This window comes from Ignavibacteriales bacterium, from assembly GCA_016214905.1.
Lineage (GTDB): Bacteria > Bacteroidota > Ignavibacteria > UBA10030 > SZUA-254 > PNNN01.
In genome coordinates this window covers 1-57,671 of record JACRMQ010000003.1, presented here as the reverse complement: position 1 = coordinate 57,671, position 57,671 = coordinate 1, and the positions used below count along the sequence as shown (strand labels likewise).

Genomic DNA, 57,671 nt, shown 5'->3' with positions numbered 1-57,671 from the left:
CGATCGGCCAGCACCGTGACAAGATGAGCCGAAAGTCTCTTTCATCGCAAGTTCGGTACCCACCAGCACATACGAACATGTTCCCATGCTACCGGGAATAAGAACCGGTTGACCGAAGCCGCGCAATTCCTGTGGCAGTGCAATATGATTTTTTGGAAATGCCCGTGTAGCTCCTTTCCGGTGCACCAAAACTTTCTTCCTCTTACCATCAACATCATGATCTTCATACTTCGCAATATTGTGGCATACATCGTACACAATTTTCAGATCGCCTGAACCGAGTATTTGATGGAACACCTCCCTGGTCCAATGTGTTATCATTTGTCTGTTTGCAAAAGCGAAATTTGCCGATGCCGCCATGGCACTTAGATAATTTTGTCCCTCCTTTGAATTTATAGGAACGCATGCAAGCTGTCTATCGACAACCGAGATCCCGTATTTCTTCATCCCACTTTGCATCATATCAAGATAATCTGTACACACCTGATGACCTAATCCGCGTGATCCGCTGTGAATCAATACAACAATTTGACCTTGAGATAAACCGAAATTTTTCGCAACTTCAGAATCGAATATTTCCGAAACAACTTGAATCTCAAGAAAGTGATTACCCGATCCTAATGTTCCCAATTGATTATGCCCTCTCTCTTTTGCTCTGATACTTACAAGAGCGGGATCGGCGTTGGGAATTTTACCATACTCTTCGATATGAGCAAGATCTCTATCATTCCCATAATTATTTTTCACCGCCCACTCTGCGCCATCGCGCAACACGTCATCCAGTTCTGATCTTGATACATTTAGTAAACCCTTTTTTCCCGTACCGCATGGAATATCACGGAACAGCCGATTCAGCAGTTGTTCAAGTTTTGGCTTTACATCGCTCAATCCAAATTGTGTGGCAAGTAAACGCACACCGCAATTGATATCGAATCCAACACCACCGGCAGAGACTACCCCATTATTAATATCTGCCGCCGCAACCCCACCGATGCAAAAACCATAGCCCTGATGAGCATCGGGCATTGCAAGAGATTTGCCTACAAATCCGGGTAGTGTGGCAACATTCGCGACCTGTTCTTTTGTCTGGTCTTTTTCGATTTGCCCAATCATTTTATCAGTTGCATAAACCAATCCATCAATCTTCATTCCCTGTTTATAAGATTTCGGGATTAAATACCTGAACTTGTCTATTTTCGTAAACATACAATTTCCGCCATTATGCAAATTATCTGAGTCATATATCTAAAAAAACTCTCACCTTTCCTCTTTCATCATTTTTTTCCACAACCAATTGATGATAAGTAATTGCTTTGACATCAACCCTCATTTTATGTTTTGATGCTGAGAATGGTTCACCAATGGCAATACCATTCAATTCTACATCATCAAATAAAAGAATTTGAAATTCTTTTGAAATGAATTTTTTCCCGTCATACAGATAAAGAATTTCCGATAACCATTTTACCAGCAATTGTTCTTTATCATCAGCAGTTATATGAATATTTTTTGAGATTATCGATTCTACAGAATCGGGATCAACAATAACCGACATTAATCCGAGGGCAGCCTGTATAAACGCATCGGCAAGCGAATTCCCATTCGCTTCAATGCCCAGATCCGCAGGGTGTTCAATTATTGAATAACCTCTCTTCATGAGTTGAAGATAAGAATTCGAACCGGGAATTGCAACGATAATTAGAGCGATGGACCTATTGAGAAATATAGGAGAATCGGACCTACCGCAATCGGAGAGTTTGGAAGATTTTTTCGTATGAAGAAACTTTGTCCGGCACCGAACGAAGCCGGACCGAGCGGGGTATCGAGCGCCAACTCGGCACCAAACCCGTGATGAAAATTACTGAACTTGAGCTCTTCGGGAACCAACGATATAGTGCCCAAATCATATCTCAATTTAAGATAGGTATCGAAAATTAACTTGAATGGGAACCTGAGTCGATACTCAAAATTACCAATAAACATTTGCCGTCCGCGGCTATCATCATCCCTTAATCCCAAGAACGATTGAAAACCGCCCAAACTGTATTGCTCTGTAATTGGTAATGTTTGGTCTGCAAAACCGAATGTTATTTTTGCTTTCAAAGTATGCTGAGAGAAAACAGTGAAATAATTTTCATACACGGCACCAATCTTGCCGAAACCGACATCACTGCCAAATTTTTTCGATGCCGATTCGAACGATATTGTGAACATCAATCCTTTTGTTGGAAATGAATATTTATCTTCAGTGTCGATTGTGCTCTGTAATCGAAGACTTACAAACCGTTGTTTCAACGGCGAATAACCTGTCCCCGATATCGATTTAATTTTCTGTTGTTCCCATCTAAGTGAAGCCGTTACATTACCGAGACGTGCAACATGACTGCCAAACATCATTAATCCTCCATAACGAATGTCGCGGTATCGTCCCGATTCTATTCTTTCCCAACGTTCGGTAGAAGTTTCAGTAGCGTACGAATATGTAAACAGATCCCGTGAAGTGACATACCCGCGTAAATTGAAAGTGAAGTAAGAATGAAAAATACGGTTCACGGTATACTCTGTTTTAACGAACCAATCTCTGTATCCGTAGCGCAGAACTAATCCCAGATCTTCCCATGCGCCGCGGAAATTTCCGTCGCGAATATCGACCGTGCTAACTATCCCATGTTCGTTATCAGCATGAAAACCGAGACGCACGAGTTCCGAGCTATGCTCTTTAACATTCAGAATAATCACCGGTAATTCGTTTTTATATTTCACATTCACAAAAACATAATCGAAAAGACCTGTGCTTTTAATATTGATAATTCCGCGTGTAGCTTTGTCAATATTAAAAACATCTCCGACCCCCAAAGGAAATTCCCGCCTGATAATGTAATCACGCGTTTTCACATTTCCATTATATTCGATGCCACCAATCACGCCTTCATTAATCCGGAATGATAATATTCCCTCATTATCAACCATTAACGAATCGATTCTGACTAATGAATAACCTAATTGCCGATATCGGCGCAGAAGATTTTCACGATTGCTCACAGTAACCGAATCACCGATTGAATGACCAATGCATTGACTTATACATTTTTGCACCACGGAATCCGGCAATAAAGTATTTCCATGATATCGAATTTCGCGAATGATTTTTCTTGATCTGATATTAATACAGATTTTCGCTGTATCCCACGATTGTGATATTTCTGCAAAGGGGTTTATATTTTCTACGCTCGCGGTAATTTTATCCAGCCAGCCGCGCACCTGTGAGATCGAAATATTTCCCAACTCCGATTCGCGGATAATTGTCGTTTTCAATAATTCTGAAATACCTTCACCTGAAAAATTCATCACCACATTTCGGAATTCGGAATCAGAGGAATGTTTCTCAGTTTTCTCTTTAATAATTTGAAATATATGTTGAATATTGCCATCCGCGGCGAGTTCTCCTTCAATAATCAGTGAATCAAGATTTGAAAAATCGGAAACAATCCTCTCACGAGTTTTTGGGGTGATAACAATATCGGCGAGTCTCAATTGATCGCGATTAGATTCCTGCATCATTATCGTCATTATTTGATCCGCAACTTCCCACGGCGCTTTCATCTGTTGTTGATTGCGCATGGAACTTGTAGAGTTAACAACTATAACAACATCGCATCCAAGCTCGCGGGCGATATCGGCAGGAATATTTGATCTCAATCCACCATCAACCAATACCAATGAATCTTTTTTGATGGGAGAATAGAGCAGAGGAACGGTAACACTGGCACGAAGCGCTTCTGCGAGCGATCCTTGGTTTAATATAATTCTTCTACCGGAGATTAAATCGGTTGCGACTGCCCGAAATGGAATTTTCAGATCATCGAAGCTCGGATCCGGATGATATATCGCCTGCAATGCGAGGTGAGAAAAAAAATTCAGCAAACGCTGACCACCTGAGATTGACGATGGGATTAGCGGTTCTAAACCGTCGAACCGGATTGAAAAAAATCCTTCCTGCTGCGATTGTTTTTGACCTACAAAAAGATCCGTCCGCTTTGTTTCCTCTGCAAAAGATAATAACTCTACCCAATCGGTATGTAATGCTATACTTTCAATTTCAGTCGTTGTGTAACCCGAAGCGTACAATCCGCCGACAACGCTACCCAAACTATTTCCAACAATCAAATCGATATGCACTCCGTGTTTCTCCAAAGCTTTAAGAACACCGATTTGTGCCAATCCGCGCGCGCCGCCGCCGCTCAAGACTAAACCGATTTTCGGTCGATCGGCTTGAATCTCCGTGCTTTTATTTCCGTTTGAGAAAGAGGTTGGATAAACAACATAGTTCGATTGAGACAACGCCGATCCACCGGTTAGAATCAAGAATAGAATTAAAGATATGATCAGCGAGCTTATTTTCACAAAAGATATTTCGTTGTTTTCAATTGTCAAAAGTATCTATTTTTGAACCTAAAAGCAAAAATTAACCGTTTGATTTTTTAATATGTTCTTCCCATTTAGTTTCAATAAACTGACCGATTGCTTTTTTAAAAATCTTCCGTTCAAATTGAAGAGAGTGTTCCCGAATTTTATATTGATCGAAATTACGCTTCGACAATTCACCGACACATCGCGCTAAGCTTTCTGAAGTCGGGTCGTTAAAAAATAAACCTGTAACACCATCTATCATAGTATCGAGCGCGCCCCCTTTTTTAAACGCGATAACAGGTTTACCGCATGCCATCGCTTCAACGGGAACGATTCCAAAATCTTCTTCCCCGGGGAAGATTAAAGCGCGACACCCTTCATAATATTTCTTAACAGTATCGTCATTAGCCCAGCCGAGAAATTCAACGTTCTTTTTTGCTATCGCTCTTAATCTCTGTTCCTGATTCCCTGTACCAATAATAATCAGTCGTTCACCTAATTTATTAAATGCTTCAACAGCAAGATCAACCATTTTATACGGCACAAGCGCAGAGACTATCAGATAGTATCCACCGTCCTGTTTCGATATGGAGTATCTATCGATATCAACCGGCGGAAAGATTACAGCCGCATCACGGTTATAAATCCTACTAATTCTCTCACGGATTGCATTCGATATTCCGATAAATTCATCAACCCGCCTGGAAGATGCCACATCCCACCTTCGTAAATAATTCAAAGAGAATTTCATAGCGACCCGGGTGATAAGGGAAGCGCGCCCTTTACCGAAATATTGCTCGTATTGATCCCAGATGTAGCGCATCGGCGTGTAGCAATAACAGATGTGAAGCGAGCGTTTATTTACGCGAACACCTTTTGCCGCGGCATGACTGCTCGATATCACAAGATCAAAATCGCTCAAATCAAATTGCTCGATTGCCGTTGGAAATAGTGGCAGATAATATTGATATTTTTTTGTCGATGAAGGAAGTTTTTGAAGAAATGACGTTTTGATATTCATCCGTTCAATTGCCGGAGAACATTTACGTTTATCATGCACAAGCGTGAACAAGGTGGCATCCGGAAAAAGCTCGCACAGCACCTCCAGCACCTTTTCCCCGCCGCGCATACTTACCAGCCAATCGTGGACAATAGCAATATTTTTAGGTGGATTCATACGGGAAGAAATATACGAAGAATAAATATTCCGCTCAACAACTCATATCTCATATTTCCCCATCTTGCTTCCAATTCAATCACTTCCTATATTAAAAATCATGCTTATAGACTCCTCAATAAATATCACACAATAATGACCTGGCTAATCGCACTTATTGCTGCTTTGGCTGTTTTCCTGATCTCGGTGACGGTCATTATTTTCATCATCGGTCCTACCCTTCTGCTTCAACCACGGCGCAGGAAGGCAGATTTCTACTCTAAACTCGGTTTGCCTACAAATCCAAAAGAAATGATGCTCGATTGTGAAGAGATATTCATTGAATCGGTCGATGGTTTCCGGCTAAACTGCTGGTTTATTAAATCGAAGGAGACTGCGAAGGGAACTATCGTTTACATACATGGAGTTGCTGATTGCAAAATTGACGGTCTGCGATTTGCCAAACTGATGCATGATAATAATTTCAATGTCTTCTTATTCGATTTACGGCGGCACGGCGACAGCGAAGGAACTCACTGCACATACGGCTTCTACGAAAAATTCGATGTCATCAAAATCATCGATTACTTGTCGGCGCGTAAAGATATTAACATCGGCAAGATCGGATTGTTCGGCACATCGATGGGCGCGGCTATCGCGATCCAAACAGCCGCGATTGATAAGCGAATTTCTGCCGTCGTTTCTGAAAACTCGTTCGCCGCTCTACGTAAAATCTTCGACGATTACCAGAGACGAATTATTAAACTTCCGTTCCATTATCTCCGCAATATTGTCATTATACATTCCGAGCTGAGAGCAAAATTCAAAGCACGCGATGTCTCCCCGATCGAATCAGTAAAAAATATTAAAGTTCCGGTATTATTTGTTTACGGAACGGTTGATCCTCTCATCAAATTTGAATACTCGATAAAATTATTCGAGCAGGCGAATCCACCGAAAGATATTTTCCCTATTGAAGGTGCCGCTCATAATAACACATGGGATATTGGCGGCGAAAAATATCATTTGAAATTGTTGGATTTCTACAAAAGGAATCTGACATGATTCTTCGGAATTCATTGGGATTAATCTTTTGCATATTTGTTCTGTCAATTCATTCATCATCTCAAACCGAATTCTCTCAGGAAAATGCGCATTCAATATTAAAGCATTTAAGTGTTGATATTGGTCCGCGGACAATGGGCTCATCCGCCGAGCAAGAAGCCCTCAGATATGCCGCAGAAAAATTCCTCGAGTACGGCTGCGATACCGCTTACATAATGCCGATCGACAGATACAGCGGCGGAAATACTCCAAGCGGTGTTGCCGTTGGAATGAAGTACGGATATTCAAAGAAAAGCCTTGTAATCGGTGGACATATAGATTCATCCGATCCTGAAATCCCCGGCGCAAATGATGACGGATCGGGTGTTGCTGTAGTTTTAGAAGCGGCACGAGTATTAGCTAAAAGTAAACATAACTCCACTATCGTATTTTGCTGTTTTGGAGGTGAGGAAAAAGGACTCGTTGGCTCTAAACATTTCGTCAGTAATTTTTCTGATATAGACAGTGTCAACCTGATGATCCAGATCGATATGGCTGACGGTAGAGGTCCCCTCGATATTGATCCTGATGCTCACAGAAGTGCAAGTGCACCACGATGGCTTGTTCAAGCGGCGGTTGAAGAACACGGTAAACTCGGATATTCAAATCTCCGTTATCCCACACATTTCTTTTCTATGAATCACGCGATATCTGATGGTCCCGGTTCCGATCATGAACCATTCCTGCAAAAAGGTATTCCCGCTATTGCTTTTATATCTGATGTGAGTTATCCCGTGCACACCGCTCAGGATAATTTTGAAAACTTTGATCCTACGGGTTTAAAACGCTCGGGCGATATTGTTCTAAAACTGATTGCGCGGTTCGATAAAGACATCCCTTCACCGAAACTGGAAAAATACTGGCTTTATCTCGTCGGAGGCACACCGATCATATTATCCTATTGGATTTTGTGGACATTCATTTTTCTAACCCTTGTCCTGACGCTTATCGCTGTCATCATCGTTCGTAAGCGTCGCCGTACTGTTAATTTTCGTTGGTCAGGACTGAAGATATTTTTCTTTTCGCTGATAATAATTTCCTGCGGATGGTTCTCATCGGATGTAATCGGATTAATCAAAGGAATCCGTCATCCGTGGTATACGAATATTGAATTATATTATTTTTTATCTGCACTCGGATTATTGATTGGCGGTTGGATTGGATTAAGGTTAAGTTCAAAACTACCACTTGCAGACTGTCCATACTATTTTTTCAAACGGTCGGTTATAATACTTGTACTTTACATTGCGGTCCTTGGCTTCCTAAATGTGAAACTCACAGTTGAACCTGCTGCTGCTCTTTTTCTGATATCTCTGGCAATGCTGATTCACAATCCGATTTTGAAAATTGTCTTATTGGTTCTTTCTCCTGTTTGGATGCTGAGGTTGGTATTTTCAGAATGGAGCGAAATCTTTTTTCATGAAATCGCTAAAGTACAAATTCCCGGTACCGGTCTATGGCTCTTAGCAAACACCGGTGTAATTGTATTACTGACTATTTATATTTTGCCGTTTCTTTTTGCCGCCGCCGCAGTTATAAGAAATTCTCCATCGAGCCTAAATATTGTAAGAAAGATGAGATCTCGTTACGCTTTTGGTACTCTGGCGGTATGCTTCATCGGTCTTACGGCAATTTCAGTATCGTCACCTTCCTTCAATAACTTATGGAAAAGAGAGATTAAAATTAATCAGGAGTATAATCTCGATACCCGGTTGAGCAAAATCTCTGTCGAAAGTCCTGAGTATTTGAGCGGAATCAAAATTTCAGGCGGCGGACGTGACACGCTGATTGCGGCAAATGTGACTTCGATTATTATTGATCCCGGGAAATATTTTGACTCGAATTGGGTGAAAATCGAAAGGAAAATAAAAAAGCAACAAACCGATACTACCTCTCATTACGATCTTGAGCTAAACATTACAACAGCATCCCGTCCGTTTACGGTTTCAATAGCTTATTCAATCAACGGTAAAGAGATGAACGCATTCGATGCACCTTTTCAATTCCGTACAACCAGAAAACAGGAAAAACAAATCTATTGGTACTCATTTCCTGATAGCTCGCTTGTTATACCTGTAAAATTCTCAACTGCAAGCGCCGACACGATACAGGAGAAAATTGAAATTACATTTAACAAACTCGTGAGTCCGCTGGAAATAATCGGAGAGATGATTTATATCGTACCGAGGACGAAATTTATTTCTTCATATCTCTATTTGAAATAAATTGATCAAGCTGCTTTTCATCTAACACCTTCGTCATTTCAGAGATATGCTTATTGTTGGTGCCGCAGCACCCGCCCAGTATTTTAATTCCATATTTTTTGTTGAGTGAAATCATTGAGTTGGCGAATTGTTCGGGTTCTTCCGAAATCAATTCCACACTCCCATCCAACTCTTCCGGTCTTTTAGAAGATGTGTTCGCCTGTAAGCCAAGTATCCTCTCTCTGACAATTGCTGACGAATTTTGGGAATTATTAATCGCCTCTTCGAAAACAGTGGGATGAACACAATTGATAAAATATCCGAACGGTCTTGGAGTAACCTGCTTATCTATCTGTTCAATCGCACTTTTCAATGACGTACCATCGAGCAGCGTTCCTTCAGCATAAACAACAAAGCTGATAATATACTGAATGGCCGTTAACGCCATCGCTTTGGCAATACCGAACGCTTCAGTAAAAGCAGGCAGCGTTGCCGCGAATAAAAAATCTACACCTGCATTCGCTAACGCGCGTGTTTGCGTTTGATGGAAATGAAATGCTTCATCCACGCTCAACGCCTCTTCCGGTTTGTATGCATCTCCTTTACAACCGATCAATCCTCCAATCAAAATTTTTTCGGTATAGACTCCCTGTTCATTCCGCAGTGAATCAATGAACCTGAAATTTTCTCCGTTCACCTCTTTGAGCATCCAACCCGATTTACCGAGCCGTTCAGGGTTCGCCCGCCATGTAGGTGTGAAAAGTATCAAAGGAATATTTTTCGATTTCCCTATCGCAATGTATTGAAGATAAATTTCTTCGAGTATTTTCCTTCCTACCTGATCGTAAATGCAATTCGCATTTAGGATGTGCGGATGTAATTCATAAAAATACTCTCTCCTCAACCGCTCGATGATTGATCCTTCCGTCAGCATGATCGGAGATGAAGATATTATCGATTGTAAATCGCGTTTCACTCGCTTCTCCTTTTTTGCAAATCCAGTTCCATATAAATTGCGTCTTCAACCGGATTGTACCTGTAAGCAGAAACTTCCTTAAATCCAAGCTCATGGTAAAGTGCAATTGCTTCTTTCATAGATGGAATCGTATCCAGCTTCATTCTTTCATAGCCGATCTCTTTTGCCTGCCGAATAACTTCGAGCGCGAGTTTTCTACCAAATCCTTTACCGCGATATTTCGGCATAACGTACAAACGTTTTATCTCAGATATTTTATCCACCACCTTCCTGAGTGCAACGCAACCAACCGGTAGATCACCGTAATACAATAGCAGAAGTCTGCCATCCGGCTCCGCGTAATCACCAGGTAGACCAGCAACTTCTTTCTCAAAATTCTGGAAGCAGAGATTGAAATTCAGAGATTCAGCATACTCCAAAAATAATTTTTTTGCCAACTGAATCATCGCATCATCTTCAGCGGGTTTTATGATTACCTTCATATTCATCAAGATCAATCCGATTTATTCTTTGAGCTATAGTTGATTATCATTTCATCAGTAAGAGCTTTTTAGTACCGATATAATTACCTGCTTGCAGAGTATAAAAATACACACCGCTCGTTTGCATTGAACCATCAAACTCAACTTCATAGCTTCCACGCTTCTTATTCTCATTTACAAGAATTGCTACTTCACGTCCAAGGATATCATATACTTTAAGCATTACCCGATCATCTACCGGCAATTTATAATTTATAGTTGTTATTGGATTGAATGGATTGGGATAATTTTGCTCAAGTTTAAATTCTGTTATGTTATTCATTTCTCGATTTGTTTCTACAGCATTGATTTGATAATTTATAAGGCCGTAAGATGCATTCCAATAGTCTAAACATATGCACATATCCATCGCAGAATATGATGTTGCACCGATTCCCTCTTTAAACGTGTATGTATATTTCATCCGACCTTTATCGATCACAAAACTATAGCTACCAGATGAATCAACTGCGGAGTATCGGGTTATAAACGTAGAGTCAAACGGCATCGAGTAAAAAGGAAATCCTGGACTGAGAATACGATGATCCCCACTTTGCATTTCAACGAAATTAAAAGTGCTAATGCTTGTATCATGATAGATCAATCCATTATGATCACTAATCAAGTTATTCGTTTTTTTTATGCTCCACACGATTGAATCACCCATGATAGATTTTTCAATAATTCGTAATCTCACACTGCCGTTTACTTTATAACTCCATGCTATCTCGTTGTAACTATCCAATGAATAAATGTATGTCCATTCATTACCGACGCTGAGAGGAAAAACATCGGGAAGAGAATCCGTTGCAGTAAAAATTTCGGTCGCGTTTATATTATGACCGATACCTGTGATGATAATAAATATTAAAAGAATGGATTTTCTCAACATAATGTTTTCCCATTTAGATAATATGTTTCGATAATCGGACGAACAATTTTACACCGATTACTTCTAAATTTGTTCAGCGCCCAGTTAAAGCGCGGATATGGGACTTAAAGACTTTTCAGGATAAAGTTGACTTGCTTTTTCAATATTGGAATATCTTTTTGAACAGTAAGCCAAACTTTTTCTATGTCGACACCAAAATAATCATGAATCAACTTATCACGCATTCCGGCAATATCATCCCACGGCACATCCTGATTCACTTCTCGGATTTGCTTCGATAATCTTTTTGTTGCTTCCCCGATAATTTCGATTTGACGGATTACCCCATCCTGAACGAGTGTATCTTTTTGAAAAGAGGCAGAAGAGATTCGATTTGTGTAATTCTCAATCTTAAGGATCGCATCCCGGATATGCTTAAGATATATAGAATCATCGCGCGGCATAAATTTGGCGAGACTCCTTTACTATTCTATTCCTCAGATAACGGCTGATAGATTTGGTAGTTAAAAGATCCACCTTTCGTCCTATGACAGCCGATAATTCTCTTTCTAAACCAACCATTTGTAATAGTGAAACAGGTTTCGAAAATGTTACAAGAAGGTCAATATCACTATCTATTCGAAAATCACCACGTGCCATCGAACCAAAGATACGGAGGGTCTTCACGTAATACTTACTATAAATGTTGATGACTTCAACGCTATTTAAATTGATTTCGCTCATGTATTAAGATACGATATTTTGAGAAAAGATGCCTGTATTTATAAACTAATTGATCGTACGGTTTTAAATAAATATAATAAGTAAACCTAACAAAATAACAGTTATACCTACGAATACTAAAAACACTTTTCAAATCATTTGTTTTTAATGCTCCAAAGTTATCACTACATTCCCCTTTTTATGTCCCTTATCTACGTATCTGTGTGCCTCTACAATTTGTTCAAATGGGTAGCGTTTGTCGATTACCGTTTTTAGCTTTCCTGCTTCACAGAGTTCTTTGAGAAATATCAGGTCTTCGACTTTCAATATGATGTTACCAGACAATGCAAGAGCGGATAGATAAACTCCTGATTTTGTCAAAGACTTTTTACGTTTTGATGATTTAATTTTTCCCACTGCATCAAAAATGACATCATAAGTTTCACTTCTTTGTGTAAAATCTTCTTTCGTGTAATCGATTACTTTGTCTGCTCCTATCGATTTCACCATCTCTAAATTCGCGGTGCTGCAAACTCCTGTAACTTCTGCTCCATAGTGCTTGGCAATCTGTACTGCATAACTGCCGACACTGCCTGAAGCTCCATAGATTAACACCTTTTGACCCGGTTGAATATTTGCTTTTCTAAGATGAATCAGGGAGGTTAATCCGGCGTTAGAAACAGGTGCGGCTTCCTCGTACGACATGTTGGATGGTTTCATTGCAACAATTCTATTTTCAGTAATACAACAATACTCGGCATAAGTGCCGAATCTAAATTCAGTCGATGCAAAAACAGGATCACCTATCTTAAACCGTGCAACATCTTTGCCAATTGCTTCAACATCTCCCGCAAGTTCCATCCCAAGTATTTTTTTTCTTGGTCCCTTGAAACCAACCACGATTCTCATCAAGAACTTGAAAAAGAAATCTGTGACAGGTCCTAAACCGGGCTCCAAACGCCGAATTTTGGTATCACCTATGTGCGCTGTTGTTGCTTTTACTTTTATCAGTACTTCATTCTCCTTCGGGGCAGGTTTCTCCACCTCTTCGATCTGAAGAACTTCGGGCGGTCCATATTTATGACAAACAACTGCTTTCACATGTGCACTTTCTATTCTTTATTTGGTGTGCTCAACAGTGTTGATTCTAAACAAGTCGTATGGTTTTTGACTAAAGTTATCATTGAATAAAACTACGGTCAGAAAAATGTATGCAACAAATCCTAAAACAATAAGCATCTGAACACCGGATGTTTTTTGAATATCTTGCTTGGCTTTTACGTCGCAAACTTCACCCGGGCAGTATTGCGCTTTTTCTTTGTAAATCCATGAATAGAATTTGCAACCCAGGCAAATCCCGAACGCTGATTCGAAGAATAAGAATATCAGGCAGATTAAACAGATGATACCTGTTATCGGGCTATACGCATTCATTATTACCATATGAATGAACATTATTGCCGCCAATACAACACCGATTATCCACGCGAACTTCTTTTGCTGTGCCCCGACATATTCAGGCACTTGATTCCTGACTATCAAACGTCCGATTATTAACGATGGAGAATATTTTGGATTAATAAAAACCCGGATCAAAAAATCTGTGAGAAACATGGTGATTCCATATTTTATCAGCAAGAAATTTCCGCTTGATAAGATTACCACTAAAGAGATAAACAAAAGTAAGAAAAGTATTCCTGCCGCCGCTCTGACTTCACGTTCATTTAAAACAGGGATATTATAACCTGCAACATCTTCGCCAAACTTTAATATTTTACTCATTTAACATTCCTTTTTATTTGTTCCTATGTATTACGTTTAAACATCCCGGTTAGTTGCGTTTAATGCTATTTACTAGTGGAGACATCTGAAAAATAGAATAATAGTCATGGTGAGCCTGTCGAACCATGACATGTTAATCCAATTTCACGCTTCGACAAGCTCAGCGTGACAAGTTTGCTTTTTCTTAAACAATTTTTCAGTTGTCTTTAGTTATCACTGTTTAACCAATTCCACACGACGGTTCTTTGCCTTGCCATCTTCCGCGTCATTAGATGCGACGGGTGAAAGAGAGATTAAAAATTGCCGGTACAAAAAACAAACTGAAGATTATTGTTGTTACGCTTTTCATTTTATTTCCTCGTAGTTATTAATATTGTAATTGAACCGCTGATTAAATAACGGCTTTGACAAAAAAAATCATTTATCTCGATTCACGATGGTTGGGGAGAATGCCGGAAGGCAAACGGCAATATACTCGGCTCCGCCTTCGTACGGTGTACTGTATCGCACCCACTCACCGGGTTCTGTAACAATAGCTTGGCCCGCGTTTACTTCTATAATTCCACCTTTATGTTCCACTTTCAAACGCCCACGCAACATGACAGTGATCTCCTGAAATTCAGGTCGCTGGCCCGGTTCAACCCAGCCTACTGGTGCGATCATTCTTGCCACGCTTACCGCACTATGCCCGGAATTTACATGACCAATATACTCTTCAATACGTTTTGGCAAATTACCAGCAGCATTGATGATCGTAGGTTGTGATATTAATTTTGGCATAGATGAAAATCCTGAGTAAAATTCTTGTTAAGACTGATAACTATATTTGCATGGTTAGCTTTACCATACTTTTTTCTGCTTAACTATTTTCAATGACTATCTTCGGTCCATCAATATATCTATGTTTTGTCTTTGGATAAAAATGTTGTAGAACCAACCCCTGAAGAGTCTCGATTTCGGATAAATACTGTTGGCTGCCATTGTATTTAGCAATTATTTTTCTTAACAAATCCCAATCTGCCCATTCTCTCTCCCAATATTCTTTTGGTTGCTCAGAAAGAATAGTCATCAAATCATCAACTACTTTTTTAGTCCCGAGTTTAACACTTTCTTCATCGGAAAGATATTTTTTTGTTTTGACTTGCATAATACCGAGTGTTTTTGATATGCCAAGTTTGAAAGTAATAGCTTCAACTATGCGATATGCCTTAGGACGGTTAAACGCTTCATAAAGCATGATTGAAAATATTAATGCTTCAACTTTATCATTGTTTGTGATTGATCGGATAATTGAATGGTATTTAGATTTATAAAGATTATAACGATGATGAAGATAACTCTCCTTCCGTTTTCGAGTTCGTTCATCAGAGAAGCTCATTTTGTTGAATAGCTCATATAGAAAGATAATTATGATGATCCATAATTCATTACTTATAGAACTGAAATCCGGTAGAATATTAGCCTTTACTCGAAGAATTTTATCATAAATATAAAATGTTATGGCAAATGTCACCGTAAAGTGAAGTAATTGCATTGGCCAATTTATTAGTCGTGTTCGGCCAGCAAAAAGATTAAATAGTATTCGGAAGGCAAAATAATAGACGACCACATAGTAGATATTGACAGTAAACGCATCAAGATTAAATTGATAAAATAAAGTTGTAACGAGAATAATAAATACTACAGGTGTTAGAATTCTAACTAGAAGATTGAAAATAGGTGCTTCATCAGATTTGAAAAACATTGATAATTGCATATAACCAAAAGATAGAGAATGCTTGCCTATCCAATTAGTTACAAAGAATAGAACAACGGCTAACGAAAATTGAGAAAAGAATATGTATGTGTTCATTTTGTTCTCATCTTGTGTCGGCAGCTAAAGGACTGGAGCTAAGCTGCGTGTAAACGTTCCAGCGCATTGAATTATGTTTTTAAATTTAAAATCTACGTTCGTATTGTATGTTGTAATTTGAAAACTCAACACTTTCAATCTAAGAGCGTGAGCGGTTACCACGTCAGGTTGAGCGACTGGTTAGCCAGCTAACAATAATTAGTCAGACTCATATTTGAATAAAAATTCACGTCCAGATAAGTCGGTAAAATCCTTTAATAGTTTTCGATTATCTGATTCTGCATACTTTAAATTGCTTCTAATAAATGTTGTTACGTATTTATTATGCATATTCCAACTTAAATATTCCTTATCAATTATTTTAAGACCGGCACGCACCATATTTTCCGGCAAATTGTTTAGAATTTGCCTCGCCGCTGGAGCACCTTTAAATGAAACGGATTTTGCTTGATCAAGCAAAGCAATTACAAAGCTACCGTAAAGTGACGAAGGCACAGAATTTTGATGTCCAATTAATGCAGGACATATCAAGTTTACTTGTTCATATTGATCATGATTGATGATTGCAATTAGATCTTCAAAGAAGACAATTCGTAAATCTTCAGATAATGAAGACAGAGAATCTGGTGGTACCTCTTTTAATAATTCCGCTTTTGAAGAAGCGTCACCTAATAGCGTTATAGATCTTACGGATTGCTCAAGTATTAATAATACCTGAGATGCAGAAGAAATATTACTTTGGGCAATTCGCGCTAATAAAGATATTGCATTCTTCTTTGAAGGAAGTGCTGACAAGAGAGAATCAACAACATATGCCTGATCTGCATTGTTGAGCAAAGATAATTTGGTTACAATAGTTGTTGCTGATATTTCATCCGACAGTAACAATTGTAAATACTGCTTTGCTTCCTTTGAAGGATTAGGTTGAGATGAATTTGCCTCCAGTTCTGGGTATTTGGCAGTTGCATTTGAAATCCTAGAGCGTTCCGCAATTACCTGAGCGTAAATTGTGCCTGATTCAACTAACATATATATACGATCACGTCGCGCTTTCAATTCTTTTGGTTGTAATTTATTTCCTATAGGATGCTTCTTGTTATAAGCGCCTATTTCTTGATGACAATCGAAGCATACTGGAATTCCATTATCAAATTCATTTGGTCCTCCATCTGATTCATCAATAATATGAGCAGCTTCAATGTTTGTACCACATTGTTTAAGACAAAGGCAGCAAAGTCGACCGCATTTAATAAACATTTCAGTTTTAACTTTCGAACCAAATGGCATTGTTTTCCTCTTATATGGCGGGCTAACTATTAATTATACTGTCATATGGCGTGCTATCAGATCCACCAGAGAAGGATAAGCACGTAGTGTGTATGGTAGATTCCATATGTTTTATTGTTATTATTCTGTTTGCGTAGAATATAAAGTTTTAATAATTCAAACTCAAATCTTTAATAACGGCTTGTAACTTTCGCGGTAGTTATAGGCAATGAACAAGTTTGCCAAAACCAAAAATATCGCAACCGGTAGTCCCTCAGGAGCAAGAAAAGCATGAATGAAAAATATATTTATTATAATGGGTGAAATCAACACCGCCGCGAGAGGGACAAACCTTCCCGAGAGAAAAGCAATGCCGCAAATCAACTCGATTATTTTCACAGTCGGCAAAAGGTAAACCGATGCTTCAAGTCCGTCGCTGAATATTTTCATAGTGCCCGTCGGCTCAGGCGGAGTGATGAGTTTGAACAGAAATGTAATGGAAGAAAACAGGAACAGAAGTCCCATTAAGCTGCGAACAATTATTAATGCTATTTTCATTTTTTTATCTCCGGTTTTTTATCTCACTTCGTGTTTCTTCGTGTAATTCTTTTACAGAGCCACACGAAGAATTCAGTATGCTGAAAATATACGAGGAATTGGGGGAAGTGTCAAGCTATCACTTCCATATGTTCTGAATTCCCGTTTTCACGGGAATGACAAGTGGTTTTTTTCTTTACGAACATCTTTTATTGTCACTCCCGCATGCCTGCGTGCCGAAACACCCGCAAGTAGGTACTGCGGCGTGCAGACACGTTTTAGGCGGAAATCAAGAATAGGTTATTCCTTTCGTCTGGATTCCCGTTTTCACGGGAATGACAAGTGGCTTTTTACTTATAAATATATTGTATTGTCTCTCCCGCGCGCCTGCGTGCCGAAACACCCGCAAGTAAGAATTGGTGGTAGCCGCAACCTTTGCCAAAGGCATCCCATTGGGACAGGTTGCGTTTCTGCGATGCCCTCGCAGACGTAAAGTCTGCGGCTACCAGAGGATTTTTCTTTTTGGTCAGCTCTAACAAGCTCACGCTTCGATCCCGCATCTTGCGGGACTCAGCGTGACGAATGCCGCAGGAGGTTTATTATTTCTGTAAAATCGGGTGGCAGTTGAGATTCGAAGTGCAATGTTTCTTTTGTAACGGGGTGAATAAATCCGAGCGTCTTGGCATGCAACGCTTGCCGGTTAATAATTTTTAGAAATTGCCCCACTTCTTCTTTTTTCTTTTTTTCCGTGCCGCCCCAAGCAATGCGTCTGCCGCCGTAAGTCGGGTCGCCGAAAACAGGATGACCTATATGGTGAAGATGAACGCGTATCTGGTGCGTGCGCCCTGTCCGTAATTTTAATTTTACGAGCGAAAGATATTCGAACTCTTCCAGCACTTCATACTCAGTCGCGGCGGCTTTACCCGTATCGCTCACGGCAATCTTTTTTCTGTCAGATTTACTTCTGCCCAGCGCGGCATCAATCAAACCCGACTTCTTTCCTTTTTCAAAACGTCCCCACACAATAGCCCAGTAAGCTCGATCGATAGTCCGTTTGGAAAATTGTTTCGCAAGATGCGCATGAACCGTGTCGTTCTTAGCTATCACGATTATACCCGAAGTATCTTTATCTAACCGGTGAACAATACCGGGACGGGTTTGATCGTTTATTGTTGAAAGACCATCGTTGCAGTGATGGAGCAAAGCATTGACGAGCGTGCCGGTGTAATTTCCGTACGCGGGGTGAGTAACCATGCCTGCCGGTTTGTTGACGACGAGCAGATAATCGTCTTCAAATAAAATTTCGAGCGGAATGTTTTCGGCAACAACATCGGGCGCGGGTGGTTTTGGAATGATAATATGTATCACTTCTCCCGGGGCAACCGTATGGCTTACCTTTACTTTCTTACCGTCAACGGTTATGAATCCTTCTTTGATTCCCTGCTGAACTTTAGAGCGGGTTGCATTCTCGATATGGTGAGTGAGATAAACATCGAGACGTTCTTTGACTTTTCCCGGAGGAATTATTATATCGAATTCGCGGGACGACATAGTCGTCACGGTTGTGTGGAGTTGGATTGGGCGGATGCGGGGGGAAGATCTTGCGTTACAATTTTGCCATCGTCGGCAACAGCAGCCAATTGCTGTGAGGAATTTCCTTCACTAACGACTTTCCTGTGGACGAATAGCATCAATATTACACCACAAGTTACGGATGCGTCGGCAATATTGAAAACGGGCCAACGGTTCATATGATAACCGAAGAAATTTATGTTGAAAAAATCGACATCAATAAAGTCCACAACGCTGCCATAAAACAATTGTTTGCCGCCAAACAACACACCGTAGAAAACACGATCGATCAAATTTCCAACAGCGCCGCCCAGAATCATCGCGAGTGAAATTCGAAACAAAAGATTTTCTTTACGGACTTTGTAAAGGTAAATGACGATTCCGACACTGGCTATGATTGAAAAGATGGAAAAAAATAATTTCCCGCCGAGGTCTATACCGAACGCCATTCCGGGATTTTCGATGTATGTCAACCGCAGGAAATCGCCGAGGATCGGGATACTGGTTCCGTATGGCAAGCCGATATGATGAATTCCCAGAAACGGAATATCAATCCCTTTGATCAATAATTTTGTGAATTGATCGGAGACAAGAAGAGCGAGGGTGAAATAAAGAACGCGCACAATCAGGTTCGGTTATTTTCGCATCTTCATTTTGCACTGCACACATTGCTGTGCGTGAGGTACCGCCTCAAGCCGCTCTTTTTCTATCAACTTACTGCAAACAGTACAACGGCCGTATTCACCTTTCTCAATACGAACAAGAGCGTCTTCCAAATAATTCAAAAATTTTCCTTCACGCGATGCGAACATGAAAGTTTTTTCCCTCTCCATCGCGTCGGTGCCTTGTTCCATGTGCGTTGAATAGGTGGAATTCTCCGTGGCATACTCGCCTGTCTGGGAATCCATCATGGTATCGCGCAAGGTTTCTAATTCTTCGGCAATTTCTTTTTTCTTCTCGAGAATAATTGATTTAAAGTGCGCCAGGTCTTCTTTCGAATAGCGTGCCCTGCTCACCGGCTTTGGTGGTTCCACTTTTGCAGGTGCCTGTTTTACAACCGGTCGAGGTCTAGGTTTTGGTTTAGCCGCAACTTTAGGTTTCGCCGAAGCGATTTTCCGTTTTTTCGCTCTTTCTTTCATCAAGTTTATCGTCTTATCGGCGATAACGGTATTTTTTTTCGTCTTTGCCATGATATTTCTTCCCCTTCAAATAAAAAAATTATGTCTAAGATACTCTTTCTATAGTGATTGAGCAAATTTCACCGTTGATATCTTGTTCAGCGCTGAATTCATCCGCTTTCACTTCTTCACCGATTTCAACGGCGAGCGTTTCGTTTTGTATATATTCATTCATTCCAGAAAGTGCTGACCGAAGTTTTTCGGTCGGTTTTACTCTGAGGCGAATTCTGTCTGTAACATCAAACCCTGCGTCTTTGCGCATATTCTGAACCCGATTCACAAACTCACGGGCAATTCCTTCATTAATAAGTTCATCGGTCAATTCGATATCGAGCGCGACCGTTGTGTTCGAATCCGATTCGACAACCCAGCCCTTGATATCTTCATGAATAATTTCAACATCATCTCGCGCGATTACGGTTCCACCGCCGTTCAGGTTGATAGTGATACTTCCTTTTTGTTCGATCTCTTTGATCTCGGCTGTTCCAAAATTGCGAATCGCCGCGGCAACCGGCTGCACCGATTTACCATGCTTGGGTCCGAGCGATTTGAAATTCGGTTTTATTGATTTATGAACTATCCCCGAATCGTCGCTTACGTACTCAATTTTCTTCACGTTTATTTCGTCCAAGATTACGTCTTCCATTTTACTGACGACCTCTTTGTCTTTTTCGTTGAAGACCGGGATGATTAAACGTGCAAGCGGCTGCCTGACTTTCAGATTAGATTTGTTTCTAATCGCTCTTACGAGAGAAACGATCCGTTCCGCTTTTTCCATCCGAGCTTCAAGATCCAGATCGACAGCATCTTCATTTACGATTGGTATTTGAGAAAGATGCACCGAAATTTCTTTCTCCTTTTTTGTCACCGAATTAAGATTCTTGAATAATTCTTCTGCCGTAAACGGTGCAAACGGTGCCATCAATTTGGTTATTACCACCAAACACTCGTACAATGTTTGATACGCGGCGAGCTTATCGGATCCCATTTCGTTTTTCCAGAAACGACGTCTGTTTCTTCTCACGTACCAATTCGAAAGCTGGTCGATTGTGAAATCGCTGATCGCCCGCGCAGCTTTTGTTACATCGTAACCATCCATCGCTACATCATAATTTTTAATCAACGTGTTCAACGCTGAGATTATCCAACGGTCGATTTCCTGCCTCTCTGCCAAAGGTATCTGCGGTCCGCTGTAATCGAATTTATCTATGTTCGCGTAAAGAGAGAAGAAAGCATAAGTGTTCAGCAATGTGCCGAAAAATTTTCGCTGAACTTCGACCAATCCTTCTTCATCAAATAAAGTTGGTCTCCAAGGTGGACTTGTTGCCACTAAATACCAGCGAGTTGTATCGGCACCGTATTTTTCGATAATCTTGAATGGATCGACAGTATTCCCTTTCGACTTCGACATCTTTTGCCCCTCGTTATCGAGGATCAAATCGTTCACCAAAATATTTTTATATGCAGGTTTATCGAATAAAAATGTGCTGATCGAATGAAGCGAATAAAACCATCCGCGCGTTTGGTCAACACCTTCACAAATGAAATCTGCCGGATGCTGTTCGCCGGAATCGATCAATTCTTTATTCTCGAAAGGATAATGCCACTGCGCGAACGGCATAGCGCCCGAATCGAACCAGACATCGATCAGTTCCGGCGTGCGTTTCATCGTCCCGCCGCAACTGCAATTGAATGTAACATCGTCAACGAAAGGTTTGTGTAAATCAACCGGCTCGCTCAGGTTGTTTCCCTGCTTCAATTCGGCGATACTCCCGACACATTTCTGAGCGTTACATTCTTCACACATCCAGATAGGCAACGGTGTTCCCCAAAATCTATCACGCGATAGAGACCAATCTTTATTTTCTTCCAGCCAGTTACCGAATCGTCCCTCACCTACTTCGGGTGGAAACCAGTTGATGGTTTTGTTTAGTTCAACCATTCTCGCTGCGTATTTCGTTGTGGCAATGTACCACGATTCGCGCGCGTAATAAAGAAGAGGTGTTTTACATCTCCAGCAATGAGGATAGCTGTGAGTGATCATCTCTTTTTTATAAAGAAGATGACGCTGTTTAAGATTATAAATGATTTCGGGATCTGCTTCTTTTACAAATTTATTCGCAAACTCGGTCACCTCATCTCCGAACTCACCGCTCTTATTCACCGGGTGAATTGCTGGCAAACCGTATTTGCGCGAGACCTGATAATCATCTTCACCGTACGCCGGCGCGATGTGAACAATTCCTGAACCATCGTCGGTTGTTACGAAGTCGCCTTCAATAACATACCAGGCCTTCTCGTTTACAGAATGATAGCTGTACAAACGTTCATATTCTTTACCGACGATTGTGTTTCCTTTGAATTTTTCGAGCACAGTATATTCACCTTCAAGGACACCGAGGCGTGCTTCGGCAAGAATTAATTTTTCTCCTTTATGTTCGATCTTAACATATTCGACATTCGGATTGACAGCTAAAGCGACATTCGAAATCAGTGTCCACGGTGTTGTAGTCCAGACGAGGAAGAAAGTGTTCTCTTCCCCCTTCACTTTCATCTTCACATAGATGCTCGGATCCTTTACGTCTTGATATCCCAAAGAAACTTCGTGAGAAGAAAGCGGAGTTTCGCAGCGCGGGCAGTACGGCTGGATTTTAAATCCTTTGTAGATCAATCCCTTATCGTAATATTGTTTCAGCGCCCACCAGATCGATTCGATATATTCGTTTTTGAAAGTGATGTACGGATCGTCGAGGTTTACCCAATAACCCATCCGCTCGGTCATTTTTTCCCATTCACCCAAATATTTCCAGACAGATTTTTTACATTCTTCGTTGAACTTAGAGACACCGTATTTCACAATTTCATCTTTGTGTTTGAAGCCGAGCATTTTTTCAACTTCGATTTCGACGGGAAGTCCGTGCGTATCCCACCCTGCTTTTCGGTGAACTTGAAATCCGCGCATAGTTTTGTAACGGCAAACTAAATCTTTCAGCGTGCGACTCATTACATGGTGAATACCGGGACGTCCGTTAGCGGTCGGTGGTCCTTCATAAAAAGTGAAACCCGATTTGCCTTCACGCTCTGTTACACTTTTCTCGAATATTTTATTTTCCTTCCAGAAATTTAAAATTTCGATTTCAATTGCGGAGTAATTTATTTTATCTGTAAGTTCTTTAAACACGTTTCACTCTTTTACTTTTTACTGAAAAATGACAGCAGTCAGAAAATGCCGCTTATAATGATACTAATTAAAATGCTCGTTGTTATTGGAATAAAAATCCGGTAATTATCTTTCTTGATGTTTATATCACCGGGTAATTTTCCTATTAATGGAATTTTATCTACAAAAAGAAGCAGCACTCCTATTCCGATGATTATGAATCCGAAAAGGATTAAAATTTTTCCAAAGGGTTGAAGCATTGAATAAAAATTCGAACTGTTCGATTAAATTCGTCTGACAAGTTCCTTCATCAGCTTCGTCAGCTTCGGTTCAGCTTTATTGGCTATCTTAATTATCTCATCTACCGAAACCGGTTCGAGCGTGTCGGGGAAGCATTCGTCCGTTATTATTGAGATACCGAAAGATCGCATTCCCATATGATTCGCAATAATATTTTCCGGAACTGTAGACATGCCAACCGCGTCTGCTCCAATGTTTCTGAGCATTCTGTATTCGGCGCGGGTTTCAAGATTTGGTCCCTGAACCGCGACAAAGACACCATGTTTCACTTTTATTCTCAGATCGCGCGCAACTTTATCGGCGAGTGAAATTAATTCTTTGCTGTACGGTTCAGACATATCGGGGAAACGCGGACCTAATTCATCCACGTTAGCGCCGATCAAAGGATTATCACCCTGCATATTTATATGATCATCTATAATCATCAGGTCGCCGCGTTTGAATTCGGGATTCATACCTCCGGCCGCATTCGATATCAATAATGTCTTAACGCCTAAACCTACTTTATGAGACATAACACGCACAGGATACGTTACGTTCTGCAACGTGTATCCTTCATAAAAATGAAATCGTCCCTGCATTGCAACAACTTTACGTCCGGCGAGTGTTCCAAAAATTAATTTCCCGTGATGCGATTCCACAGTCGAAATCGGGAAGTGCGGTATTTCATCATAATCCAAAACGATTTCCTTGCGGATTTCTCTAACCAATCCGCCCAAACCGGTTCCGAGTATAATTCCGATCTCGGGACGCATTTTGGTATGCTTCCTGATATACGAAATAGATTCTTGCACTTGCTCTAATAACGTCATCGACATACTCAACCTATCTGTTTTATTATCTCATCGATTTCAGCCGACTTTTCAACAGTCGGGGATTTTGCTTCCATCTCAATTCCACCGCCGATTTTCTCATCAAACTCCAGTGCCTTGATCAACTCAAGTTCCGAGTTGAGAAGCATTCTCATCCGGCTAACGATTGAATCTTTCTTCGCTTTAAGAATTGTTATTTGTTCTTTGGTTGAAGTGAGTTCAGTTCGAGCTTTATCAAGAATTTGCGATGCCTTAACTTCCGCTTCCTGTAATATCAACTGTGCTTCCTTGCGTGCTATCTCAACGGTTTTTCCGGCAGTCTCCTGCCCTTGCATCAATGTTTGCTGCAATGCTTTCTCAATCGTCTGGTAATCTTTCAATCTCGTCTCAAGCTCGATAACTTTCTCAGAGAGCTTGCCGTTAATTTTATTCAGCTCGTTCATTTCATCCGCGATCTTAGAAAGAAACGCAGACACTTCCGCTTTATCAAAACCAGAAAGCTTCGTATTGAATTTATGAGATCGTATTTCCGAAACCGAGATATTCATTTTATTTTCTTTCACCAAAAATTGCCGTGCCAATACGCAGCATGGTAGCACCTTCTTCAATCGCCACTTCAAAATCGTTCGTCATACCCATAGAAAGTATCGGGAGCCGATAACCTTCCGATTCGAGCGATTCTTTGATCTGTCTTAGCTGCCTGAATCCCGGTCTAGATTCTTCGGGATCCGGTGAAAAAGGTCCCATCGTCATCAATCCGGAAACAGACAGATTTTCGATAACTGCAACTCTTCGAATAAAATCGGGCGCATCTTTAACCGATATACCGAATTTAGATTTCTCATCGCTCGTGTTGACTTCGACGAGAATATTGATATTCCTGGATAATCTTCGAGCATGTTTGGAAATTTCAGATGCCAACTCAATCGAATCTACCGCGTGAATCAGGTAGATCCAATCCGCGATATATTTTATTTTATTCGATTGTAAATGCCCGATGAAATGCCAGCGAATTGGAATACCGTTCAGCGCTTCTTTTTTCGCACGCAAATCCTGAACATAATTTTCTCCGAGATCAAGTATGTCAGAACGAACCGCTTCTCGTATCAAATCTGCAGTTACCGTTTTTGAAACGGCAATTAACGTAATTTCTTCTGTATTCCGACCATTTTTCCGGCATACATCGGCGATACGTTGCCTGATATTTTTAATATTATCTGCGATCATATTGCCGTAACGACAGTAAATATACCTGATTTTTCCATTAAAAACAACGAAGAATTTTCAACAAAGAATATGAAACGCTTGACTTCCGATTCTTTTTTTATTTATATTGTTACATACAGATTAACCAACAGACAATGGATCGTTTAGATTTTGAAAACTTTGACGACGAGTTCGATGAACCGCGTCGTGATGATCAGAAGACCGAAGAAGAAATCCAAAAACTCTCCGAACAATTGAAAGCTGAAACAAGCGGATCAACCAACATCGAAGCGTTAGAGGAAATCGCTTATTTCTATTTTGAAAACCATAAATACCCGGAAGCTCTCGATTATTTTGACAGTCTGCTCGAATTTGTTCCGTACAATTCCGAGATCTGGCTTCGGCGCGGAACAATATTAAACCATCTGCATCGTTTTGAGGAAGCGCTGGAATCGCTTGATCGCGCTCAAATGTTGAATCCGAACGATCCCGATATTTGCATCGGTTATGCTTACGCTTTAGAGAATACAGGCCGTATGGAAGAGGCATTAAACTGGTACGATAAAGCGATCGAACTCGATGAACAGAATTACGATGCCATGTTCATGAAAGCATTATCGCTTGAACGGCTCGACCGTTTCGATGATGCCATTAAAATTCTGAAATCGATCCTTCACGATAATCCCTCTCACAAAGAAGCCATCTACGAACTCGGATTTTGTTACGAATGTTTAGACCGTTTGGATGATGCTCTCAGTTGTTACAACCAACATATAGATTTAGATCCGTTCAATTACACAGCGTGGTACAATAGAGGTATCGTGCTGAACCGAAAAAATTCCTTCATCCAGGCGATTGAAAGTTACGATTTTGCACTGGCGCTGAAAGAAGACTTCCCATCTGCCTGGTATAATAAAGGTAATACTTACGCGAATATGGGCAGATTGCACGACGCAGTTGACTGTTACAGAACAACTATCCGATACGACGAAGCTGATATTCCTGCCTGGCACAATTTAGGAAACGCGTACGAAGAATTAGGCATGTACAAACTTGCCATAAAATGTTTCACTCAGGCAATCAAACTCGATCCGAAACATTACGAATCTTACTTCGGCAGGGGAAGCTGTTACGACTCGATAGAAAATTATCAAAAATCATACAACGATTACTCAACGGCATTACTCCTCTGCAAAAATTATCCTGAAGTGTGGCACGCAAAAGCGGATGCAGCTTATAATTTGGGCAAGTGGCGCGAAGCATTGTACAGTTATAAAATGGCAGTGCGCTGGGATCCTGCAAATATAAGCGCATGGTTCGATTTAGGAGAAACACTTCTTGAATTCGGATACTTCAAAGAAGCGCTTAAAGCTTTCAATAAATGTATAGAGTTGAATCCTAACTGGGCTGATCCGTATTACGACAGAGCGAAAGTTCTTTTTCTGATGAGAAAAACTTTCGATGCTCTTGAATCATTAAAGAGATCGTTCCAGCTTGATCCTGCCAAGAAAAACGAATTCGAGGAAGAATTTCCGGGCGTTCGGTCGATCAAAGAATTCACTCACCTTTTAGAAAAATAATTCAATTTGTTAAACTAAAAAAGTTCTTAACAAATGTTATGAACTTGATCTGCTATGAATAAAGAACTTGAAAATAAATACAATCGGTTAAAAACATTATTGGGTGAACTCGGGAAAATTGTCATCGGTTTCTCGGGCGGTGTGGATAGTACATTGTTGTTGAAAATTGCTGTTGATACCTTGGGTAAGAATGCCCTCGCCGTGATCGGGAAATCGGCAACTTATCCTGTGCAAGAATACAAAGAAGCGTTGGAGTTGATACGACTGATCGGCGCGGAATATTTAGAAGTGGAGACGGAGGAAACTGATAATTTAAAATTCCGTGAAAATCCTATTGATCGATGTTATTACTGTAAATCAGAATTGTTTTCTAAGCTTCATGGTATTGCAGAAGCGCAAAACATACCTTGGATCGCAGATGGCTCGATAGTTGATGACTTAAAAGATTTCCGCCCGGGAAGCCGTGCCTCTGCCGAACAAAATGTTAGATCTCCATTGCTGGAATCAGGATTCACAAAAGAGGATGTACGCGAATTATCGAAACACCTTGGTTTACCAACGTGGGATAAGCCGTCGTTCGCCTGTCTTTCATCACGTTTTCCATACGGATTTGGGATTACAAAAGAGGCGCTCAGCAAAATTGATCAGGCAGAAATGTTTTTGCGTTCACTTGGATTTCGTGCGTTCCGGGTTCGGCATCATGATGAGAAAACAGCCCGCATTGAAATCTTACCCGCTGAAATTCCACTCATACTCGATGCAGATATCCGAAATTCAATTATAGAAAAACTGAAAGCGCTGGGATTCATTTACATTACACTCGATCTTCAGGGATATCGCACCGGTTCCATGAATGAAATCCTACCTTCCGAGATAACTAAAAAATAATTACAGCAAGTTTACTAACAAAGTAAACCTCCGGTATCTTCCTTGCCATTCTTTTGAAGATACCTGAGGTTTTTTGCGGTTTATACTTTTACCGAAACTTTGCATCTCGTTTATCCGTTTCGTAATTTAGTATAAGAAACGCGGCAAAGGATCATCTCTATGAAAATCAAAATCATTATAATCATATCATTCCTCGTGAACATTTTTTGCGCCTCATCTCCGGCACAGGATGCCTCGTTCGGGAAAAATAAAGTTCAGTACAAAAACTTTGATTGGTACTTCATTCAATCGGTTCATTTCGACGTTTATTTCTCGCAAGGTGGAAAAGAGCTTGCCTATGTAGCAGCCGATATCGCCGAGTCTTCTTATTACTCTATAAGCAAATCATTCAGGTATCAAATACCCGATCGGATACCGTTGGTGATCTATAATTCACATAACGATTTTCAGCAGACGAATGTAGTGAGTGAATATATGGAAGAAGGAATCGGCGGCGTTACGGAACTGTTCAAAAACAGAGTTGTCATTCCGTTTGAAGGAGATTACAAAAAGTTTCGGCACGTAATCCACCATGAACTTGTGCACGCCGTTCTGAACGAAATGTTTTACGGCGGTTCGCTCCAATCGATCATTTCCAACAATATCACGCTGCAATTACCGATGTGGTTTAACGAGGGGTTGGCGGAATATGAAGCGCTGAAATGGGACACAGATTCCGATATGTTTTTAAGAGATGCCACCGTACACGAATATTTGCCGAAGATCGATCAATTGTACGGATACTTCGCGTATCGCGGCGGGCAATCGGTTTGGAATTACATTGCTGCCAAATACGGTGAGCAAAAGATCGCCGAGATATTAACGAGAATAAAAGGGTCGCGAAGCGTGGATCAGGGATTGAGAAACTCGATCGGCTTGAATGTTGAAGAACTTTCGGAGCGCTGGCAAAAAGAACAAAAAGTATTGTACTGGCCCGATATTGCCAAGCGTAAAGAACCGACAGATTACGCCCGACGGCTTACAGATCACCGCAAGGACGGCAGCTTTTATAACACTAGTCCCGCAATTTCTCCGAAAGGTGACAGACTTGCTTTCATCTCGAACAGAGATGATTATTTCGATGTATTCGTGATGAATACAATCGATGGAACAATAGACCAAAAACTTATTAAAGGTCAGCGCACTCCAAATTTCGAGGAACTGCACCTTCTTACGCCGGGTATGTCGTGGTCACCCGACGGAAAATACCTAGCTCTCGCCACTAAAACCGGAGCGCGCGATGCGGTGATCATCATAAATGTTGAGACAGGGAGTGAAGAAAAAATTGAATTCGATCTTGACGGAATATTTTCAATCGACTGGTCACCGATTCAAAAAGATTCAATCCATCAGAGAGGTAAGGTTTCATTCATCGGGATGCAGGAGAACCATTCCGATCTTTTCGTTTACGATCTTGATTTAAAAGAATTAATCAATCTAACGAACGATGTCTTCAGTGACGGCGATCCGTCGTGGTCTGCCGACGGTTCAATCATTTATTTTTCCTCCGATCGTGACGCCGAAATATTTTCCGATCAACAAACAAATAAAATAAATATTTACAAGCCAAATTTCGGTCAAAAAGAAATCTATGCGATAAAAATTCTCACCAGGCAGATCAAGAGAATCACCGATTTACCGAACAGCGATGAAACTTCTCCTTGTGCCTCGCCCGACGGGAATTACCTTTTATTTATTTCCGATCAGAATGGAATCAATAATATTTATACCCAAAACATCAAGAACGACTCCAGTTACGCGATTACTAATTCGCTTAGCGGAGTTTATCAATTATCTCTTTCACGCGACGGCAATAAACTCGCGTTCAGTTCATTATCGAATGCCGGATTCGATTTATTCCTGATGAGAAGTCCGTTTGAACAACCTACTTATTCTTCAGCGCTCGAGCAGACGGAATTCTTCCGCCGCTTAACTGCAAAACCAACCGACATAGAAAAGCAATCAACACGGCAACCGGATATCAAGTTAGCCGATGATGTGATAATCAAACTGGATAGAAAAGATTCTGTAGAAACTTTCGATGTTGAAGGGGGAAAACTTGAACTGAAGAATTATATATTCAACGATATTTACAGAGATCGCGGCGCCAAGATTTCGGATAGTTCCGCTACCCGGGTTATAACAAACAATCTCGATTCTCTCGGACAATTCAGGGTTAATAAATACAAAATTAATTTTTCTCCCGATATAATTTACGGTAATGCCGGTTATAACACATTTTACGGTGTTCAGGGATCAACGATAATGGCATTCAGCGATATGCTGGGCGATCATCAATTTTATCTTCTTCTCGATTTGCAATTTGGTTTGGCAAACAGCAATTACGCCCTTGCTTATTTTTATCTTCCAAAACGAATCGATTATGGTCTGCAGGGATATCATAATGTCGGATTTTTAGATCTCTTCGATAAAACCACCGAGAACTATTATAGGTATCGATTCCGGAATTACGGTTTAACCGGTGTAGCTACTTATCCATTCAATAAGTTTGATAGAGTTGATTTAGGTTTATCATGGATGAATCTCACACGCAACAATTTAAGTTTGGCAGAAGCAGTTGTCCAAAAACGCACACTCATCGTCCCATCGGTGGGTTATGTGCACGATAACAGTTTATGGGGTTTAATTGCACCTGCAAACGGTGAACGCTACGCGATCAACGTTATGGCAAGTCCGAAGATAAATAGTTCATCTCTCGGTTTCGTTTCTGTTACCGCAGATTACAGACGATACATTCGCTTAGGCCGGAATTATACTCTCGCTCTCCGGTTAGCCGGCGGCGGCAGTTTCGGAAAAGATCCCCAGCGTTTCGTTCTCGGCGGAGTATCGAACTGGCTCAACTGGCGTGTTGAGAATAATCAAATTCCGATCACCGAAGCGGAAGATTTTGTTTTCCTCACTTACGGCGTACCATTGCGAGGATATAATTACAATAAAACTGTCGGAACGAAATACGGCATGATGAATACAGAGTTGCGGTTTCCGCTATTCGGATATTTTGCCGCCGGACCGATCCCGGTTTTCTTTCAAAGCTTCAGCGGCGCGTTGTTTTTGGATATTGGCGGCGCGTATAGATGGCGGAAGGATTTTAAAGCTTTCGATAAAGATCTTAATGGCAATACATACATGCGCGATTTATTAGCCGGAACCGGTTACGGTGTTCGTATGATTTTTTTAGGATTTTTATTGAAGATGGACGTTGCATGGAGCTTTAATTTACAGCAGACATCAACTCCGCAATATTATTTTTCGCTGGGCGCCGATATCTGAGAAGCCTGATCGAGATTAAGCGGTAAGAACACACAGAACGCGCTACCTTTATCTATTTCGCTTTCAACGGATATTCGTCCTTTGTGCATATCAGCAATCCATTTCGCTATGGAAAGTCCAAGACCGCTTCCACCTAATTCGCGGGAGCGGGCTTTATCGACACGATAAAATCTGTCGAATATCTTCGCTTGCTCACCGACCGGGATTCCAATTCCGGTATCTCTGATTGTAATCTTTGCATAGGTGTTTTCTCGTTCGAGCGAAATAAAAACAGATCCATCCTCCGGTGTATACTTAATAGCGTTATCAACAAGATTAAGCAGTAATTGTCGTAGCCGCAATCGATCTCCGTTCACAATTAACTTTTCATTAGCTACATTTACGACATGAATATTTTTTCTCAGAGCGAGCATTTCACTGTCTTCATTTATCTCAGCCATCAAATCATCTAATTGAACTTGTTCTTTGAAAAGAACTTCAGTTTGAACATGATCGGCTTTCGCTAATGTCAAGAGGTTTTCAATGATAGTCGACAACCGCAAGATTTCATCCAGTATACTCGCCAACACACGGCGATATTCTTCATTCTCCTTCGGATTTCGAAGCGCCAGTTCAACTTCGCCTCGCATTATAGTCAGGGGTGTGCGCAGTTCATGAGATGCATCGAGAGAAAATTGACGAATTTGATCGAACGATTGTCTCAAACGAACAATCATACCGTTAAATGTTGAAACCAATCTACCTATTTCATCGTTGACTGGATGTTCTGGAATCTGCTGATCGAGGTTGTGAGCGGTTATCTTCTGAACTGTTCTTGTAATGTTGTCTACGGAACGCAGCGATGAATAGGCGAAAAACCATCCGCCTCCAATCGAGATTGCCAAAGCAATCGGAATAAGTATCAGAAAAATCGAAAATAAATTATCAAGCACTTCACGAACTTCCGCAAGCGGGTAAGCGACGTAAATATTATTAGTTTTTGTCGATGTGGATGCGACCCGTAAATTTTCTCCACGCTCATTCTTCACGGTATTTATCTGGACTGTATTTAACGGAGCTTCACCAACTAATAAACTATCTTCTCCCACCGTGAATGAGCGGAAAATTACCGCTCCTTTTTTATCAGTGACCTCTATTAATGTTTTTTTCGGATTCAACAAAGCATGTTCATAGATTTGATTCCAGATATCTTCATCTGCCTCACTCATCGCAAGTGTATCCTGCGCAGGAGTTTCTATCACCTGACTCAACGGAACGGATTTTTTCTTTGTGGCGAACCGCTTACTTGGTTTTACCTTGGCTCCTTTCGGTTCTATAAATCCTTTTACCCATTGCACCTCATTGCTCAATGAAATATCCAAGCTATCTGTAAGCTGTCGGCGGGAATAAGTGTAGGCAATCAATCCAAACGCTACAAGCGTAGTGAGAAGGAGTAAAGAATACCAAAATGTTAGTCGTGCACGAATCGATTTTAAAACCAGGAACATTTCATTGATCCTTCATCACATATCCAACCCCGCGAACGGTGTGAATAAGTTTTTTTTCGAAACCATCGTCGACCTTGCTCCGAAGATGATTGATATAAACATCGATAACATTTGTGCCTGTATCGAAATTATAATTCCAGATATGTTCCGAGATGATTGTTCTCGTCAAAACACGATCAACGTTTCGCATGAAATATTCCAGAAGAGCATACTCTTTACCCGTGAGTTCGATAATTTTCTCACCACGCTTCGCTTTATGGGCTATGATATCGAGTTGAAGATCGGCAACATGTATAATCGTAGTTTTCTCAGCCGATCCCCGGCGGAGCAAAGAACGGACCCGCGCAAGAAGCTCGGCGAAGGCGAAAGGTTTTGTCAAATAATCGTCGGCACCGCTATCAAGTCCTTCAACTCTGTCTTCTATCGAAGTTTTGGCAGTCAGCATAATCACGGGTGTCATGTTCTTTTTTGCCCGGATCTCTTTCAAAATCGTAATCCCATCTTTTTTGGGTAGGAGGATATCTAGAACCAGCAGGTCATAATTGCCGTTTTGAGCAAGCTTCGATCCACTCTCACCATCATGAGTGACATCAACTGTATAATGCTCTTCTTCCAGTCCCTGCTGGATAAATTTCGCAACCTTTTTCTCATCTTCTATAATTAGAATTTTCATAATACCCTCTGCCAATTATATTTGTAAATCCGGTTGAATGAATATAAAAACATTTTCATTAAACTGCTAAATCAAATTTTTCACTTCTTTACAACTTTTTGTATATTATCCTCATTATGAAAATAACGACTTTTACCCTTCTCATCTTTTCTTTTCTATTTGCAGGATGTTTCCAGCAAATTGCCGTAAAATCGCTCGGCGGCATAATGGACAGCGGATTCGAGGTTCTCAATGAAGAAGCAGACCTTGGCATAGCCGAAGTGAGCATAGGTTCCAATCTGAAACTTCTTGAAACTATTCTCAAAAGCGATCCGGAAAACGAGCATTATCTCTTCCTTGCTACGGTTGGATATGCAAGTTATGCATTGGGATTTGTGGAAGATAACAGCCAAGAACGTGCCCGACTTTTTTACTTAAGAAGCCGTGATTACGGAATGAAAATTTTAAACCGGAATATCAAATTTGCAAATGCTCAGAACGTTAGCATTGAAGAATTTCAATCCGCATTAGAATCTTTTTCGAAGGATGAAATACCCACAATTTTTTGGACTGCCGCCGCGTGGGGAAGCTACATAAGCTTAAATTTAACCGATCCTGACGCGATAGCCGATCTTCAAAAAGTTGAATCGATGATGAAATATGTTTCTGAAAAAGAGCCGAATTATTTTTACGGTGGAGCGCATTTCTTTTTAGGGACTTTAGCCGGAAGTCGCCCGCAAATGCTTGGCGGAAATCCTGAAATATCTAAACAACATTTTGAAGAGTGTTTAAAAATCAACAGCGGAAAATTTTTAATGACGTATGTTTACTACGCCCGCTCTTATGCCGTTCAAACTCAAAACAAAGAATTGTTCGAACAATGTTTAACTGCGGTCGACACCACTTCGTTAGATGTTTTACCGCAAGCTCGACTTTCAAATGCGGTCGCGAAGAAGAAAGCTGTTTTATTGCGTGAAAAAATCGATGAATTATTCGAAACACAAACCGGAGAGCCAATTGAAAATCAATAAGCACATTATAGTATCAATCTTAATTTTATTTCTCACCTGTTCACTTTCATCGCAACAGTATCTAATTAAATTCGCAACTGTTGCACCCGAAGGAAGCACATGGATGAACGTCATGAAAGAATATGACCAGGCGATTAGAAAAGAGAGCGGTGGACAACTTGGGTTCAGGATGTACCCCGGCGGAGTTCAAGGTGACGAAAAGGACCTTTTACGAAAAATACGTCTAGGACAGTTGCACAGCGCGGGTGTTACCGGTAACGGTTTAACAACCGTCGCACCGGTTGCTCGCATCATGGACTCTCCATTCCTCTTCAAATCATACGATGAGGTCGACAATATATATTCTCTTTTCGATAAAGATTTTTCAAAATCGTTCAATGATAATGAATTTGTAAATTTGGGATGGGCAGAAGTCGGTTTTGTTTATATATTTACAAATTCACCTGTTAGAGTTACCGATGATTTGAAAGGTGTTAAAATGTGGATGTGGGAAGGCGATCCGATTGCGGAAGCAACGTTTAAATCAATCGGCATCCATCCGATTCCATTATCGATCACCGACGTCTTAACCTCTTTACAGACTAAATTGATTGACGGAATTTACATTTCTCCTTATGCCGCAATCGCATTACAGTGGTTCTCGCGCGTGAAGTATATGCTTGATCTACCGTTAGCAGATGCCGCCGGTGCGGTGATCATATCGAAGAAAAAATTCGATCAAATACCGGCTAACCTGCAGGATATTTTAATCCGTAACGGGAAAAAATATATGCAAAAATTAACTCAACTGAGCAGGCAGGAAAATGCCAAAGCGATTGAGACTTTGAAGAAAAAGGGAATAACCATCCTCACTCCTCCATCTGAGAAAGCGATATCTTCTTATGAAGAAAATGGGAGAAAAGCACGGCATTTGCTCGCGGGTAAGTTATTCACGGAAGATTTGCTTAACAAGGTTGAAACAGCTGTAACGGAATTCAGGAAGAAAAATAATAAAAAATCGAAGTGAAACAGTTAGAAACATTTAATCGCGCCATACACTGGGTTGAACGCTCGCTGATCGTCACACTATTAATCGTGATGGTATCCTTGGCATTCACTCAGGTTATTCTACGGAATTTATTTTCTTTCGGATTTTTATGGGCAGACCCGTTATTAAGATATATGGTTATGTGGGTAGGATTTCTTGGAGCGGTAATAGCAACACGTGAAGGGAAACATTTTGGTGTAGATTTTTTAAACCGGTATCTCCCCAAAAAAGCATTGCACGGAGTCAGAATTTTCGTCGATGCTTTTGCGGCTGTCGTCTCATACTTGTTGATGTACGCTGCGTTCCAATTCCTTTTCGAAGCGATCGGCGCTGAAGAAACAGATCTCTTTGATATACCGAAAAGGTTTTATTTCTCGATTATTCCGATCGGGTTTGGATTAATCGGATTACAATTTCTATTCAACATTTTGAAAGATGCAAAACTGTTGCTTTCTTCCGATGATCGGACAAAATCCCCTGAATCTCCTCACACATTCTTTTAAATCGGATTCATGGAATATTTAATAATCGGAATTCTACTTCTACTTCTCGCACTGATTGGCGCGCCATTGTTTTCTTTAATAGGTGCATTAGCGTTATATCTTTTCACGATCAGTGGCGGAGAAGCAAAATTTGTGATAGCAGAGCTGACACGGCTTGCCGATTTCCCATCGCTCATCGCGATTCCATTATTCACGTTCGCCGGTTACCTCCTTGCCGAGAGCAAAGCCCCGCAGCGACTTGTCAATCTATCCCAAGCTATCGTCGGTTCAGTCCCGGGCGGACTTGCGGTTGTGGCATTATTTTCGTGTGCTATTTTCACCGCTTTCACCGGCGCTTCGGGTGTTACAATAGTGGCGCTCGGCGGATTGCTACTCCCAATTATGTTAAAAGAGGGTTACCCCGAAAAATTTTCACTCGGATTACTAACCACCAGCGGAAGCTTGGGATTGTTGTTCCCCCCGAGTCTCCCGATAATATTGTACGGACTTGTAGCACAAATTTCCATCAACAAATTATTCATCGCAGGATTAGTACCGGGCACCATACTGATCATATTATTAGCACTTTATTCGATAACGATCAGCATGAGATCGAAAATTACAAAAATTCCGTTTGAGTGGAAGAACGTGCTTCAAACAATTCGGGCATCGGCTTGGGAATTACCGCTTCCTATTATCGTCATCGGTGGTATTTACGGCGGAGTTTTCACCGCGACCGAAGCCGCCGCGGTTACCGCTTTTTATGTTCTTGTGGTCGAAGTATTCATCTACAAAGATATTAAACTGTTCAAAGATGTTCCGCGTGTCATGCAAAAGAGCATGCTGTTAGTGGGAGCGATCTTCGTTGTTTTAGGAACCGCGCTCGGATTAACCAATTATTTCATCGACGCTCAGATTCCCGAACGGTTATTCGAATGGATAAGACAATTCATCGATAATAAATATACATTTTTAGTTTTGCTGAATTGCGTCCTTCTCATAGTGAACATGATAGAGATTTTCTCAGCGATCATCATAGTTGTTCCTCTCATAATCCCTATCGCGAATCAATATGGCGTGGATCCAATTCATCTCGGCATAATATTTCTTCTCAACCTCGAAATCGGTTATATGCTCCCGCCGCTTGGATTAAACCTTTTTATCGGAAGTTTACGATTCGAACGGCCGATGTCGGCGATGTACCGCGTTACAATTCCGTTCATGGCGATATTACTCGCTTTGTTACTGTTGGTTACTTATTATCCGATGTTAAGTTTGTGGTTAGTTAATTTACTTGGCGTTCAATAATCATTTATCCTTTTTCAGGAGGATAGATTTATGTACAAAATATTTTTTTTAATATTCATTGTTATCGCTCAGGTATATCCGCAGCGCGGGCGACTCATACCGAATCCGCTTAAGAATATTCCAAGGTGGGCGCGGACAGAATTCAAAACTCACCGGTTAGATAAAAACTACACGATAACCTTTCGATATTATCCGCATTTCTATAAAGGTGATTTTAATAACGATAAACGCAAAGATATCGCTCTGCAGATAATAAACAACGAGAACGGTAAATCAGGCATCGTGATCATTCACGGTAAGAAACCACAAACTATTTCCACAACATACGCTATTTTGGGAGCCGGTAAATCAATCGGCAAAGCGGGAGATGATTTTAAATGGGCTGACAGATGGCTTTATAACGATACGAACAGCCGGGATGAAATTATGTTGATATCGAACAGATCCAGAAAAGGTAAATTTATATGGAACGGTTCGAATTATGAATGGCAGGCATTCAAGTAATTATTTATTTCATTCTTTAAAAAAGAATTTCTTTTTCGTTATAGAATCTCCCGCTAGAAAAAGACAAGTGTATTCTCCCTCTTTTAGTTCGGATAAATCGGCTCCGGCAATGTACTTCCCTGAACTTTGATATTGATCTACCACCGTAACGATTTCCTTGTTATACTGATCAATTATTTTTAAGATCACAGGCGATGTATCGGATATTTCGTACATGAAGAAGAAATCGGATGACCCAGCTTCGGCACGAATAATTTTAAGATAATTCTGAAAATGTAACGCTGCAGATAACTCGACAATTTCCGGAATTATTACACTCTCTACGGCTATCGGACTTTCATTATTACCTTTATCCAAAGATGTAACACCATAGTAATATTTCGATGAAGTAATATGCTTGATCGTATCGAGGAAATTCGTTTCATCCGATGTTACGGTTCCGATAATATTGACCGGATTATTAATATCTATCGGCTGGACTGCCGAGCGATAAATGTTGTATAAAACCGCTTCCTCTCCATCGCGCGGTGCACTTTCTTTTTCCCAATTAATCTGAAAAATCCCATCGGTTATATTCGAAACTAAAACGGTAGATGGCGGCAAAGGTGGAATAGAATCTTTCCACGGCATTGGGGGAATCTGGGCGGGATATTCATACCGGTTTCCCATCGACAATGCCTCTTTGATATTATCATACCTGAAGAATGAGTTACCGGACAAACCCGTATTCCTCGTGGTATCGATCAACGATGAAATCTCATCAAACACATCTTGCTTAAATGCGCCTACGCCTGCTATAATTTGTCTGTCTGATGAATTCGCCGCCCACTCTTTAATTACGATACTGAAATCGGGATCACCTTGCGTTGTTCCCAATGTCCAGTATGTTTGAGGGACAAGATAATCCATCCAACCTTCGGTAAGCCATCTGCGCGAATCCTGATAGAGTTCGGAATAACTTTGTTGCCCCTTGGCGCCGGGAAAATTTTTATAAATGCCGATTGGTGCGGCACCAATTTTAAGCATCGGTTTTTTTAACATTACAGAATCATGAAATGCTTTTACAAACCTGTTGATATTTTCGCGCCTCCAATCTTCACGGCGCGATCCATTCCCATAAATTTTAAAAGTACCTTCATCGGGGAATGGTTTATTTGTGTATCGAATAAAATCGAATTGGACACCGTCGATATCATATTTATCCACAATTTCGAGCACAACTTTGAGAATGTAATTTCGTACCGCCGGAATTCCAGGATCGAACCACGATTCACCGTTCACCTGTTGCAACCATTCGGGATGTTCAAAATAAACATGCAGAGGTTTTGTTCGCGGAGGCGGTTCTTTTTTTGTCCATGCGATATATGTATTGACCCATGTATGAACTTCCATCTTATTCGCGTGCGCTTCTTCAATTAAAAACTGGAGAGGGTCCCATCCCGGATCTTTACCAAGCACACCGGTTAGCTGTTGCGCCCAAGGTTCAAAACTCGATTTGTACATCGCGTCGGCACGACTGCGCACTTGAAAATATATAGTATTAAAATTTGCATCCTTAAGTTTGCGTACAATTTCTTTCAACGAAGATCGCTGTTCTTCAGGATCAATTGATGGTGGCCAATCCAGACTGTTAACTGTTGTCAGCCAAACCGCCCGCACTTCATGTTTTCGGGGAAATGAATGATAACTACCGGATTGTGAATTTGAAATACAATATCCGATGAGCAAAAAACAACCTATGGCAATATATCGCATTTTATAAGATTACTTTGCTTTAAAAAAACAATAGGATGAAATATAAGAAATCATTTGAAAGATAAGCAAGTAAAAATGATTAAATTGATTGACTTTCATCAAAAATTCCGTTATATTTTTACTTCAGAAATTACAATACTATCCTTTTTCCATCATTTTCCATGATTTAGGAGTGAAAAACTGTAAGTGAAGAAGAACCGTGGCAAGCTGATATTCATTGTTGCCTCTATCCTGCTTTCGTTTTACTTCCTCTATCCAACATACAAAGACTATAAGTTCACAAAAGAACTTCGTGCTTTGGTAGGTGAAGATAGCGTAAAGTATCTCGATCAGAATGAAGCCGCAATGCGTGAAGCGCGAATTAAGCGCGTTAAATTAGGACTTGATCTTCAAGGCGGAATGCGTGTCGTTCTCGAAGTTAATGTTTTAAAGCTTCTTGAAGACGTTGCAAAAAGCAAAGATTCATTGTTCGAATCAATACTCAACGAAACTAAAGCTGTTGCGACAACAACAGATCAAGACATCATAAATGTTTTCCAATCGAAATTCCAGGCGCGTGAAGTAAGGATGAGCCGTTATTACGGCAACATCCGCGACACTGACAACGATGTGGTGAGCCGTTTGAAAAGCGAATCGGACAATGCTATCGATCGTGCGATGGAGATCGTAAGAAACCGTGTCGATCAATACGGCGTATCGGAACCATCGATTCAGAAACAAGGCGGAACCCGAATCATAGTGGAGTTACCGGGTGTAAGCAAAGAATCTGAAGTCCGTCAACTGCTTCAAGGCACAGCGCTACTGGAATTCAAACTCCTTATAGAACCAGAGATTGCATCCAAGGTCTATGAATCAATCGATAAAACCCTTGCCGGCAAGCCGATTATAGATTCCACGTCTGATACCTCTAAGAATATTGCTAAAGAAGAAAAACCGGTGAAAAGTGATTCTACCGGACTCGATAGTTCACTCGCTCAAATTCCGGAAGATCAAGCCAAATCCGAAGAGCAGGCGAAGAAAGAACATCCGTTCTTCGCGCTCGCCACAACCCTCCCGCAGCAAGATCGTGGCTGGAACGGCGAGTTGTATACTGCCGAAGAGAATAAGGCAAAAGTAATGCGCATACTTGACCGCCCGGAAATAAAGCGTTTAATTCCGTCGGATATGGGTTTCGTTTGGTCCGGTAAGCAAAGTTTTATCGCTGAAGGAAAAAAATATTATGCTCTCTACGCAGTTAAGCGTGTTCCGGAGCTAACCGGAAGCGTAATTGTAAATGCTCGCGCCACCATCGATCCTACATATAACAAACCAATCGTTACGATGGAGATGAACGATGAGGGTTCTCGCGATTGGGCGCGGATAACCGGCGCTAATGTAAACAAACGCATCGCCATCATCATGGATAATGCGTGTTTCTCTGCTCCTAATGTCCAGCAAAAAATTATCGGCGGTAATTCACAAATCACCGGTATGGACAATGTTGACGAAGCAAAATTATTAGAAATCGTGCTCAAAGCAGGCGCGTTACCCGCACCGGTGGATATCATTCAACAAACCACCGTCGGTCCTTCTCTTGGTGAAGACTCGATCCGTCAAGGCATATTTTCATCGTTGCTTGCATTTGGTTTAACAATGCTATTTATGATTTTCTATTACCGAATTGGCGGAACAATGGCTGATATAGCTTTGCTGCTGAATCTTCTTTTCGTACTCGCAGTTCTTGCGGGATTTCAGGGTACGCTTACATTGCCCGGTATCGCAGGTATAATTTTAACGATGGCGGTAGCAGTCGACGCCAACGTGCTTATTTATGAACGCATACGTGAAGAATCAGTCACAGGCAAAACCCTTTCCGCAGCAATTGATGTTGGATACAGCAAAGCCTTCACCGCAATTTTCGATTCGAACGTTACCACGTTCATAACCGGCGTTATACTGTATCAATTCGGCAGCGGACCCATTCAAGGATTCGCTTTGACGCTGATGATCGGTATCGTTGCGAGTATGTTCAGTGCAATCGTAATCACCCGCGTGATTTTCGATATAATGACCGAACGCGGCAAATCAATCAGTTTCGGTTAATCCCAAATACGGAGTTTAGAATATGAGATTTTTTGGAAAAACAAATATTGATTTTCTTGGACCACGGAAAACATGGTACCTTATTTCAGGTGCTCTTATTGTAATCGGTATGCTTTCCATCCTATTCAAGGGTGGTTTAGATTACGGTTTAGATTTCACCGGTGGAACCGAGCTCGTAGTTGAATTTCAGCAACCGCCAGATGTAAGTGCTGTGCGTTCCATGATGGATGGTGCCGGATTTCCGAAATCAGAAATTAAAACTTACGGTGACCCTAAAAAACTACTAATCAGAACTCAGGCGCTTGCCGAAGGCACCACAATCGGTAACCGAATACGCGAATCATTGCAAAAATCTTTCGCAAACCTTCAACCGCAAGTTCTTGAAGAACAAAAAATCGGGGCTAAAGTTGGGGCAGAGTTGCGTAGGGGAGCGTACTTAGCAGTTTTATTCTCGCTTATCGCAATGCTTATATATGTAGGTTTTCGATTTAAATTCATATTCGGCGTAGGAGCCGTGGTCGCTTTATTCCATGACGTGCTTGTTGTACTTGGGATTATTTCGCTCGTAGACGGTTTAACACCTTATACAAATTTTGAAATTGATCAAAACATGATCGCTGCGTTTCTCACACTCGTTGGTCTCTCCGTTAACGACACAGTGGTTATTTTCGATCGGCTTCGCGAAAATCAGAAGATATATAAATCAACCCCGCTTTTTGAATTAATGAATAAAGGTTTGAATGAAACCTTAAGCCGTACGATTATAACATCGGGGACAATCTTCATTGTGACAGTTGTACTCTTTCTTTTTGGTGGTGAAGTAAATCGTGGATTCGCATTTGCCCTCACCATAGGTATTATCACGGGAACATATTCATCAATTTATATTGCATCTGCAATTGTTTTGGAATTTAATAACTATAAAGAGCGAAAAAAAGTTAAACCAATAAAAGCATAGGCACTTTATGAAGCTGTCTGCTAAAGAAACCGATGGAATAACAATAATTGCTTTGGCCGGAAACGTTTTAGGCGGTCCGGATGCAACTGAACTGAACGATACCCTACATCTTCTCTTGGAAAAGAAAAAGAAGAAAATCGTTGTTGATTTAGCCGGTGTACAATCTATGAACAGCTCCGGTTTGAGTATGTTGATTAACGGGCTGACAACCATGCGCAATTCAGGCGGTGATTTAAAAATTGCTGCAGCTTCCAAGAAAATCGAGAGTCTGCTTGTAATTACAAAACTTACAACCGTCTTCGATCTTTATCCAACCGTCAAAAAGGCGATTGCAAGTTTTCAGTAAGTTTAATTATGGATCTCAATTTAACCGAACTCCGATGTAATTGCTTTACATCGGAGTTTTTTATTTATTAGATCATATGCCAGTTAAAATTATAGTCGGTGCCCAGTGGGGCGATGAAGGTAAAGGTAAAATCGTTGATCACCTCAGCGATTCGGTAGATATCGTAGCTCGTTATCAGGGTGGCGCTAATGCGGGACACACCGTGGTAATCGGGGAAAAACAGTATGTCCTTCATCTCATACCATCAGGAATTTTTCACGAACAAGTTACCTGCGTTATCGGAAACGGAGTCGTAATCGATCCTATCGCTCTGATGGATGAGATTAAACAATTACAATCGCTCAACATAAATATTTCGGGACGATTGTTGATAAGTCATAATGCACACTTGATTATGCCATATCATAAATTGCTCGATTCAATTCGTGAAAAGGGCTCAGAAAAAATAGGAACAACCGGCAGAGGAATAGGCCCGGCGTATATCGATAAATTTATGCGGGTCGGGATTAAGATTGTCGACTTGCTCGATCGCGATACATTCGTTCATAAATTGAAACGCAATCTCGAAGAAAAAAATCAAATACTCAGAAAAATTTACGACAACCCGGAATTGAACATCGATGAAATTGTTCACCAGTACGAACAGTTCGATAAACAGATCGACGAATACATAACCGATACGGCATTCTTTCTGAATAGTGCGCTGAAAGAAAATAAAAATATTTTAGCTGAAGGAGCGCAAGGAGCGTTACTCGATATCGATCACGGAACATACCCCTTCGTGACATCTTCTAACCCGACAAGCGGCGGCGCATGCACAGGTTTAGGCATCCCTCCCACCGCTGTCAATTCTGTATTAGGAGTTGTAAAAGCGTACACCACTCGAGTTGGAAACGGTCCTTTCCCAACAGAGTTAGAAGATGAAACCGGAGAACAACTTCGAACCATCGGAGGAGAATATGGCGCAACAACCGGAAGACCGCGCCGATGTGGATGGTTTGATGCTTCAATGCTGCGCTATTCTGCGATGATAAACGGAATAACAGAAATTGCCGTAACCAAATTAGATGTATTGGATAATTTCGATCAACTGAAAATTTGCACCGGATATATAATAGACAACAAACCGTTAAAATCTTATCCAACCGATTCACGTTCACTTGAAAACGTAAAACCGATTTATACTCTGTTTAACGGATGGAAATCTTCAACACGGCATGCAAAGAATTTGAACGATCTTCCATTAAACGCTAAACGATACCTCGATGCAATGGAAGAACTTACCGGATGCTCAGTGAGCATCGTTTCAGTCGGCGCGCGCAGAGATCAAACCATATTCACTAAGTAATCTAAGATGCGCTCTCCCCGTTCTGCAAATATCAAATTGATTCTTATTATCGTTGCAGTCGTCATTGTAGTCGGCACTTTATTTTATACTCATTATATCGTTAAGCAGCTTTTAATTAAAGAACGGAAAGTTGCCGATCTTTATGCGCGATCGCTTGAATTTCTTGTTAACTCACCGTTCGATCAATCGGAAGTTAGTTTTATTTTCAATGAGGTAGTGCTTCAATCCATCGACTTCCCGATGGCGCTTACCGACGATCAGAATCATCTGCTCAGCGATATACGATTAAGTGTACGCAATATTCAAATTGACACGACTTTATCTACAACCGATCAAGAGCAATTTCTCGCTTCTTATATTTTAAAATTAGATGAGCAAAATCCGCCCATTCGCGTTATCATCAGAACCTCGCCAACAGATTCATTGGTTCAGCTTCTTCATTACGGTGAATCAGGTTTCGTTACTAAACTTCGGTGGCTTCCGTACATCGAAATCGCGGTTGCAGGAATGTTTATATTACTCGGTTATATCGGATTCAGCTACATCAAACGTAACGAGCAAAGCAACATCTGGGTGGGGATGGCGAAAGAAACCGCCCATCAACTTGGCACACCGCTTTCGAGTTTGATGGGGTGGATAGAAATGATGCGCGAACGATCTGCCGACGATCCAAAGCAACTGGGAACGCTCGCCGAGATGGAACACGATCTTAATCGTTTGCAAAAAGTCACGGAAAGGTTTTCTAAGATAGGTTCCAAACCGTCTTTGAAAGATGAAAATATCAAAGAAGTTATCGAATCGGTCATCGGATATTACAGACAACGTTTGCCATCGCGATTCGGCAAAGAGAATCAAATTCTGATGTCCGTTGATTCATCAGAACAACTATCCGCTTCGATCAACAGAGAATTATTCGAGTGGGTGATTGAAAATCTGATAAAGAACGCGCTCGATGCTATGGAAGAAAATACCGGATCGATTATTTTTTCGATTCAGCAAAAAGGTAAATCAATATTCATTGATGCAAAAGATACCGGTAAAGGTATCGACATGAAATATAAAAAAGATATTTTCCGCCCAGGTTATAGCACAAAGAAGCGCGGATGGGGTTTGGGCTTGAGTCTTTCAAAACGCATCATTGAGGATTACCACAGAGGAAAACTTTTTGTTAAAGAAAGCAAAATTGGCAAGGGAACCACATTTAGAATAAAGTTAGTGAAGTAATCAGGTAATCCCTCCTCTCATTGCACATCTCATCTATCTTTCGTATAATCATTCATTATGAAACGAATTATAATCATTCATCTCCTGTTTCTTGTTACCCTCAACAAGAATTCGGCACAACGATCAATTCCAATAGAATTACATGCCGGGCTTGTTATTTCAAATTCGGTAATAGTTAAACCACAGGTTTATTCACTGAGTCCACCTTCTTCAACTGATTCTTCAGTCATCACTATCCGAGGTGATAATATTACAGTAGATTTTGCCGGCGCGACTCTTAGAGGAAAAAATGGAGATGAAGATCCGGATACTTATTCAGGAGTTGCCATTCGTATTGAAGGAGGTAAAAATATCCGCATTATTAATGCACATATTCACGGTTACAAAATTGCAATTCTGGTACGAGGCACGGATAACCTTGAGCTTATTGATAATGATGTCAGTTACAATTGGAAGCCGCGTTTGTTCAGTCTTATCGAACATGAAAGCTTGCTCGACTGGCTTTCGTTTCATCACAACGAAAAAGATGAATGGCTCCGTTATGGCGCAGGAATTTATCTATCTTCTGTAAACGGCGGTATCATCAGGAATAACATTTGTGTGCAAGGGATGAATGGACTTCTCATCACACGAAGCAATCATATTCGAATAACCGGCAACAATTTTTCTTTCAACTCAGGGCTTGGGATCGGTTTATACCGTTCCTGCAACAATGAGATTACGTATAACAAACTTGATTACAATGTGCGCGGTTATAGTCATGGATTCTACAATCGTGGCCAAGATTCTGCCAACCTGCTTCTTTATGAACAAAGCTCCAATAATGTTATTGCTTACAACTCTGCAACACATGGTGGAGATGGATTTTTCCTCTGGGCGGGACAAACTACTATGGACAGCGGTAAAGGCGGATCAAACGATAATCTTCTCTATGGAAATGATTTCAGCTTTGCTTCTGCCAACGGTATTGAAGCAACATTCAGCCGGAATAGTTTTATTTCCAACCGACTTGCGGGATGTGATTACGGAATTTGGGGTGGATACAGTTACGAATCAAAGATTGTAGGAAATCAATTTGAAAATAATCGCGTCGGGGTTGCAATCGAACATGGACAAGATAATTCAATCATTGCAAATCGTTTCCATGGAGATACGACTGCGGTAACTCTTTGGGCAACACCGATTGCACCATCCGATTGGGGATATCCGAAATACCGGGATACACGAAGTCGTGATTACAAGATAGAGAAAAATATTTTTGAAGGAAATAAACGAGGTACGAAAGTACTGAACACGTCGGGTATTGCATTATTGAATAATCAATGGATGAATGTAGATACTGCTACAATCTTTCGCGATACCACAGACTTTGATTCAGAAGGAAACACTTTATCTGATTCCATCAGTGAAACCAATATCGAGGTTCCGAAGGATTATTTAACTTTAGCACCGAAAATTGATTCCCGCAAAGGAGTCATTCCGGCAGCTCCAATATCTAAGATGGACCGTTCCGCAATCATTGTCGATGAATGGGGACCTTATGATTACCAATCACCAAAACTCTGGCCCGTGAAATCATTGCATGAACTTCCTCTTCGATTAAGAACGCTCGGTCCCAAAGGGAACTGGAGTGTCATACAGAAGCATGGAATAGAAATGATCTCTGCGGTTGGTGGAAAAATCGGGGATACAATTACCGTAACTCCTATGAAAGATTCTATTGGAAACTGGTCTATGGTCCTTAATTATCAAGGTGAATCGACAACTTCGCCACGAGGTAAATTGTATGCGGAAGGAACGTCGTATCAATTCTCTTTTGAACATTTTGCACCTTCAATCGATTGGAATGTAAGATTTTTCACATGGACAGATAGTACAAATCCACTAAATAAATATGAAGCCTTCAATCAACTGCTTGGTACCCAGCCAATTTTAATTCAGCAGGTACCCCGTTTGGATTTTGAATGGTATCGTCCCAAATTTCCGGAGTTGCCGCAGGAACGGTTCGCTTTCGAAGCGGAAGGAAGTGTTATACTTGAGGAAGGAATATTCACATTACGCACCATCAGTGACGATGGAGTGCGCGTATGGGTAGATGATGCTCTTGTAATTGATAACTGGTCGCAACACGGTTCAAAACTTGATTATGCTATTATTACCGGTGGAAGACACCGGCTACGCGTACAATATTTTCAAGTTGACGGATGGATGGAATTTCGACTCGACATACTTAGAGGAATAAATCGATCTATCGGTTCACCAGAATAGAATTTATCGATTCGTGCAGTATGAAGTACGAATCAAACACGGATTACACAGATAACAATCTGTGATAATCTGTGTAGAATCCGAATTATCAGTGATAAAATAATCATCTTAACTCCACAACCAAATCTTCATCCTTAACATCCCATACACCTGAAACTATTTTATCCCGTCCGCGGACGATGATCCATGAATAATCGTACGGCATCAATTCCGGCTTCGCTTTTTCACTGAAAGGCACAATTCTAATCATTAATCCGTTAGCAAAATATGGATTGTCTATTGCTTCGATCAAAGCAGTGGAACTATCAAAAAATAATTCGTTATTGATTACCAAAGAATCATTCCGGAATCTGTGTATAAACTTATCATCAATTTCCGCGGTAACTTTATTCTCATCCGGCTTGCCGTAAATAAACACTCTTTCATTCTGCAAATCGCGGAGAGTTGCCAAATTGTCCGGTTTAATCCTCAATGTCCATCCCGCTTTTTGCATCTCTATTGAATCACGCATCGCCATTTCTCGAAGCTCTTCCGAGTGCAATTGTGTCCCGACTATCATAACTCCATCCGACGGTTCCCGTAAATCGCTTATCTTTGGCGGTAGTTTTTGCATCTTCAAAAAATCACCCGTTGGGTCTAACTGAATATTAGTCGGTTTTGTCTTCGTGATCATTTCGAACGGAACATCGTTCGTATATTTCCCCGTAGAATCGAACCCGAGCGATATATTTTTCCTTTCTAATCCATCAGCAGTGTTCACACCAATTTCACAGACAACCGAAAATTTATCGTATCCCACAATTCTAATCCTGCATTTTATTTTCCATCCCGAATCAGATTGTTGAGTACGCACGTTATAAAGCTTCAACCGCGGTATCCCGCTTTTCTTAATCCACTGATTAAAAAACCATTCGAGTGATGTTGATGATAATGATTCGGCAAGCGATTGAAAATCTTCGAGGTGAACTTTTTTACACTCGAACTGCCTCGCATAGGTACGGTATAATCTCATAAAATCAGATTCACCGATCATTGAACGAAGCATATGATGAACGTAAGTTGCTTTAAGGTAATGCGTGGTAAGAGTGCGTAAATCGATGAGCAGCTGCAACGGTATATCCTGACCGGATTGGACACGAATTAAAAGCGGGCGTAATAGCGGATGATGCGATAACGAATCGCGACCCGTCATCAATCCTTTTTCTTTATGGAAGAGAATCGATGAGTATTCGCACATACCTTCGGCAAGGAATGCCGCATCTGAGCGATCAATGAAAACCGTCAGGGGCCACCACTGATGAGCGATTTCATGCGCGAGTATAGACTCAATAAGGTTGAATTGATCGTGCGTGGTAAACGCGAGTTTTTTGACAAGTATGAACGACGGCGCGGCTATCGCCAGTACATTACTGCCGGCTACCCAATCTTCAACTTCAACAATGGATAAGTTTTTAAATCGGTACGGACTGAATTCTGAACTATAATATTCAATCGCATCACGCGCCAACGGGATTGATGAAACAATAAATGTTGAATCGTTTTCGTTCCCGTAGCAACTGTATTTTATTTTTTCCGATTGAGAATCCTTAGACCAATAATTTCCGGCGCAAATCCATCCGATCTCGGATAACGGCTGATCACATTCCCAATGATATATCGATCTGTCGAAAATTGTTCGTACTTCTTTCAACTCACCGACAGCAACAGTTTTCCATCCATCCGGGACGTCGATTGTCAATCTAACAGATCTCAAGATACCGCTGATGATTGGAAATAACTCCACATCCCTCAGCAAGGCAAATCCATTTGTTACCGTGGAAAATTCAGAACGCTGTTTCCATTCTCCATAATAACTTAAAACTAGATCGATTATAGAATCTTCTGGCATATCTTCGATAGAAAATATACCCTTATCGAATTCGAATTCTATCCGATCACCTGATATTGTCACTTCATCGATATGATAGATCGGCATGAATCTGCATACAAAATCTTTACCGGCATTTATGCGGTGCAGGGTGATAGTATCGATACATTCGACACGCTGCTCATCGGGTAGGATTCTGATTAACGACCTCCGCCCTATTATTTCAAATGAAGAATCGGACGCTTCTGCAAAAATATAACTATTAGCAGAAGCGTCGCAAAAACAAAAAATCAAACAACAAAAAAATATCCCTACGAACTTCATTCAATTATTGCAGCGGAGGCGGCGGAGACATTGGAGCCGGCGGTATAACACCTTTCGGTTTATAAACGCTGTATCCAATCAAACCACCGAGCAATCCGAATATCGCGTCGATAACAAGATTCATGATCAACTGAATGAACATCGAAATAAATGTCACACCGGCAGACATCGATTCTTCCATAGCATCCAATGCTTCCTGAGGTAATTCTAAATTCATATTTCGAATCATGCTGAAAATGAATTCACCCATAACATTTCCGAATAACATCAGAGATAAGAATGCGAGCACGGTTCCCATAACGGCACCGAACACGCCGGCAAGGGCGCCAACACCCATACAATCTCCCGATGTAAACGGCGGCGTGCCGGGTGTAAAATTATTCTTATAAAAAAACACACCGAGAAATCCACCCAACATTATTCCTGCGCAACAAAAGCAATTTATGAAATTTATAAACGGAATGGCAGAGATTAGAGCCATAATAACACCGCCATACAATGCGGGGATAAGCTTGTCTGGTTTTTGATTCATGAAGAACTCCTACGAAATGAAAATAATTGTATCGATAATGAATTAATTGCGTCGTGAAGATTTGGAATAAGTATTATTGCGGCGGCAATACCGAATAAAAAACCTGTATAGACCCTTGATAATAACGTGGCGGAATGAATGCCGATCATATCAAATGCTACATCGATTATCATTGGCAACGCAGCGATCATCCACAATTTTATATTTGACCTGACATGATACCGTTTGATGAACAGAAGTGCAACTCCACCGATAAAAAAGCCGAAATAAATACTCGAGCATCGCGCGCAAACCGCGAATTTATATCCGAAGATATGTATCGAATGTGAATCGAATTGATGGCAGATAGGTGAATAAAAACGATATAATATTTTGACTACCGAGTTATCACTTCCAACAATAGAAGCAGTTACCGGGGGTCCGGTTAGAAGCAGACACCAGATAAAAATCAGCGCCATAATCAATATATATTCTTTAGTTACTCGCATATAAAAGAGGAGTTGAATGAAGTTATGAGAAATTTTCATGATATGCAAAAAATTGTTTTTCAGCAGCGATTCAATTATATTTCAACCGTAAAAATCAATTGCATCGGATGAAATATATGTGGAAGACATTACCAGTTGAAGAAAATTTTCTCGGAATTGAAGAGGAATTTTGCCAGTTCGAAAACTCTCGCGTCGTCATCGTTCCCGTTCCGTACGAAAGAACCGTAAGCTACGGCGGAGGGACATCGAAAGGTCCTTCGGCAATTCTGGATGCGTCGCATTTCGTTGAATTCTATGATGAAGAAACAGGACGGGAAGTGCACAGACAATTCGGCATCGCGACACTTGAACCGCTCGACGTTAACGCCGGATCTCCCGAAAACGCGCTGGAATTAATTTATTCTACTACAAAGAAATTAATCTCCGCTAATAAATTTATGGTAATGTTGGGCGGCGAACATACTATATCTCAGGCATCGATAGCGGCATACGCAGAGCGTTACCGCGATCTTTCGGTTCTTCATATCGACGCGCATTCCGATCTGCGGGATGAATATCAAGGCACAAAATTCTCACACGCATCTGTGATGGCGCGGGTGTGCGAATATTTAGATCCACCCCGACTCGTGCAAGTCGGCATACGCGCTCAGTCTATCGAAGAAGCAGAATTCATTAAAGAACGCGGAGTTACAACTCTTTACGCTCATGAAATCCGCGGTGGCAAATACGCTAAACTTCTAAAATACTGGTACGATTTTCCTTTAGATAAATTATCCGATCATGTGTATGTAAGTTTCGATGTTGATGGATTCGATCCATCTATCATGCCTTCGACAGGGACTCCCGAACCGAACGGATTACTTTGGGATGAAACAATGCGACTGCTGGCAAAAATAGGAGAACGGAAACATGTTGTAGGATGCGACGTGGTCGAACTCGCCCCGATTGAACGATTTCACCATCCCGATTTAACGACGGCAAAATTGGTTTCCAAGATGATAAATTATTTTGTAAGATAATTATTTTATTTTCGAGTAACCTTTCAGCATCAGATTGGAAGAAGGTTTGCTTGATCCTTCATCCTGCTCAAGAGTAATCCAAAATTCTTTTATCTCATTTCTTGCCACATCGGTTGGAAGTTGAAGACGGAATATTTTTTCTTTTTTATCGTCTCCTCTGCTACTGAAATTCCCAACCTTGATCATATGATCAGCAGTGACTAGCCAGAGAGAATAAATTGAATCTTTATCATTCAACATCGGTAATGAAACCTGAAGCAAAGCAGACCTTGTAACCTGATCCCAGATTATTTTTCCGAATTGATTATTATTTTTTTGTTCCGATTTTAGAAATACGATATCGATTTTTTCTTTTTCAAGAATTCCAAGAAGCAGATTTTTCTTTTCCACATCTTGTTGCAGAATGATTTTCGATGAATCTATATCAACCGGTCTATTGTTTTTATTTCTATCTGAGAAGAAATAAACATTCAACGCAATACTCACAATGAGCGCACCGGCCAAAATAACCGGTAACCATTTAAATACTCTGGTTTTTTCAATTTTAATTTCACCAGATTCTTTTATTACATCCGTTATTGCACCCACCTTCTCCGCTTCTTGCGCTTCTTCTCTCGGTTGATTGCTCGCTCTTACAACCTCAACAAGCTGAATTGAAAACTGTATCCGATCTCGCAGCTCCGGGGAAACCGCAATTTGCGGTAAACCGAAGGGTAGCAAAAAAATCGCGTTTTTCAAGCGTGCTATTTCTGCAGAGCAAGTAACACAATTTTCTTCCCGATGATCGACGAATTCTTTTAAATCTTCGGACGGTAAAATTCCTACAACATAACCGGCACACATTTCGGTATATTTCTTGGGATGCGTTTCATCATCCGCCGGATGTAATCCAAAAACAACCGACGCAATCGAATTTAAACTTTTGCGCAAGCTCCAATTGATCGTCCATGCCGGTATCGATAATCGTTTGGCGATTTCACGCTGTGACCATCCTTCATAAAAAGCCATCGCGAGCACCTGCTGTTCTTCTTCAGTTAATTGCAAGAATACATTAATCAGATTTTGCAATATTTCGCTCCGCAGCGGAATATTCGGCGGCTGCGATAACACGTGCTCGGAATAAATAGGAAGAATTTGATGCCCGGGTTGTTGACTCTGCTTTTTTAAATGTTTCAATCGCTCTGTTGATAACGCACGTTCACGAACAACTTTTAAAAGGTGTTCATAATAAGTGATATCATCGCTCTTGGCATATTTCTCTTTCTTGTTCCAGATTTCAATAAATGTATCATGAATTATCGTTTCCGCATCTTCCACCGATCTCATCATCCGCATCAAGACACTGAACATAAATGGTGAGTAACGATCAAGGAGTGAAAATAAAGCTCCTTCGTCATGAACGGCAATTTTTTCGAAAAGCTTTCGATCTTCTTGTTCAAAAAGAGAAAATGGATTCTCTATCATTTCCATTAATCACTCATATAGAATTTTAGTCCGAGAATATCTAAGTTAATCGGAAAATAGTGAGAGTTTTCGCGAAATGCAAGAAACCTGATTTTTTGATAATCAGTCTGTTTTGATTAAATTTATACTGAAATTAGAACAAAATTAAAACATTTACAGAGAAATAAAATGAAAATTGGCATATTAACGGGCGGCGGCGACGTTCCCGGCTTAAATCCATGTATAAAAGCGGCTGTATACCGGGCGGCTGAAGAAGGCCACGAGATGATTGGTCTGCGACGCGGCTGGGCGGGTTTGCTTTATTTTAATCCTGAAGACCCTACATCATACAACGAAAATCTGGTTCATCTGACAAAGACAAATACTCGGACAATCGATAGAACAGGCGGAACGTATTTGCATACATCACGAACAAATCCGGCAAAAGTTAAACCCAATGAAGTGCCGGAGTTTTTGAAATCATCTTATCAGGTTGCCGAAAACGAAAAAACTGTCGACTGCACCAAGCACATACTTCGGGTTCTTGAACACTTACAGATCGGTGCGTTGATAGCTATCGGCGGTGATGACACTTTAAGTTACGCGGTGCGTTTGCATAAAGAAGGTTTCCCGGTTGTGTGCATCCCGAAAACAATGGATAACGATGTTCACGGCACAGATTATTGCATCGGTTTCTCAACGGCAGTTACACGCAGCGTAGAATTCCTTCACGCATTGCGCACACCAACCGGTTCTCACGAGCGCATAGCGGTTGTGGAATTATTCGGAAGATACTCCGGCGAAACATCTCTCATCTCGGCTTATCTCGCAGGTGTTGACCGCGCGATTATTTCTGAAATTGATTTTGATACCGATAAGCTTGTCAAATATTTGATCGAAGATAGGAATGGCAACCCGAGCAAGTATGCTATCATGACAATTTCGGAAGGAGCAAAGCCGATTGGCGGACAAATGATTCTTTCGGGCGAAGCCGACGCGTATGGACATAAAAAACTCGGCGGTATCGGCGATTACCTTGCCAAAGAAATTGAACAAAGATCAGGTGTAAGGACTGTTTACCAACAGATTGCATACTTAATGCGCAGCGGCGCACCCGACGCTCTCGATCTCATGGTTTCTACAAGCTACGGTTACCTGGCAACAGATTTGATTTTGAAAAAACAATCTGGCAGAATGGTAGCTTTACGCGATGGAAAATACACAACTGTTTCAGCAAACATAATTACAGAAGGTAAAAAGCGTGTTGATGTTGACGAGTTATACGACATCGACCAATACAAACCAAAAGTAGCTCACCTCCTCGGCAAGCCGATGTTTTTGTATTGATATCGACTGATTCTCTCAGCACAACGGCTCGCGCATAAACGTGAGCCGTTTTTTTTCTTCATTATTATCGAATTCCTTACCCTGAATTCTAATTTTCACTGACTTTCTCATCGAAGGATATTTAGCATTGACAATCGGATAATTTACTCTTATATTAATATCGTTTAAATTAATATTTGAAATGCTTCTGTATCAGGCGGATTTTTCGTTTGACACAGCATGCGATAATTACATATAAAAGTTAATTATCGTAACACGACGAATCAGTCGCTGTAATTGTTCTATAATTTATATAAAGGTTATCCGCTATGATACGTTCTTTTTTTATCCAGATTTTTCTCCTCATAATATCGATCACTTCTTTATGCTCTCAGTGGAGTAACGATCCTGCATTCAATACATTAATATGCAATGCTACAGGTGATCAAGCATCCCCGGTCGTGACAACAGACGGTAACGGTGGCGTGATAGCTGCTTGGACTGATAACCGGGATGGATCTAACTTTGATATCTATGCTCAACGATTATCTTCAAAAGGATATGCAATGTGGACCACCAATGGCGTTGCTATCACCACAGCGGCAAACAATCAACAATTTCCTCAAATTATTAGCGACGGATACGGCGGTGCAATATTAACATGGCAGGATAGACGCGATGGTTCATATCATATTTATGCTCAAAGAATTGACGCGGCGGGATCAGTCAGATGGACAAATGACGGAGTCCTTATTTCAAATACACTCAATACTCAATTAATCCCGACACTTACAGATGATGGATCGGGTGGAGCAATAATTACATGGGAACAAACTAACGGCGGCTACTACGACGTTTACGCGCAACGCATTGATTCAACAGGAAATATCAGATGGAATATTGACGGAGTTGCAATATGCACCGTTGCAAAAAATTTCGACCGCTATCCTGTTGTTGTCAAATCCGGTGTCAGCGGAGCTATTATAGCTTGGAGAGATTATCGGAATACAACCAACGCGGTTTACGCACAGAAAATCGATTCCTCCGGTAACATTCAATGGCCCATTGACGGTATTGCACTCATTGATAGTAATGTAACCGATTCACCTATAATTGTCAGCGACGGAGCCGATGGAGCGATAGTTGCATGGAACGATTATCGCAGCGGTACAAGTAGAGATATTTATGCTCAACGCATCGATTCATCCGGAACAATTTTATGGACCCCAAAAGGAGTGGGAATATCCGTTGCACCCTACGATCAATGGAGTGCCAATATGATCGGTGACGGCATTAGCGGCGCTGTTCTTGTATGGAGAGATCAAAGATCCAGCCCGAACTCGCACATTTACGGTCAACGAATTGATGCATCCGGCGTAGCACAGTGGGACACGAACGGTATTCCGGTTTGCACGGTAGCCGGTAATCAGTATATGCCAAAGGTTTGCAGCGATGGTTTGGGAGGATTCATAACTGCATGGCAGGATGTTCGCTCACCCGGACAAATTGGAATATATGCTCAACGAATTAATACTGCGGGGTCATTATTGTGGTCGCCATCCGGTATAATACTTACTACGAATTCAACTTCTCCAAGTATAGTAGCAAATAATAGTAACGGTTTAATAGCAGTCTGGACGGATTACCGTACTCCAAGTACGGCGGGTGACATACTTGGACAATCGATCGATGGTAATTCGAATCTCACAGGAGTATCAGAAGAAAAAGTTATTCCAAAAGAATTTTCACTCTTTCAAAATTATCCTAATCCGTTTAATCCGGTAACGACCATTCGTTATCAATTACCTATTAATAGTCATTTAAAGCTGAAAGTGTTTGATTTACTTGGCATCGAAGTATCAACACTGGTCAATGAAAATAAGAATGCGGGAAGTTATGAAGTTGAGTTCGATGGGTCAAAGTTGCCGAGCGGTGTTTACTTCTACCGCTTACAAACCGGAAGTTATGTTGAAACAAAGAAACTTTTATTGATGAAATAATTAAAACAGCTAAAGTTATCATTTAATCAAACAATAAAAGGTCATCATGAAAAAATTTCTACTCGTTCTTTCTCTGTGCTTGGTTGGCTCAGGCATTTTTCCAATTAACTTGCAAGCCCAATGGGTTCAAACCCACGGGCCTACAGGAGGTAGTGTGATATCTCTTGCCACCACCGGTTCGGCAGTCTTTGCAACATCTGGCGGGTACTTTTATCGGTCAACTGATAACGGCGCGAACTGGACGCAGTTTCCTTATGACGGGAACGGCGGTTGGATGGCTGTTCATGCAGGTCTCCTGTTCCTCGCGCGCGACGGTGTGCAGCGCTCATACGACAACGGCGATACATGGATAGAATCCAATGTTGGATTGACAAATTTGAACATCAACAAACTGGAAGTAGCCGGGTCGAGCATTTTTGCTTTGATCGATTCGGCACGGGTGTTCCGATCGGACAATGACGGTATTAGCTGGTACAATGCTAAAATAGATGGTTATGGTTATGCGATCACTTCTATCACAACTGCGGGAAATAAAATTCTCGCAGGTGGGCAGGGCGTATTCCGCTGGGATGACTCGGTGTGGACAAGAATCGACTCAGGATTCAGCGTCACCAGCATCACTGCCATGGCTGCGGTAGGGTCATCTCTTTTTGCAGGAGACTCTCACGATGGTATATATCGGTCCACCGACGGCGGAAATCACTGGAAACTCGTCTATCCAAGTTTCTTCCCCTCTATCCGTGCGTTCATTGGAGTTGGCGGATCGGTGTTT

51 protein-coding genes (1 of these 51 running past the window's edge) are annotated in these 57,671 nt (G+C 41.0%); 20 read left to right on the top strand and 31 right to left on the bottom strand.

The features are described 5' to 3' along the window. The 4 genes from HZB59_01390 to HZB59_01375 form a co-directional block, all read right to left on the bottom strand. Nucleotides 1-1,206 carry the 5' portion of an RtcB family protein gene (locus HZB59_01390; GenBank protein ID MBI5020068.1) on the bottom strand. The gene continues 219 nt to the left of window position 1, outside the view, so only the first 1,206 of its 1,425 coding nucleotides appear in the window; it begins with the start codon at nucleotides 1,204-1,206; its stop codon lies beyond the left edge, outside the window. 31 nt (nucleotides 1,207-1,237) lie between these two features. Beyond that, entirely contained in the window at nucleotides 1,238-1,657 is a 420-nt protein-coding gene (locus HZB59_01385; GenBank protein MBI5020067.1) for an archease, read from the bottom strand. A gap of 41 nt (nucleotides 1,658-1,698) precedes the next feature. Beyond that, nucleotides 1,699-4,404, bottom strand: a complete 2,706-nt coding sequence (locus HZB59_01380; protein MBI5020066.1) for a patatin-like phospholipase family protein — start codon at nucleotides 4,402-4,404, stop codon at nucleotides 1,699-1,701. 61 nt (nucleotides 4,405-4,465) lie between these two features. Then, a complete protein-coding gene (locus HZB59_01375) occupies nucleotides 4,466-5,587 on the bottom strand; it encodes a glycosyltransferase (GenBank protein MBI5020065.1) in 1,122 nt (373 codons plus the stop codon). A 135-nt stretch (nucleotides 5,588-5,722) separates the two neighbouring features. Here HZB59_01375 and HZB59_01370 point away from each other — a divergent pair, with 135 nt between their 5' ends. Then, on the top strand, nucleotides 5,723-6,631 hold the full coding sequence (locus HZB59_01370) for an alpha/beta fold hydrolase (protein MBI5020064.1): 909 nt from the start codon (nucleotides 5,723-5,725) through the stop codon (nucleotides 6,629-6,631). Beyond that, entirely contained in the window at nucleotides 6,628-8,895 is a 2,268-nt protein-coding gene (locus HZB59_01365) for a M28 family peptidase (protein MBI5020063.1), read from the top strand. The genes HZB59_01370 and HZB59_01365 overlap by 4 nt, the downstream gene beginning before the upstream one ends. Here the strand turns inward: HZB59_01365 and HZB59_01360 are convergent. The 20 genes from HZB59_01360 to HZB59_01265 all read right to left on the bottom strand — a co-directional run bounded on the left by HZB59_01360 (nucleotide 8,867) and on the right by HZB59_01265 (nucleotide 25,651). Continuing rightward, nucleotides 8,867-9,808 (bottom strand): homocysteine S-methyltransferase family protein, encoded by a 942-nt coding sequence (locus tag HZB59_01360; GenBank protein ID MBI5020062.1) that lies wholly within the window; start codon nucleotides 9,806-9,808, stop codon nucleotides 8,867-8,869. The genes HZB59_01365 and HZB59_01360 overlap by 29 nt on opposite strands. A 38-nt stretch (nucleotides 9,809-9,846) precedes the next feature. Further along, on the bottom strand, nucleotides 9,847-10,332 hold the full coding sequence (locus HZB59_01355) for a GNAT family N-acetyltransferase (GenBank protein ID MBI5020061.1): 486 nt from the start codon (nucleotides 10,330-10,332) through the stop codon (nucleotides 9,847-9,849). Nucleotides 10,333-10,378: 46 nt separating this feature from the next. Beyond that, nucleotides 10,379-10,930, bottom strand: a complete 552-nt coding sequence (locus tag HZB59_01350; GenBank protein ID MBI5020060.1) for a T9SS type A sorting domain-containing protein — start codon at nucleotides 10,928-10,930, stop codon at nucleotides 10,379-10,381. A 437-nt stretch (nucleotides 10,931-11,367) separates the two neighbouring features. Next, a complete protein-coding gene (locus HZB59_01345) occupies nucleotides 11,368-11,706 on the bottom strand; it encodes a DUF86 domain-containing protein (protein ID MBI5020059.1) in 339 nt (112 codons plus the stop codon). Then, the gene (locus tag HZB59_01340) at nucleotides 11,693-11,986 is read right to left on the bottom strand and encodes a nucleotidyltransferase family protein (GenBank protein MBI5020058.1); all 294 of its coding nucleotides are present in this window, start codon (nucleotides 11,984-11,986) and stop codon (nucleotides 11,693-11,695) included. The genes HZB59_01345 and HZB59_01340 overlap by 14 nt, the downstream gene beginning before the upstream one ends. 144 nt (nucleotides 11,987-12,130) lie before the next feature. Beyond that, the gene (locus tag HZB59_01335) at nucleotides 12,131-13,066 is read right to left on the bottom strand and encodes an NAD(P)-dependent alcohol dehydrogenase (GenBank protein ID MBI5020057.1); all 936 of its coding nucleotides are present in this window, start codon (nucleotides 13,064-13,066) and stop codon (nucleotides 12,131-12,133) included. An 18-nt stretch (nucleotides 13,067-13,084) separates the two neighbouring features. Then, a complete protein-coding gene (locus HZB59_01330) occupies nucleotides 13,085-13,747 on the bottom strand; it encodes a DUF4395 domain-containing protein (protein MBI5020056.1) in 663 nt (220 codons plus the stop codon). A 417-nt stretch (nucleotides 13,748-14,164) separates the two neighbouring features. Further along, nucleotides 14,165-14,527 carry a cupin gene (locus HZB59_01325; GenBank protein ID MBI5020055.1) on the bottom strand — a complete coding sequence of 121 codons (363 nt, stop codon included), beginning with the start codon at nucleotides 14,525-14,527 and terminating at the stop codon, nucleotides 14,165-14,167. A gap of 79 nt (nucleotides 14,528-14,606) precedes the next feature. Beyond that, a complete protein-coding gene (locus tag HZB59_01320; GenBank protein ID MBI5020054.1) occupies nucleotides 14,607-15,599 on the bottom strand; it encodes a hypothetical protein in 993 nt (330 codons plus the stop codon). Nucleotides 15,600-15,797: 198 nt separating this feature from the next. Beyond that, nucleotides 15,798-16,886, bottom strand: a complete 1,089-nt coding sequence (locus HZB59_01315) for an HNH endonuclease (protein ID MBI5020053.1) — start codon at nucleotides 16,884-16,886, stop codon at nucleotides 15,798-15,800. 162 nt (nucleotides 16,887-17,048) lie between these two features. Further along, nucleotides 17,049-17,423 (bottom strand): DoxX family membrane protein, encoded by a 375-nt coding sequence (locus HZB59_01310; GenBank protein MBI5020052.1) that lies wholly within the window; start codon nucleotides 17,421-17,423, stop codon nucleotides 17,049-17,051. Between the two features lie 329 nt (nucleotides 17,424-17,752). Beyond that, nucleotides 17,753-17,962 carry a hypothetical protein gene (locus HZB59_01305; GenBank protein ID MBI5020051.1) on the bottom strand — a complete coding sequence of 70 codons (210 nt, stop codon included), beginning with the start codon at nucleotides 17,960-17,962 and terminating at the stop codon, nucleotides 17,753-17,755. Between the two features lie 10 nt (nucleotides 17,963-17,972). Beyond that, nucleotides 17,973-18,953: an RluA family pseudouridine synthase gene (locus HZB59_01300; GenBank protein MBI5020050.1), complete on the bottom strand. Its 981-nt coding sequence runs from the start codon at nucleotides 18,951-18,953 to the stop codon at nucleotides 17,973-17,975. Between the two features lie 5 nt (nucleotides 18,954-18,958). After that, nucleotides 18,959-19,597 (bottom strand): signal peptidase II, encoded by a 639-nt coding sequence (gene lspA, locus HZB59_01295; GenBank protein ID MBI5020049.1) that lies wholly within the window; start codon nucleotides 19,595-19,597, stop codon nucleotides 18,959-18,961. Nucleotides 19,598-19,609: 12 nt separating this feature from the next. Continuing rightward, nucleotides 19,610-20,113, bottom strand: coding sequence for a TraR/DksA C4-type zinc finger protein (locus HZB59_01290; protein MBI5020048.1), 504 nt, complete (start codon nucleotides 20,111-20,113; stop codon nucleotides 19,610-19,612). A gap of 85 nt (nucleotides 20,114-20,198) precedes the next feature. Then, nucleotides 20,199-23,333 (bottom strand): isoleucine--tRNA ligase, encoded by a 3,135-nt coding sequence (locus tag HZB59_01285; protein ID MBI5020047.1) that lies wholly within the window; start codon nucleotides 23,331-23,333, stop codon nucleotides 20,199-20,201. Nucleotides 23,334-23,371: 38 nt separating this feature from the next. Beyond that, a complete protein-coding gene (locus HZB59_01280) occupies nucleotides 23,372-23,572 on the bottom strand; it encodes a DUF2905 domain-containing protein (GenBank protein ID MBI5020046.1) in 201 nt (66 codons plus the stop codon). A gap of 24 nt (nucleotides 23,573-23,596) precedes the next feature. After that, nucleotides 23,597-24,424 (bottom strand): purine-nucleoside phosphorylase, encoded by an 828-nt coding sequence (locus HZB59_01275; protein MBI5020045.1) that lies wholly within the window; start codon nucleotides 24,422-24,424, stop codon nucleotides 23,597-23,599. Nucleotides 24,425-24,432: 8 nt separating this feature from the next. Beyond that, nucleotides 24,433-24,972, bottom strand: coding sequence for a DivIVA domain-containing protein (locus HZB59_01270; protein ID MBI5020044.1), 540 nt, complete (start codon nucleotides 24,970-24,972; stop codon nucleotides 24,433-24,435). A gap of 1 nt (nucleotide 24,973) precedes the next feature. Continuing rightward, the gene (locus HZB59_01265; protein MBI5020043.1) at nucleotides 24,974-25,651 is read right to left on the bottom strand and encodes a YggS family pyridoxal phosphate-dependent enzyme; all 678 of its coding nucleotides are present in this window, start codon (nucleotides 25,649-25,651) and stop codon (nucleotides 24,974-24,976) included. A 134-nt stretch (nucleotides 25,652-25,785) separates the two neighbouring features. Between HZB59_01265 and HZB59_01260 the strand changes: the two genes are divergently transcribed. From HZB59_01260 to HZB59_01250, 3 genes are all read left to right on the top strand, one after another. Further along, entirely contained in the window at nucleotides 25,786-27,210 is a 1,425-nt protein-coding gene (locus HZB59_01260) for a tetratricopeptide repeat protein (protein ID MBI5020042.1), read from the top strand. A 54-nt stretch (nucleotides 27,211-27,264) separates the two neighbouring features. After that, the gene (larE, locus tag HZB59_01255; GenBank protein ID MBI5020041.1) at nucleotides 27,265-28,098 is read left to right on the top strand and encodes an ATP-dependent sacrificial sulfur transferase LarE; all 834 of its coding nucleotides are present in this window, start codon (nucleotides 27,265-27,267) and stop codon (nucleotides 28,096-28,098) included. A gap of 159 nt (nucleotides 28,099-28,257) precedes the next feature. Continuing rightward, nucleotides 28,258-31,428 (top strand): PD40 domain-containing protein, encoded by a 3,171-nt coding sequence (locus HZB59_01250; GenBank protein ID MBI5020040.1) that lies wholly within the window; start codon nucleotides 28,258-28,260, stop codon nucleotides 31,426-31,428. Here HZB59_01250 and HZB59_01245 read toward each other — a convergent pair. Both HZB59_01245 and HZB59_01240 read right to left on the bottom strand, forming a co-directional pair. Then, the gene (locus HZB59_01245; GenBank protein ID MBI5020039.1) at nucleotides 31,401-32,915 is read right to left on the bottom strand and encodes a HAMP domain-containing protein; all 1,515 of its coding nucleotides are present in this window, start codon (nucleotides 32,913-32,915) and stop codon (nucleotides 31,401-31,403) included. The genes HZB59_01250 and HZB59_01245 overlap by 28 nt on opposite strands. Before the next feature lies 1 nt (nucleotide 32,916). After that, a complete protein-coding gene (locus HZB59_01240) occupies nucleotides 32,917-33,588 on the bottom strand; it encodes a heavy metal response regulator transcription factor (GenBank protein ID MBI5020038.1) in 672 nt (223 codons plus the stop codon). A 116-nt stretch (nucleotides 33,589-33,704) separates the two neighbouring features. Here HZB59_01240 and HZB59_01235 point away from each other — a divergent pair, with 116 nt between their 5' ends. The 5 genes from HZB59_01235 to HZB59_01215 all read left to right on the top strand — a co-directional run bounded on the left by HZB59_01235 (nucleotide 33,705) and on the right by HZB59_01215 (nucleotide 37,919). Next, nucleotides 33,705-34,598, top strand: coding sequence for a hypothetical protein (locus HZB59_01235; protein ID MBI5020037.1), 894 nt, complete (start codon nucleotides 33,705-33,707; stop codon nucleotides 34,596-34,598). 103 nt (nucleotides 34,599-34,701) lie between these two features. Continuing rightward, nucleotides 34,702-35,604, top strand: coding sequence for a TRAP transporter substrate-binding protein DctP (gene dctP / locus HZB59_01230; GenBank protein ID MBI5020036.1), 903 nt, complete (start codon nucleotides 34,702-34,704; stop codon nucleotides 35,602-35,604). Next, nucleotides 35,601-36,128 carry a TRAP transporter small permease gene (locus tag HZB59_01225; GenBank protein MBI5020035.1) on the top strand — a complete coding sequence of 176 codons (528 nt, stop codon included), beginning with the start codon at nucleotides 35,601-35,603 and terminating at the stop codon, nucleotides 36,126-36,128. The genes dctP and HZB59_01225 overlap by 4 nt, the downstream gene beginning before the upstream one ends. 9 nt (nucleotides 36,129-36,137) lie before the next feature. Further along, complete coding sequence (locus tag HZB59_01220) at nucleotides 36,138-37,415, top strand: TRAP transporter large permease subunit (GenBank protein ID MBI5020034.1); 1,278 nt, start codon at nucleotides 36,138-36,140, stop codon at nucleotides 37,413-37,415. A gap of 30 nt (nucleotides 37,416-37,445) precedes the next feature. Continuing rightward, on the top strand, nucleotides 37,446-37,919 hold the full coding sequence (locus HZB59_01215) for a hypothetical protein (protein MBI5020033.1): 474 nt from the start codon (nucleotides 37,446-37,448) through the stop codon (nucleotides 37,917-37,919). 9 nt (nucleotides 37,920-37,928) lie between these two features. On the opposite strand, the gene HZB59_01210 is transcribed toward HZB59_01215, so the two are convergent. Continuing rightward, entirely contained in the window at nucleotides 37,929-39,674 is a 1,746-nt protein-coding gene (locus tag HZB59_01210; protein ID MBI5020032.1) for a family 10 glycosylhydrolase, read from the bottom strand. Between the two features lie 186 nt (nucleotides 39,675-39,860). Here HZB59_01210 and secD point away from each other — a divergent pair, with 186 nt between their 5' ends. The 6 genes from secD (at nucleotide 39,861) to HZB59_01180 (ending at nucleotide 47,900) form a co-directional block, all read left to right on the top strand. Next, entirely contained in the window at nucleotides 39,861-41,756 is a 1,896-nt protein-coding gene (gene secD, locus HZB59_01205; GenBank protein MBI5020031.1) for a protein translocase subunit SecD, read from the top strand. A 22-nt stretch (nucleotides 41,757-41,778) separates the two neighbouring features. Beyond that, complete coding sequence (gene secF / locus HZB59_01200) at nucleotides 41,779-42,714, top strand: protein translocase subunit SecF (protein ID MBI5020030.1); 936 nt, start codon at nucleotides 41,779-41,781, stop codon at nucleotides 42,712-42,714. A gap of 7 nt (nucleotides 42,715-42,721) precedes the next feature. Further along, entirely contained in the window at nucleotides 42,722-43,060 is a 339-nt protein-coding gene (locus HZB59_01195) for an STAS domain-containing protein (protein ID MBI5020029.1), read from the top strand. 76 nt (nucleotides 43,061-43,136) lie between these two features. Beyond that, nucleotides 43,137-44,408 carry an adenylosuccinate synthase gene (locus HZB59_01190; GenBank protein MBI5020028.1) on the top strand — a complete coding sequence of 424 codons (1,272 nt, stop codon included), beginning with the start codon at nucleotides 43,137-43,139 and terminating at the stop codon, nucleotides 44,406-44,408. A 6-nt stretch (nucleotides 44,409-44,414) separates the two neighbouring features. Next, a complete protein-coding gene (locus tag HZB59_01185; protein MBI5020027.1) occupies nucleotides 44,415-45,632 on the top strand; it encodes a HAMP domain-containing histidine kinase in 1,218 nt (405 codons plus the stop codon). A gap of 57 nt (nucleotides 45,633-45,689) precedes the next feature. Continuing rightward, nucleotides 45,690-47,900 (top strand): right-handed parallel beta-helix repeat-containing protein, encoded by a 2,211-nt coding sequence (locus tag HZB59_01180; GenBank protein MBI5020026.1) that lies wholly within the window; start codon nucleotides 45,690-45,692, stop codon nucleotides 47,898-47,900. A gap of 103 nt (nucleotides 47,901-48,003) precedes the next feature. Here HZB59_01180 and HZB59_01175 read toward each other — a convergent pair whose 3' ends face one another. Genes HZB59_01175 through HZB59_01165 form a run of 3 tightly spaced genes read right to left on the bottom strand, consistent with a single transcriptional unit; the run spans nucleotide 48,004 to nucleotide 51,150 of the window. Next, on the bottom strand, nucleotides 48,004-50,061 hold the full coding sequence (locus HZB59_01175) for a hypothetical protein (protein MBI5020025.1): 2,058 nt from the start codon (nucleotides 50,059-50,061) through the stop codon (nucleotides 48,004-48,006). 34 nt (nucleotides 50,062-50,095) lie between these two features. Next, nucleotides 50,096-50,623, bottom strand: a complete 528-nt coding sequence (locus HZB59_01170) for a hypothetical protein (protein ID MBI5020024.1) — start codon at nucleotides 50,621-50,623, stop codon at nucleotides 50,096-50,098. Continuing rightward, nucleotides 50,620-51,150, bottom strand: a complete 531-nt coding sequence (locus HZB59_01165; GenBank protein MBI5020023.1) for a DUF2085 domain-containing protein — start codon at nucleotides 51,148-51,150, stop codon at nucleotides 50,620-50,622. The genes HZB59_01170 and HZB59_01165 overlap by 4 nt, the downstream gene beginning before the upstream one ends. 77 nt (nucleotides 51,151-51,227) lie before the next feature. On the opposite strand from HZB59_01165, the gene speB reads away from it, so the two are divergent. Continuing rightward, nucleotides 51,228-52,130, top strand: coding sequence for an agmatinase (gene speB, locus HZB59_01160; protein ID MBI5020022.1), 903 nt, complete (start codon nucleotides 51,228-51,230; stop codon nucleotides 52,128-52,130). Here the strand turns inward: speB and HZB59_01155 are convergent, their stop codons facing one another. After that, nucleotides 52,131-53,600 carry a sigma-70 family RNA polymerase sigma factor gene (locus HZB59_01155; protein ID MBI5020021.1) on the bottom strand — a complete coding sequence of 490 codons (1,470 nt, stop codon included), beginning with the start codon at nucleotides 53,598-53,600 and terminating at the stop codon, nucleotides 52,131-52,133. Between the two features lie 162 nt (nucleotides 53,601-53,762). Between HZB59_01155 and HZB59_01150 the strand changes: the two genes are divergently transcribed. The 3 genes from HZB59_01150 to HZB59_01140 all read left to right on the top strand — a co-directional run. Beyond that, nucleotides 53,763-54,920, top strand: a complete 1,158-nt coding sequence (locus tag HZB59_01150) for a 6-phosphofructokinase (protein MBI5020020.1) — start codon at nucleotides 53,763-53,765, stop codon at nucleotides 54,918-54,920. A 1,412-nt stretch (nucleotides 54,921-56,332) separates the two neighbouring features. Next, entirely contained in the window at nucleotides 56,333-56,899 is a 567-nt protein-coding gene (locus HZB59_01145; protein MBI5020019.1) for a T9SS type A sorting domain-containing protein, read from the top strand. Nucleotides 56,900-56,945: 46 nt separating this feature from the next. Continuing rightward, the coding region (locus HZB59_01140) for a hypothetical protein (protein MBI5020018.1) at nucleotides 56,946-57,671 on the top strand (726 nt) is incomplete at its 3' end.

Coding starts and splice junctions, on each gene's coding strand:
- HZB59_01360 (MBI5020062.1), bottom strand. CDS start 9,808: ATGCTGACGGAAGGATCAATCATCGAGCGGTTGAGGAGAGAGTATTTT.
- HZB59_01350 (MBI5020060.1), bottom strand. CDS start 10,930: ATGCAAAGTGGGGATCATCGTATTCTCAGTCCAGGATTTCCTTTTTAC.
- HZB59_01190 (MBI5020028.1), top strand. CDS start 43,137: ATGCCAGTTAAAATTATAGTCGGTGCCCAGTGGGGCGATGAAGGTAAA.
- larE (MBI5020041.1), top strand. CDS start 27,265: ATGAATAAAGAACTTGAAAATAAATACAATCGGTTAAAAACATTATTG.
- HZB59_01210 (MBI5020032.1), bottom strand. CDS start 39,674: ATGCGATATATTGCCATAGGTTGTTTTTTGCTCATCGGATATTGTATT.
- HZB59_01355 (MBI5020061.1), bottom strand. CDS start 10,332: ATGAAGGTAATCATAAAACCCGCTGAAGATGATGCGATGATTCAGTTG.
- speB (MBI5020022.1), top strand. CDS start 51,228: ATGTGGAAGACATTACCAGTTGAAGAAAATTTTCTCGGAATTGAAGAG.
- HZB59_01320 (MBI5020054.1), bottom strand. CDS start 15,599: ATGAACACATACATATTCTTTTCTCAATTTTCGTTAGCCGTTGTTCTA.
- HZB59_01240 (MBI5020038.1), bottom strand. CDS start 33,588: ATGAAAATTCTAATTATAGAAGATGAGAAAAAGGTTGCGAAATTTATC.
- HZB59_01265 (MBI5020043.1), bottom strand. CDS start 25,651: ATGATCGCAGATAATATTAAAAATATCAGGCAACGTATCGCCGATGTA.
- HZB59_01290 (MBI5020048.1), bottom strand. CDS start 20,113: ATGAAAGAAAGAGCGAAAAAACGGAAAATCGCTTCGGCGAAACCTAAA.
- HZB59_01315 (MBI5020053.1), bottom strand. CDS start 16,886: ATGCCATTTGGTTCGAAAGTTAAAACTGAAATGTTTATTAAATGCGGT.
- HZB59_01150 (MBI5020020.1), top strand. CDS start 53,763: ATGAAAATTGGCATATTAACGGGCGGCGGCGACGTTCCCGGCTTAAAT.
- HZB59_01385 (MBI5020067.1), bottom strand. CDS start 1,657: ATGAAGAGAGGTTATTCAATAATTGAACACCCTGCGGATCTGGGCATT.
- HZB59_01260 (MBI5020042.1), top strand. CDS start 25,786: ATGGATCGTTTAGATTTTGAAAACTTTGACGACGAGTTCGATGAACCG.
- HZB59_01280 (MBI5020046.1), bottom strand. CDS start 23,572: ATGCTTCAACCCTTTGGAAAAATTTTAATCCTTTTCGGATTCATAATC.
- secF (MBI5020030.1), top strand. CDS start 41,779: ATGAGATTTTTTGGAAAAACAAATATTGATTTTCTTGGACCACGGAAA.
- HZB59_01195 (MBI5020029.1), top strand. CDS start 42,722: ATGAAGCTGTCTGCTAAAGAAACCGATGGAATAACAATAATTGCTTTG.
- HZB59_01155 (MBI5020021.1), bottom strand. CDS start 53,600: ATGGAAATGATAGAGAATCCATTTTCTCTTTTTGAACAAGAAGATCGA.
- HZB59_01220 (MBI5020034.1), top strand. CDS start 36,138: ATGGAATATTTAATAATCGGAATTCTACTTCTACTTCTCGCACTGATT.
- HZB59_01145 (MBI5020019.1), top strand. CDS start 56,333: ATGCCAAAGGTTTGCAGCGATGGTTTGGGAGGATTCATAACTGCATGG.
- HZB59_01165 (MBI5020023.1), bottom strand. CDS start 51,150: ATGAAAATTTCTCATAACTTCATTCAACTCCTCTTTTATATGCGAGTA.
- HZB59_01330 (MBI5020056.1), bottom strand. CDS start 13,747: ATGAGTAAAATATTAAAGTTTGGCGAAGATGTTGCAGGTTATAATATC.
- HZB59_01170 (MBI5020024.1), bottom strand. CDS start 50,623: ATGAATCAAAAACCAGACAAGCTTATCCCCGCATTGTATGGCGGTGTT.
- HZB59_01345 (MBI5020059.1), bottom strand. CDS start 11,706: ATGCCGCGCGATGATTCTATATATCTTAAGCATATCCGGGATGCGATC.
- HZB59_01365 (MBI5020063.1), top strand. CDS start 6,628: ATGATTCTTCGGAATTCATTGGGATTAATCTTTTGCATATTTGTTCTG.
- HZB59_01340 (MBI5020058.1), bottom strand. CDS start 11,986: ATGAGCGAAATCAATTTAAATAGCGTTGAAGTCATCAACATTTATAGT.
- HZB59_01300 (MBI5020050.1), bottom strand. CDS start 18,953: ATGTCGTCCCGCGAATTCGATATAATAATTCCTCCGGGAAAAGTCAAA.
- HZB59_01370 (MBI5020064.1), top strand. CDS start 5,723: ATGACCTGGCTAATCGCACTTATTGCTGCTTTGGCTGTTTTCCTGATC.
- HZB59_01245 (MBI5020039.1), bottom strand. CDS start 32,915: ATGTTCCTGGTTTTAAAATCGATTCGTGCACGACTAACATTTTGGTAT.
- HZB59_01235 (MBI5020037.1), top strand. CDS start 33,705: ATGAAAATAACGACTTTTACCCTTCTCATCTTTTCTTTTCTATTTGCA.
- HZB59_01250 (MBI5020040.1), top strand. CDS start 28,258: ATGAAAATCAAAATCATTATAATCATATCATTCCTCGTGAACATTTTT.
- HZB59_01325 (MBI5020055.1), bottom strand. CDS start 14,527: ATGCCAAAATTAATATCACAACCTACGATCATCAATGCTGCTGGTAAT.
- dctP (MBI5020036.1), top strand. CDS start 34,702: ATGAACGTCATGAAAGAATATGACCAGGCGATTAGAAAAGAGAGCGGT.
- HZB59_01180 (MBI5020026.1), top strand. CDS start 45,690: ATGAAACGAATTATAATCATTCATCTCCTGTTTCTTGTTACCCTCAAC.
- HZB59_01215 (MBI5020033.1), top strand. CDS start 37,446: ATGTACAAAATATTTTTTTTAATATTCATTGTTATCGCTCAGGTATAT.
- HZB59_01305 (MBI5020051.1), bottom strand. CDS start 17,962: ATGCGGGATCGAAGCGTGAGCTTGTTAGAGCTGACCAAAAAGAAAAAT.
- HZB59_01270 (MBI5020044.1), bottom strand. CDS start 24,972: ATGAATATCTCGGTTTCGGAAATACGATCTCATAAATTCAATACGAAG.
- HZB59_01275 (MBI5020045.1), bottom strand. CDS start 24,424: ATGACGTTATTAGAGCAAGTGCAAGAATCTATTTCGTATATCAGGAAG.
- HZB59_01310 (MBI5020052.1), bottom strand. CDS start 17,423: ATGAAAATAGCATTAATAATTGTTCGCAGCTTAATGGGACTTCTGTTC.
- HZB59_01185 (MBI5020027.1), top strand. CDS start 44,415: ATGCGCTCTCCCCGTTCTGCAAATATCAAATTGATTCTTATTATCGTT.
- HZB59_01375 (MBI5020065.1), bottom strand. CDS start 5,587: ATGAATCCACCTAAAAATATTGCTATTGTCCACGATTGGCTGGTAAGT.